At 72.7% G+C, this 57671-nt stretch carries 45 protein-coding genes (1 of these 45 running past the window's edge); 22 read left to right on the forward strand and 23 right to left on the reverse strand.

Annotated elements, in window-relative coordinates; genetic code table 11:
* Positions 1-129 precede the first annotated feature (129 nt).
* Both AC29IT_RS17370 and AC29IT_RS17375 read left to right on the forward strand, forming a co-directional pair.
* Positions 130-1815: a helix-turn-helix domain-containing protein gene (locus AC29IT_RS17370; protein ID WP_488219427.1), complete on the forward strand. Its 1686-nt coding sequence runs from the start codon at positions 130-132 to the stop codon at positions 1813-1815.
* Between the two features lie 360 nt (positions 1816-2175).
* Entirely contained in the window at positions 2176-2592 is a 417-nt protein-coding gene (locus AC29IT_RS17375; protein ID WP_488219428.1) for a nuclear transport factor 2 family protein, read from the forward strand.
* 772 nt (positions 2593-3364) lie between these two features.
* On the opposite strand, the gene AC29IT_RS17380 is transcribed toward AC29IT_RS17375, so the two are convergent.
* From AC29IT_RS17380 to AC29IT_RS17390, 3 genes are all read right to left on the reverse strand, one after another.
* Positions 3365-5392 carry a hypothetical protein gene (locus AC29IT_RS17380; protein WP_358444100.1) on the reverse strand — a complete coding sequence of 676 codons (2028 nt, stop codon included), beginning with the start codon at positions 5390-5392 and terminating at the stop codon, positions 3365-3367.
* Between the two features lie 134 nt (positions 5393-5526).
* Positions 5527-7605 carry an NB-ARC domain-containing protein gene (locus AC29IT_RS17385; protein ID WP_488219429.1) on the reverse strand — a complete coding sequence of 693 codons (2079 nt, stop codon included), beginning with the start codon at positions 7603-7605 and terminating at the stop codon, positions 5527-5529.
* A 327-nt stretch (positions 7606-7932) separates the two neighbouring features.
* Positions 7933-10002, reverse strand: coding sequence for a tetratricopeptide repeat protein (locus AC29IT_RS17390; protein WP_488219430.1), 2070 nt, complete (start codon positions 10000-10002; stop codon positions 7933-7935).
* A 519-nt stretch (positions 10003-10521) separates the two neighbouring features.
* Between AC29IT_RS17390 and AC29IT_RS17395 the strand changes: the two genes are divergently transcribed.
* Both AC29IT_RS17395 and AC29IT_RS17400 read left to right on the forward strand, forming a co-directional pair.
* A complete protein-coding gene (locus tag AC29IT_RS17395; protein WP_358446426.1) occupies positions 10522-11046 on the forward strand; it encodes an ATP-binding protein in 525 nt (174 codons plus the stop codon).
* Between the two features lie 536 nt (positions 11047-11582).
* Positions 11583-12227 (forward strand): winged helix-turn-helix transcriptional regulator, encoded by a 645-nt coding sequence (locus AC29IT_RS17400; protein WP_358446423.1) that lies wholly within the window; start codon positions 11583-11585, stop codon positions 12225-12227.
* Here AC29IT_RS17400 and AC29IT_RS17405 read toward each other — a convergent pair.
* Positions 12224-12751 carry a helix-turn-helix domain-containing protein gene (locus tag AC29IT_RS17405; RefSeq protein WP_488219431.1) on the reverse strand — a complete coding sequence of 176 codons (528 nt, stop codon included), beginning with the start codon at positions 12749-12751 and terminating at the stop codon, positions 12224-12226. The two genes, AC29IT_RS17400 and AC29IT_RS17405, sit on opposite strands and share 4 nt — an antisense overlap.
* 673 nt (positions 12752-13424) lie before the next feature.
* Here AC29IT_RS17405 and AC29IT_RS17410 point away from each other — a divergent pair.
* Both AC29IT_RS17410 and AC29IT_RS17415 read left to right on the forward strand, forming a co-directional pair.
* The gene (locus tag AC29IT_RS17410) at positions 13425-17456 is read left to right on the forward strand and encodes an AAA domain-containing protein (protein ID WP_488219432.1); all 4032 of its coding nucleotides are present in this window, start codon (positions 13425-13427) and stop codon (positions 17454-17456) included.
* 1 nt (position 17457) lies between these two features.
* Positions 17458-18303 carry a hypothetical protein gene (locus AC29IT_RS17415; RefSeq protein WP_488219433.1) on the forward strand — a complete coding sequence of 282 codons (846 nt, stop codon included), beginning with the start codon at positions 17458-17460 and terminating at the stop codon, positions 18301-18303.
* Positions 18304-18305: 2 nt separating this feature from the next.
* On the opposite strand, the gene AC29IT_RS17420 is transcribed toward AC29IT_RS17415, so the two are convergent.
* From AC29IT_RS17420 to AC29IT_RS17430, 3 genes are all read right to left on the reverse strand, one after another.
* Positions 18306-18581, reverse strand: a complete 276-nt coding sequence (locus AC29IT_RS17420) for a hypothetical protein (protein ID WP_488219434.1) — start codon at positions 18579-18581, stop codon at positions 18306-18308.
* Between the two features lie 58 nt (positions 18582-18639).
* Positions 18640-19842, reverse strand: a complete 1203-nt coding sequence (locus AC29IT_RS17425; RefSeq protein WP_488219435.1) for a helix-turn-helix domain-containing protein — start codon at positions 19840-19842, stop codon at positions 18640-18642.
* Positions 19843-19961: 119 nt separating this feature from the next.
* Positions 19962-21038: an LLM class flavin-dependent oxidoreductase gene (locus tag AC29IT_RS17430; RefSeq protein ID WP_488219436.1), complete on the reverse strand. Its 1077-nt coding sequence runs from the start codon at positions 21036-21038 to the stop codon at positions 19962-19964.
* Between the two features lie 216 nt (positions 21039-21254).
* Between AC29IT_RS17430 and AC29IT_RS17435 the strand changes: the two genes are divergently transcribed.
* The 3 genes from AC29IT_RS17435 (at position 21255) to AC29IT_RS17445 (ending at position 24676) form a co-directional block, all read left to right on the forward strand.
* Positions 21255-23666, forward strand: a complete 2412-nt coding sequence (locus tag AC29IT_RS17435) for an NACHT domain-containing protein (protein ID WP_488219437.1) — start codon at positions 21255-21257, stop codon at positions 23664-23666.
* 206 nt (positions 23667-23872) lie between these two features.
* Positions 23873-24079 (forward strand): hypothetical protein, encoded by a 207-nt coding sequence (locus AC29IT_RS17440; protein WP_488219438.1) that lies wholly within the window; start codon positions 23873-23875, stop codon positions 24077-24079.
* 192 nt (positions 24080-24271) lie between these two features.
* Positions 24272-24676 (forward strand): hypothetical protein, encoded by a 405-nt coding sequence (locus AC29IT_RS17445; RefSeq protein ID WP_358445938.1) that lies wholly within the window; start codon positions 24272-24274, stop codon positions 24674-24676.
* Between the two features lie 102 nt (positions 24677-24778).
* On the opposite strand, the gene AC29IT_RS17450 is transcribed toward AC29IT_RS17445, so the two are convergent.
* Positions 24779-25651: a LysR substrate-binding domain-containing protein gene (locus AC29IT_RS17450; protein WP_358445940.1), complete on the reverse strand. Its 873-nt coding sequence runs from the start codon at positions 25649-25651 to the stop codon at positions 24779-24781.
* 155 nt (positions 25652-25806) lie between these two features.
* Here AC29IT_RS17450 and AC29IT_RS17455 point away from each other — a divergent pair, with 155 nt between their 5' ends.
* The gene (locus AC29IT_RS17455) at positions 25807-27408 is read left to right on the forward strand and encodes an aldehyde dehydrogenase (NADP(+)) (protein ID WP_488219439.1); all 1602 of its coding nucleotides are present in this window, start codon (positions 25807-25809) and stop codon (positions 27406-27408) included.
* Between the two features lie 161 nt (positions 27409-27569).
* Here AC29IT_RS17455 and AC29IT_RS17460 read toward each other — a convergent pair whose 3' ends face one another.
* Entirely contained in the window at positions 27570-27956 is a 387-nt protein-coding gene (locus AC29IT_RS17460) for a DUF5997 family protein (protein ID WP_488219440.1), read from the reverse strand.
* Positions 27957-28016: 60 nt separating this feature from the next.
* On the opposite strand from AC29IT_RS17460, the gene AC29IT_RS17465 reads away from it, so the two are divergent.
* From AC29IT_RS17465 to AC29IT_RS17475, 3 genes are all read left to right on the forward strand, one after another.
* On the forward strand, positions 28017-28745 hold the full coding sequence (locus tag AC29IT_RS17465) for a LysR family transcriptional regulator substrate-binding protein (RefSeq protein ID WP_488219441.1): 729 nt from the start codon (positions 28017-28019) through the stop codon (positions 28743-28745).
* Between the two features lie 279 nt (positions 28746-29024).
* Positions 29025-30974, forward strand: a complete 1950-nt coding sequence (locus tag AC29IT_RS17470) for a rhamnogalacturonan lyase (protein ID WP_488219442.1) — start codon at positions 29025-29027, stop codon at positions 30972-30974.
* Between the two features lie 109 nt (positions 30975-31083).
* Complete coding sequence (locus tag AC29IT_RS17475) at positions 31084-31566, forward strand: nitroreductase family deazaflavin-dependent oxidoreductase (RefSeq protein ID WP_488219443.1); 483 nt, start codon at positions 31084-31086, stop codon at positions 31564-31566.
* A gap of 4 nt (positions 31567-31570) precedes the next feature.
* Here AC29IT_RS17475 and AC29IT_RS17480 read toward each other — a convergent pair whose 3' ends face one another.
* From AC29IT_RS17480 to AC29IT_RS17510, 7 genes are all read right to left on the reverse strand, one after another.
* Positions 31571-32389 (reverse strand): SAM-dependent methyltransferase, encoded by an 819-nt coding sequence (locus tag AC29IT_RS17480; protein ID WP_488219444.1) that lies wholly within the window; start codon positions 32387-32389, stop codon positions 31571-31573.
* Between the two features lie 442 nt (positions 32390-32831).
* A complete protein-coding gene (locus AC29IT_RS17485) occupies positions 32832-33458 on the reverse strand; it encodes an Rv1733c family protein (RefSeq protein WP_488219445.1) in 627 nt (208 codons plus the stop codon).
* 84 nt (positions 33459-33542) lie between these two features.
* Positions 33543-33998 carry an SRPBCC family protein gene (locus tag AC29IT_RS17490; RefSeq protein ID WP_358445962.1) on the reverse strand — a complete coding sequence of 152 codons (456 nt, stop codon included), beginning with the start codon at positions 33996-33998 and terminating at the stop codon, positions 33543-33545.
* A gap of 1 nt (position 33999) precedes the next feature.
* Complete coding sequence (locus AC29IT_RS17495) at positions 34000-34254, reverse strand: acyl carrier protein (RefSeq protein ID WP_488219446.1); 255 nt, start codon at positions 34252-34254, stop codon at positions 34000-34002.
* A 19-nt stretch (positions 34255-34273) separates the two neighbouring features.
* Positions 34274-35476: a ketosynthase chain-length factor gene (locus AC29IT_RS17500; protein WP_488219447.1), complete on the reverse strand. Its 1203-nt coding sequence runs from the start codon at positions 35474-35476 to the stop codon at positions 34274-34276.
* Positions 35473-36735 carry a beta-ketoacyl-[acyl-carrier-protein] synthase family protein gene (locus AC29IT_RS17505; protein WP_488219448.1) on the reverse strand — a complete coding sequence of 421 codons (1263 nt, stop codon included), beginning with the start codon at positions 36733-36735 and terminating at the stop codon, positions 35473-35475. Before AC29IT_RS17505 ends, AC29IT_RS17500 begins: the two co-directional genes overlap by 4 nt.
* A 449-nt stretch (positions 36736-37184) precedes the next feature.
* On the reverse strand, positions 37185-38351 hold the full coding sequence (locus tag AC29IT_RS17510) for a methyltransferase (RefSeq protein WP_488219449.1): 1167 nt from the start codon (positions 38349-38351) through the stop codon (positions 37185-37187).
* Positions 38352-38558: 207 nt separating this feature from the next.
* Here AC29IT_RS17510 and AC29IT_RS17515 point away from each other — a divergent pair, with 207 nt between their 5' ends.
* Positions 38559-40715 carry an ATP-binding protein gene (locus AC29IT_RS17515; protein WP_488219450.1) on the forward strand — a complete coding sequence of 719 codons (2157 nt, stop codon included), beginning with the start codon at positions 38559-38561 and terminating at the stop codon, positions 40713-40715.
* On the opposite strand, the gene AC29IT_RS17520 is transcribed toward AC29IT_RS17515, so the two are convergent.
* Positions 40690-41625, reverse strand: a complete 936-nt coding sequence (locus AC29IT_RS17520; protein ID WP_358438286.1) for a carbohydrate kinase family protein — start codon at positions 41623-41625, stop codon at positions 40690-40692. The two genes, AC29IT_RS17515 and AC29IT_RS17520, sit on opposite strands and share 26 nt — an antisense overlap.
* A gap of 212 nt (positions 41626-41837) precedes the next feature.
* Here AC29IT_RS17520 and AC29IT_RS17525 point away from each other — a divergent pair, with 212 nt between their 5' ends.
* On the forward strand, positions 41838-44711 hold the full coding sequence (locus AC29IT_RS17525; protein WP_488219451.1) for an AfsR/SARP family transcriptional regulator: 2874 nt from the start codon (positions 41838-41840) through the stop codon (positions 44709-44711).
* An 8-nt stretch (positions 44712-44719) separates the two neighbouring features.
* On the opposite strand, the gene AC29IT_RS17530 is transcribed toward AC29IT_RS17525, so the two are convergent.
* Entirely contained in the window at positions 44720-45589 is an 870-nt protein-coding gene (locus AC29IT_RS17530) for an alpha/beta fold hydrolase (RefSeq protein WP_488219452.1), read from the reverse strand.
* Positions 45590-45861: 272 nt separating this feature from the next.
* Between AC29IT_RS17530 and AC29IT_RS17535 the strand changes: the two genes are divergently transcribed.
* Positions 45862-47214, forward strand: a complete 1353-nt coding sequence (locus tag AC29IT_RS17535; protein ID WP_488219453.1) for a serine/threonine-protein kinase — start codon at positions 45862-45864, stop codon at positions 47212-47214.
* Between the two features lie 9 nt (positions 47215-47223).
* Here AC29IT_RS17535 and AC29IT_RS17540 read toward each other — a convergent pair whose 3' ends face one another.
* Positions 47224-47550 (reverse strand): branched-chain amino acid transporter permease, encoded by a 327-nt coding sequence (locus AC29IT_RS17540; protein ID WP_488219454.1) that lies wholly within the window; start codon positions 47548-47550, stop codon positions 47224-47226.
* A complete protein-coding gene (locus AC29IT_RS17545; protein WP_358438271.1) occupies positions 47543-48286 on the reverse strand; it encodes an AzlC family ABC transporter permease in 744 nt (247 codons plus the stop codon). The genes AC29IT_RS17540 and AC29IT_RS17545 overlap by 8 nt, the downstream gene beginning before the upstream one ends.
* A 63-nt stretch (positions 48287-48349) precedes the next feature.
* Between AC29IT_RS17545 and AC29IT_RS17550 the strand changes: the two genes are divergently transcribed.
* Positions 48350-48808 (forward strand): Lrp/AsnC family transcriptional regulator, encoded by a 459-nt coding sequence (locus AC29IT_RS17550; protein WP_488219455.1) that lies wholly within the window; start codon positions 48350-48352, stop codon positions 48806-48808.
* Positions 48809-48811: 3 nt separating this feature from the next.
* Here AC29IT_RS17550 and AC29IT_RS17555 read toward each other — a convergent pair whose 3' ends face one another.
* Positions 48812-49378 (reverse strand): PadR family transcriptional regulator, encoded by a 567-nt coding sequence (locus tag AC29IT_RS17555; RefSeq protein ID WP_488219456.1) that lies wholly within the window; start codon positions 49376-49378, stop codon positions 48812-48814.
* A gap of 81 nt (positions 49379-49459) precedes the next feature.
* On the opposite strand from AC29IT_RS17555, the gene AC29IT_RS17560 reads away from it, so the two are divergent.
* Positions 49460-49885: a nuclear transport factor 2 family protein gene (locus AC29IT_RS17560; RefSeq protein ID WP_358438264.1), complete on the forward strand. Its 426-nt coding sequence runs from the start codon at positions 49460-49462 to the stop codon at positions 49883-49885.
* A gap of 84 nt (positions 49886-49969) precedes the next feature.
* On the opposite strand, the gene AC29IT_RS17565 is transcribed toward AC29IT_RS17560, so the two are convergent.
* Positions 49970-50755, reverse strand: coding sequence for an amino acid ABC transporter ATP-binding protein (locus AC29IT_RS17565; protein WP_358438261.1), 786 nt, complete (start codon positions 50753-50755; stop codon positions 49970-49972).
* On the reverse strand, positions 50752-52227 hold the full coding sequence (locus AC29IT_RS17570; RefSeq protein ID WP_488219457.1) for an ABC transporter substrate-binding protein/permease: 1476 nt from the start codon (positions 52225-52227) through the stop codon (positions 50752-50754). The genes AC29IT_RS17565 and AC29IT_RS17570 overlap by 4 nt, the downstream gene beginning before the upstream one ends.
* A gap of 325 nt (positions 52228-52552) precedes the next feature.
* Here AC29IT_RS17570 and AC29IT_RS17575 point away from each other — a divergent pair, with 325 nt between their 5' ends.
* From AC29IT_RS17575 to AC29IT_RS17590, 4 genes are all read left to right on the forward strand, one after another.
* The gene (locus AC29IT_RS17575) at positions 52553-53641 is read left to right on the forward strand and encodes a FecCD family ABC transporter permease (RefSeq protein WP_488219458.1); all 1089 of its coding nucleotides are present in this window, start codon (positions 52553-52555) and stop codon (positions 53639-53641) included.
* Positions 53638-54447 (forward strand): ABC transporter ATP-binding protein, encoded by an 810-nt coding sequence (locus AC29IT_RS17580; RefSeq protein ID WP_488219459.1) that lies wholly within the window; start codon positions 53638-53640, stop codon positions 54445-54447. Before AC29IT_RS17575 ends, AC29IT_RS17580 begins: the two co-directional genes overlap by 4 nt.
* On the forward strand, positions 54423-55454 hold the full coding sequence (locus AC29IT_RS17585; protein ID WP_488219460.1) for an ABC transporter substrate-binding protein: 1032 nt from the start codon (positions 54423-54425) through the stop codon (positions 55452-55454). Before AC29IT_RS17580 ends, AC29IT_RS17585 begins: the two co-directional genes overlap by 25 nt.
* A gap of 166 nt (positions 55455-55620) precedes the next feature.
* A protein-coding gene (locus tag AC29IT_RS17590) for an ATP-binding cassette domain-containing protein (protein WP_488219461.1) crosses the window boundary here: on the forward strand, positions 55621-57671 show its 5' portion. It continues 325 nt past the right edge of the window; the window shows 2051 of its 2376 coding nt (coding positions 1-2051); it begins with the start codon at positions 55621-55623; the stop codon falls past the right edge of the window.

Below are 57671 nucleotides of genomic sequence, written 5' to 3' on the forward strand. Positions count from 1 at the left end.
GACTCCGCGACTCCGCGACTCCGCGACTCCGCGACTCCGCGACTCCGCGACTCCGCGACTCCGCGACTCCGCGACTCCGCGACTCGACCCTCCTAGCGCCGGGCGGCCGGTGCCGGGCAGCATGGGGCCGTGCTCACTCGATCACCGGACGACGCCGTGACGCGTGAGGCGCGGAACCGCCGGGTCGCGGGGGACGAGCCGGAGCACGGCACCTTCCGGCCGGAGCGCACCGTGCTCGTCATCGGGCGCACCGTCACCTCCACCGCCCGCCTGCTGGATGCGCTGCGGTTCTTCCGGGACGACTTCCGCGTGGACCTGGTGTTCACCGTCAACGACACCTCCCCGCACAGCGGTGGCGCGCTGGAGCTGCTGCGGGAGGAGCGCGCCGAGCGGATCGTGCCGTGGTCGCAGGTGCGCGATCTCCCGTACGCGCTGGCGATCTCGGCGAGCGAGAACGTCGACTTCGCGGAGCTGGACCTGACCCGGCCGGTGGTGGTGCTGCCGCACGGCATCGGTTTCAACAAGCACGTGCACGATCCGAAGACCGGCGGGACCAGGCTGGCGGGCCTGCCGCCGGAATACGCGCTGCGCAGCGGGAAGGTGCTGCTGACGCTGGCGCACGAGTCGCAGCACCGGCAGCTGGCGGCGGTGCGCCCGGAGGTCGCGGGGAACACGGCCGTGGTCGGCGATCCGACCTTCGACCAGCTGCGCGCGAGCCTGCCGCTGCGGGACCGGTTCCGGCGGGAGCTGGACCTGCGCGGCCGCAGGCTGGTGCTGCTGAGCTCGACGTGGGGCGAGGAGTCGGCGCTGGGCCGATCCCGGGAACTGGCCCGGCGGTTGTGCGCGGAGCTGCCCGCCGACGAGTACCGGGTGGCGCTGGCGATGCACCCGAACATCTGGTCGCGCTACGGGGATCTGCGGGTGCGCACCTGGTTCGCCGACGCGTTGGACGCTGGATTGCTGCTGCTGCCGCCGGACGGGGGCTGGCAGGCGGCGCTGGTGGCCGCGCACCAGGTCGTGGGCGATCACGGTTCGGTGAGCCTGTACGCGGCGTGCTTGGGCAAGCCGCTGCTGCTGGCGTCGGTCGGCGCGGAGAGCGTGCCGGGCACACCGGTGGCGGCGTTGGCGGACACCGCCGAGCACCTCGACGTGGCCGGGGACCTGCGCGAGCAGCTCGACGCGTCGTGGCGGACGCACGCCCCGGCCCGGTTCGCCGAGCTGGCCGGGCAGGTGTTCGCGCACCTCGGCGAGGCGACCGGGGTGCTGCGGGAGGTGCTGTACCACGCGCTGGACCTGCCCGTCCCGGACGGGGAACCCCCGCTGCTGCAACCGGCGAATCCTCGGCCGTACCGGCGGGAACCGGCCTCCTTCGAGGTGTTCACCGAGTGCACCGGGCCGGACCGGATCGTGGTGCGGCGGTATCCGGCGGCGGTGCGCCGGGCCGATGGGCCGGTGCGGGAGTCGGCGGTGCAGCGGCACCTGGCGGTGCGGGAGGACGAGCCGCGGCTGCTGCGGCACCAGTCCGCGGCGGTGCTGGTGCGCGAGGGGACGTGCGCGGACGAGGCCACGGCGCTGGCCTGGACCGACCAGGCCCGAGCGGAGTTCCCGGGCGCCCGGGTGTGGCTGGCCGCCCACCCGAACGGCATGACCGCCGCCGTCCGGAACGGACGGACGATGCGCTTCTCCGCCACCGGCGCCGATCCGATGCTGGTGGCATCGGCCGCGCACGCGATCGTCCTCAATGGACTCACTAGCGGCGACTTCACGATCTCCTGCGGTGCCGAGGAAATCCGGCTGACCGCCACCGACCGCTGACCCGGTAGGCGGGCTCGGAGCCACGACCGGCGGAGCCCGGCCGGAACGAGAGGCCCACGGGTGCACCCCCTCTTCCCAGCCGGAGGGGAACGGTTCGCCGAACGGCGCCAGCGGCGAGCGACCGGCACGGTTCCGGTCGAGCTCCCGGGTGTCCACCGGGATGTCAGCGGTCGGGCCACCGCTCCGCAGGGCAATGCGGCCGGGCGAGCGGTCGTGCTGGGCGGTTTCGTGGAGATCGCTGGTCAGTTCGTGGCTGGAGAGCCTTGACACGGGCTGGGAACCATGTGCACCGTTCCCCGGCTCGTCCGAGCCAGCCGCGGTCGGAGCCCGCAGCATCCCTTCTTCACGTGAGGTCGTCCTATGAATCATCTCGCCGATCGTGCCGCCATCCATGATCTCAACACTCGTTACGCGGTTGCCTTCGACGGCTTCCGGCTGGATGAGTCCGCTGGCTGCTGGGCCGAGGATGGCGTCCTCGACGAACGCGAGACCGGCTTCGGCCTGTTCCGAGGGCGCGAGGCGATACGCGACTTCTTCCGCGACTCACTCTTCGCCCATGCCCGCTACATCATCCACGTCATGTTCAACCACCTGGTGACGGACATCGAGGGCGACCGCGCGACGGGGAGTGTCTGCTGCCTCGTGGAAGTGGTGAAGAACGACGGCGGCTACGTTCGTTCCCACGTCCAGTACGAGGACGAATACGTTCGCGTGGACGGGCAGTGGAAGTTCGGCAGCCGCGTCATCAAGCCGTCCTTCCCGGGCGCCCCGGTGTGATCCCTGGAAAGTTCGATTCGGATCGTCTTGCGGCCCACAGGAAGATGCCTGCCCCGTGGAGTCCGGCCAGGTACATGGTCGCGGTCTGCGCAACGCGGGTGGCGGGACCGCGCCACTGCTGCAAGCGATTGATGCACCGTTCGACGGTGTTGCACTGCTCGTACGCCTCGCGGTCGAAGGCGGGTGGCCTACCTCCTCGGCTGCCGCGCCACAGCCGGTGGCCTTGCCGGCCCGCCGGGACGGGGATCACCGCCCGGATACCGCGCTTGTCCAGGTACTGGCGGAGAGCGCGTGCGGAGTTGCCCTGTCCACCAGGACGACTTCCCTGGTCCGAGGACGTCCGCAGCGCGGGGGACGCGCAATCGCGCTCTCACTTCGGTGACGGCCGGAGCGTCCCCGGGCTGTCCGGTCAGGACGAAAGCCAGGGGGCGGCAGTTGCCGTCGGCAGCCAGGCGGATCTTCGTGGTCGGGCCGCCACCAGGCCGGCCGATGGCGTGGTCAGCCGGCTCGCCTGGCCGGAACCCCTTCTCGCGATCCTCGGCCGCATGCTGGTGAGCGCGCACGATCGTGGAGTCCACCGAAACCGACCGGTTACGGCATGACCGCCGCCGTCCGGAACGGACGGACGATGCGCTTCTCCGCCACCGGAGCCGATCCGATGCTCGTGGCATCGGCCGCGCACGCGATCGTCCTCAACGGACTCACTAGCGGCGACTTCACGATCTCCTGCGGTGCCGAGGAAATCCGGCTGACCGCCACCGCCCGCCGACCGCTACCCCAGCACGAAGCGGGCCTGCGATCCGGGACCGGTGGAATCCATCCAGAACGAGAGGATCGCGTGCGCACCCGCCGCCGCCCAGCCGGACGGCGCGCGGCTCGCCAGCGGCAGCACCAGTGGCGCGCGGCCGTCCCGGATCCGGTCGAGCTCGCGGGTCTCGACCAGGACGTCCGCGGTCGGGCCGCCGCTCCCCCACGGCAGCGCGTTCGTGCGGCCGGCCGCGCAGGTGTCGCCATGCCACAGCACGCTGCGCACCGCCCGGCCCTGCTGCAGGTAGTCGACGCGGATGCCGAACATCGCCTGCGCCGAGCCCGGCCGAGTGACGGGCCCGTCGGCTTCGACCTCCACCGGGAGTTCGTCCGGCAGACCGCGGTACTCGGCCCCGACCAGCGCGGTGCCGTCGTCGCCGTCGACGCCCACGTAGGCGATGGCGCGCACCGCGTCGTAGCACCCGTAGGCGTTGCCGCGGACCGACACGGTCCCGTTCGGACTCGCGGTCCGGTCGGCGTGGGTGTGCTTGCGCACGAGTTCGGCGTCCAGGCCGGTCCGGTCCAGCACCGGGTGCGGGGCGGCGGCGCCCACCTCGACGTAGGCGATGCCGGGTCCCGCGACGGTCACCGTCTTCGCCACCGGCCCGGCCGCTCGATCCAGCACCGTGACCTCGGTCGGTTCGAAGGCCCCGTCACCGTCCTCCAGCGGGCTGCCGTGCTCGGCGTCGACGTGGTGGACACGCACCTCGGCGTCCCCGGAGTTCCGCAGGTCGGCGAGCCGCAGGTCGACGGTCTGCGGCTGCTCCGACTCGTTCCAGAGCAGGACGGCGCTGCGATGGGGGTCGCTCGCGGCCATCGCACCCATCCCCGCGGGAAGTCCGCGCACCGCGCCGCGCCGCTCCGGCATCCGCGCGTAGAGCTCCAGCGCGTGGAACAGGGGCAGCTGGAGCGCCCGGCCCCGCTGGTAGGTGATCAGGTGCGGAATCCAGCCGCTGAAGGTGAAGGTCTGGAGGTCGGGAACGCGCAGCGCGTGCTGCAGCGACTTCATGGATCGCACCGCTTCCAGCGTGCTCCCCGCGCGCTTCTCCCAGTCGTGCGGCAGGAACACCCCGGACTGGGCCTGGATGAGGGGCACGTGGTCGAAGTCGGTGCCGAGCGCGTTGCGGGCGCCGTCGAACAGCCCGCCGAGCTCCTCGCCGTAGTTGTTCAGGGTCAGGTAGTCGAAGGGCAGCGCGGGCTGTTCCCGGCGGCGTTCGCGCAGCGCGTCGATCGACGCCTGCAGGTGGGTGCGCCCGCCCAACGCCGGGCGCGCGGTCGTGCTCGGCGTGATGAAGCTGGCCATGCCGAACAGGCCCTGCGGTGCGATGGCGTTGGTGTAGGCGGAGTAGATGTCGGTCATCTGCTTGACCGCGAGGCGATCGGGGGAACCGGTCAGCGTGTGGCTGGGCTCGTTCCAGGTGCACCAGCTGATCGGGTACTCCGCGTACAGCTCGGCCCACTTGCCGATGGCTTCGGCCGAGCGCGCCAGGTCGTCCGGCTTCGGGAACAGGTGCGGGCGGTCGTCCGCGCTGTAATCCCAGAACTGCTGGGGCCCGCCTTCGAGCTGCACCATGATCTCGATGTTCCGGTCGCGGAGCCCGGTGAACAGTTCGTCGAGGAACTCGTTGCGCTGCACGGAGATCTCGCCGTCCGCACCGACCGCGAACGGGTAGGGGGTCAGCGAGGGATAACCGGTGTCGGGGAAGCGGATCTCCGCGTCGTAGAGCGCGGGGCGGATCCGGTCCAGGTGCTGCAGGCTGTCCAGGATGTCGGGTGAGCTCAGCGCCCGCCCCACCCCGATCTTGGATTTGAGCAGGGGGAAGTACTCGGCCGTCCCGAAATCGACGTCGATCGCCGTCCCCGCGGCCGATGTCGCGGACAGGTGCTCGATGCTGCAGCCGCCTACCAGGGCCGCCGCTCCGGCACCGAGAGCGGAGGTCAGGACCACGCGACGGCTGTGCTCAGCGGGGTTCGGCCGGTGCGGGTTGTCCACGAACGGAACCTTTCCTCGGGGCCTTGGTTCAGCAGCGCTGCTGTAGTAACAGTGCGATCGTGCTGGGAAGGCAGGTGGCGGCCCCGCCGGGGTTCCGCCACCCGCCGCACCGGGCGGGATTCGAAGCCGGGCGGTCAGCCCAGCGCGGCCAGTGCTTCCCGCACGCCGTCGGCGCGGGGGCTGCCGTACCGCTCGTAGACGGCGAGCGCGGCGCGCAGGTTCTCCTGCCGCAGTGCGGCATCCCCGCTGGTGGCGGCGACGTCGGCGAGCGCTTCTCGCGCCTGCGCCGCGTAGTAGTGGTCTTCGCCCGCGGTGAGCACCGCGATGGCCTCGTGCAGCGCCGCGGTGGCGTCGTCGAGCGCGCCGAGGTGCGCGTGCGCGGTGCCGATGGCGGCGAGGGCGCGTCCGGCCATCCGCTCGTCCGGCACCGCCCTGATCAGCCGCAGCGCGTCCCGCAGCGTGTCGAGCGCTCGCGCGTGCTCGCCGAGGGCGTCTTCGGCGCAACCCAGGAAGTAGCCGACGAAGGCGCGGCCGCGCGCGTCGCCCGCGGCGGTGAACAGGTCGATCGCCCGCCGGTAGGCGGCGACGGCGGCGGCCGGTTCACCGGTGGCATCCCGGTAGCGGCCGACGAGTTCGTGCACGGAGGCCGTGAGCCGCGGTTCCCCGATCCGTTCGGCGACCGGCAGCGCGGCGTCGAGCTCCGCACGCGCGCGGTCGAAGTGGCCGAGGTCGGTGAACGCGCGGGACGCGAAGCTGCCCAGCCGCGCGGCGGCGTCGGGACGGTCGTCGAGTTCGGCGGCGCGCACCCCGAGTTCGGTGGCGCCGACCCATTCCAGCAGGTGCCGGCGGTTGACGTAGAGGGCGGTGAGCGCTTCGGCGAGCTGCCAGGCCTCCCGGCCCAGCCCTCCGTCCACAGCGGACCGCAGCACCGCGGCGAGCGCGCCGCGCTCCGCGTCCATCCAGGCCAGCGCGTCCTGCTTGGCGCGGTCCCCGGTGAACGGCTGCCGCTGCCCGGCGAGCAGCTCGGCATGCTCGGTGATCCGCAGTCGTCCGGCTCCGAGCACCGCGAGGTCGGCGAACGCGGCCCGGTGCAGGCAGTGCCGCACGATGCGCCGCAGCCCCGCGGCCCGTTCTTCGGCGGAGTCGTGCCGTTCGGCGAGGGAGCGGGCGTGCGCGCGCACCAGGTCGTGCATCCGGTACCGGCCGTCGCCCTCGTCGACGACGAGGTGCGCGTCGACCAGTTCGTCCAGGTCCCGGTACGTCCGGCCGGGGCCGGCGGCGGCTTCCGCGAGGTCGCGGCCGAATTCGCCGACCGGCAGCAGCGCCAGCCGCCGGTACAGCTCGGCGGCCTCGGCGGGCAGCATCTTGTAGGCGACGTTGAACGGGGAGGTCAGGCGCGCGCCGTCGGCCCGGTTCTCGGCGACGAGTTCGGCGACCCGCAGGCTCGGGTGCTTGCGGAGCGCGGCCGCCATGGACCGCAGCATCTCGGGGAATCCGCCGCACAGCCCGGCGAGTTCGCGCATCGCCGCGGGTTCCTGCTCGGCGCGGCGCGCCCCGCACAGCGCCTGCATCAGCTCGCTGCCCGCCTCGTCGGTGAGCGGGTCGATCTCGACGACGGAGGCCTCGTCCAGCAGCAGTTCGCTGAGCCGCCGGTTGCTGGTGACCAGCACGGAGCTGCCCGGCGCGTTGGGCACGAACGGTTCGACCTCGGCCGGTTCGGCGACGTCGTCGAGCAGCACCAGCAGCGGTTTCCCGCTGGTCCAGGTCTGGTAGAGCTCGGTGCGCCCGGCGAGCGTCGCGGGCATCGCCTTGTCCTGCACGCCGAGCCGCCGCAGGCAGTCGCCGAGGGCGTCGCTGATCGCCGCCCCGTCGGCGCCGCGCAGCGTCCCGAAGTCCACGAACAGTTCGCCGCCGGGGTACGCGTCGACCTCGCCCGCGACGTGCCGGGCGGTCGCGGACTTCCCGACGCCGGGCAGCCCGGTGAGCATGACGACCTTCGAGCCGCGGGTGCCGTCGCTGTGCGCGAGGTGCTCGCGCAGCCGGGCCCGCTCCCGTTCCCGGTTGACGAACCCGCTGGTCAACGGCCGGATTTCGTGCGGGATGCGTGCCGGGGCGGTCCCGAAGTAGTTGTCCCCGTAGTGCGCACCCGTCTGCACCACCGGACCGCCGACCGTGCCCGACACGGAGTTCGCGCTCTCCGGCCCGTCGCTCATGCGCCCATCCTCATCACCCGGCAGTAGTCGGCACCCCACCGTACGCGAACGTCCTGACGACGTGGCCGGATCGGGCGATGCGCGGCCCGCCCACCTGCGGCCACCACTCAGGTGCACGTGGTCGCGGGGCCGTTCAGATCGAGATGACGGGGCAGCGCTCCCGGGGCTCGGATCACCGCCCCAGTGGTCCGGACGTCCACCTGGGAGCCCGTTCCACTGCGGTGACCGGCCGCTCGCGGTCGGCCTCGCGCCGGGCATCGCCGACGACTCCGGAGCGGCGAGTTCACCTCCCCGGGGCCGGCGGTGCGGGCGCTCCACCGGTGACGCCTACCGCACCGGGACGGCGAGGCCCAGTTCGATCTCCAGTTCGTGGCGGCGGCGGGAGTTGTCCCGCGCCAGGTCCGCGTCCCCGGCGAGCTCGGCGGTGGTGGCGAGTTCCGCCCTGGCCTCGTACTCGTAGACGGAATAGCCGCCGGTGGACAGGATCGCCACCGCTTCGAGCAGCGAGGTCGCGGACGCCTCGACGTCACCGAGCCCCCGCTGCACGACGCCGATCGAAGCCCAGCAGCGACCCACCATCCGGGACTCGCCGGTGTCCTCGAAACCGCTCAGCGCGGCGCGCAGCGTCGGCAGCGCATCGGGCGAGCCGTCCTCGCCGAGCGATTGGCCGCGGTACATGCGGACGATCAATCCTCCCCGTCGGTCTCGGGCCGCGGTGAACAGCTCCTCCGCCCGCAGGTAGGCGGCGATCGCGGAGCCGTCGATCTCGTCGTCGGGAACCACGGTTCCCGCCGCGATCGCCCCGACGACAACGGCGCGGTAGCGCCCGATGCGCTCGTGCACCGAGGCGCACAGCCGCAGGTCACCGTCCTCCCGGGCGAGCCGGAGCGCCTCTGCCAGCGCGCTCCGCGCCTCCTCGAAGCGACCCCGCTGGACCAGCGGCCGGGTGCCGAAGCTGGACAGCCGGGCGACCGCGGCCAGGTCACCGTCCGCGTGCGCGGCCTGGACGCCGATCAGCGTGTACTTGATCCAATCGTCGACGTGTCCCTGGTTCACGTACAGGGCCGTCAACGCCTCCACCAACTGCCACGCCTGCCGCGGGAGACCGTGCGCGGCGGCCTCATCGACCAGCCATTGCAGGAGGATGCGGTTCGCCGCCAGCCAGTCGAGCGCACGCTGCTCGCCGCCTCCACCCCGGAACCGATCGCACGGGTGCATGCGTCCTCGCGTCGCGACGCGCAGCCGATCCTCGGTCAGCACCGCCACGTCCGCGGCGTGGGCGGTCGGGAGGTAGCCGTCCGCCAACGACCGCACCGCCTCGCGCTTCTCCTCGTCCGACGTTCGGATGTGCCATTCGTGAGCCGCGTGCCGGTGGACGAGCCGATCCGCGCGGAGTCGCCCCATCCCGTCGTCCGCGATCACGTCCCACTCGATGAAGCGCCGGATCTCGCCCCACGCTGCTCCGAGCTCCCGGTTCCAGAGGAGCGCCAGCGTCTCGGCGGTGAAGTACGGAACCCCCACCATGCCGAGAGAACGGTAGCGAGCCCGGTCGGCTTCGGACAGCGATTCGTAGAAGGGCCTGAGGAAATCCAGTTCGTCCGGGGCGCGCAGGATGCGGTCGATGTACTCGGCGACGTCCTCGCTCCGGCACACCCGCAACCGGTCGGCCACCCGCCGCAGCATCCCGGGATGGTCGCCGCACGCCTTGGCGAGCGCCGCCACCACATCCGGAGATTCATCGGAGAGCCGTCGGCACCGGCCGACGAGCATCTCCACCGCATGCTCGCGGCTGAGCGGTTCGATGCGCACCACGTGGTCCTCCGCCACCGAGTAGCCGTCGAGTCGCGTCGTCCAGCTGGTCACGACCACGACGCTGCCCGCTGCTCCGGGGCGGAACTGCTCTGCTTCGGCAGCGGATCTGGCGCCGTCGACGAGCACGGCCACCGGTCCCCCGCTGGTCCGCTTCGTGAACATGTCGCGCTGGGTTTGGTGTTTCGGCGAGATCAGCTGGGGCGCCACGCCGTCTGCTATCAGCACCTCCCGGAGGACATCGCCGTCCTCCGCGTCGTCGCGGTAGCCGTCCAGGTGGATGACGATCACCGGCAGGTCCCAGTACCGGTCGATCGCCCTCATCGCCACCGCGGTCTTGCCGACTTCGATGAGACCGGACACCACCAGCACGCGGACCAGATTCGGATCTCGGGATTCGATCAGCTCGCCGAGCTGCCGCACGGGCTCGGTCTGGTTGTAGAAGGGCTGGTCGAGCGGGCTGAACTTGTGGCCGACCGGCTGCCGATCGCCGCCGGACACCACGGTCCCGGCGTTGATCGCGATCTGCTGGACATCACCGCCTGCGCGCCCGTCGAAGTGGTTCTCGATCGAATTCGACTCGCCCATCCGGCCACCTCGCAGCGCACCATCCGTGTCGGTTGGATCACCCTACGCTGTCGGCGACCGGATTCGCGCCGTTCTCCGGAACTCCGCGCGGCCGACCAGCATGCCGAGAACTTTCACCCTCAGTGCGAACCCGCGAGGCCGCTTCGGCATTTCGGCTATGATCACGAGTGCGGCGTCGACGGGAATGCTGATCGCCGTTGGAGGATTCCCGGTTGGCGAGGGGAAACCCGCGGTAGGACGTTCCCGCGGGGAAATCCACCGTCCGCAACGGAATCGCGCCGAGCATTGCCGAGGAACCCGGCCCATCGGCGCGGCGGGTGCGCACAGTGGATCGATCCTGGTGCCTCCGCCGCACCGCACGAAGGCCCTGCCGCGTCCGGATCGTGACTGTCGCGCGGACGGCCTGGCATGACACCCTCGGCGGCAACCCTGCCGGACACGGGAGAAAGTCAGGTTGGCAAGATACGGAGTCCGGGTGACGGCTGCGGCTCGCACCGGAGCACGACAGGAAGGAACCAGGTGAACGCCGACACCGCACAGGTCGACGACCTGCGACTCATCGCACTGCCCACCGCGATGAACTGCACTGACATCTTCGTGCGCTTCACCCTCAGCGAGTGGTCGCTGCGACCGCTGGCGGACGAGGCCGCGCAGACCACGCTGAGCATGGTGGACGCCGCGGTGCAGGCATCCGACCCGAAATCTCCGGGATTCCTCACGATCAGGTTGCGGTTGCGCGGCGATTGCCTGGTCATCGAGGTGGAGGACGAGACCCGGGGCCACGCTCCCGCCACGTTGCAGGCATTAGAGGGGAAGCGCACCGGCGTGGAACCGCTGCGCGGGGTCGGGAACCGCCGCTGGTGCGAGCTGGGGCTCCCCCCTGGGATGAGCGCCTCCGCCGTTCCGCTGCCGCGCCGCGAGAAGCGCCGCTCCCCCGCCGCCGAGGCGCTCGGGGACGAGCCGGAAGAGCTGGACCCGCAGGTCATGCAGCGACTGCTGTCCGGGTTGAACAACGCGGGCGGCGGGCACCGCAGGCCCGAGTGAGCGGAGGTCCCGGACGCGGAACGGGGTGCTCTCCGCGCCTGGGGCCCTGCTGAGAACGCCCGCGAGCATCGCGGGGATCGGGAGTTCCACGCCGTCGGGCAGCGGTTGCGCGCCCGGCAGCCGATTCGTGCCCGTTAGCCGATTTGCCCGCAAGCCGATTTGCCCGACAGCCGATTCGTGCGGCGCGTCGATCGCGCTCGCCCGTGGCGATTGTTCGCCACCGATGTCTTCCCGAGCGCCCTGCCCCGCCTCCGCCGCGGTGCGCCGATGACCGTTCTCCGGAGACGCTTTCCCGGAATTGGCCCCCGCTCCGGTGTGAATGCGATTCTTCGTTGCGGCCGACGGGGTTCACGAGTCGCTCCCGTCCGCCAATCCGCGGCGCAGCGGGTTTCGCGGTGCGGTTCCGCGACATCCGGCGGAATCGGACTCCTCGGCGGAATTCTCCCTCGCCGCCGGAGCCGTACCGCCGAGCGCGGAACCCGCCGACCCGGGTGAACCGCACCCGGCGCCGGAAAGGCGGGCCGTATCATGGGCGCGTGCCGGAGGGAGCGACCGAAGTCCGCTACGACGAGGTGTTCGTCGCCGCGGTCGGCGTGCTCAACACCCGCTGGGCGCTGCACGTCGTGCACGCGCTGAGCCCCGGCCCGCTCGGGTTCAACGAGCTGCGCAGGCAGATTCCCGGCCCCGGCCCGAGCACCCTCAAGCAGCGGCTCTCCGAACTCGCCGAGGCGGGCCTGGTGCACCGCGAGGTGCTGCACGGTTCCCCGCCCCGCACCCGCTATTCGCTGACGGAGCGCGGTGCAGGCCTGCGCCCGATGTTCGCCGAGATGACCGCGTGGGCGACCCGGAACGGGTTGCGCCCCACCGAACCCGGCGAGGTCTCCGGCGGCGTCCTGGGCATGTTCCAGGAGAAGTGGGCGATGCACGTGGTGTGCGTGCTGCTGACCGGCCCGCGGGGGTTCAACGAACTCGCCCGCGAGGTCGGGATCAGCCAGGTCACCCTGTCGCAGCGGCTCGGCGAGCTGGAACGGCGCGGCCTGGTCGACCACGATCGCGGCGGGCGGCCCGCGACCTACGCGCTGAGCGAGGCGGGCATGGACTTCCGCGTGGTCGCCGAGCCGCTGGTGGCGTGGGCGCAGGCCTTGCACGCGCACCAGGAGCGGCCGGCCGCGCGCGGCTAGCCCTCGACGGCGGTGCGCCGCGGATCGGCCGGGGCGGGCGCGGGCCGGATGCGCCGGGCCTGCTCGGGGACCACGACCTCGTCGCACCCGTTGAGGTAGTCCGGGGTGGTGCCGAGCAGCGCGGCGAGCCCGTCCACGATCTCGGCGCGCGGATTCGTGTTCCGGCCGCACGCGAGCTGCTGCAGGTACTGCGTCGAGACCTTCACCTGCCGTGAGCGGTGCAACTGGTCGGCCAGCGCGGCCAGCGAGCAGCCCCGCTGCCGGTACAGGTCGCGGAAGCGCTTGCCGAGGAACTGCCGGTCGCACCCGGTGATGTAGGCCACGGACGTCTTGAGGAGCCCGGCCAGCTCGGCGGCGTACGGCGGAAGCGGCGAATCCGGCGCACGGCCCAGTTTCGCGAGCCCTTCCCTGGACACCACGACCCCGCGCTTGCGCAGGTCACGGGCCAGTTCCGGGTAGCCGTAGCCGCGCTGCTCGCAGAGCAGCCGGAAGCGCCGCGCGCTGACGCGCCGATCACCCGACACGACGAACACCCCCAGGAAGCACGGGGGTGCGGTACCCCCGTCCTCCCACTGTAGGCGCAGATCCCCTTGTATTCGGCGGGCGCCACAATTTAGGCTGCTCACCAGCAGGAATCAACCCAGTCGCACTCGTCTTCTCCGGAGGGCCGCGACTGGACCTCCGGTGCGTCCGCCACGGCTCGGCCCGGTGCGCCGCGTTCCTGCCGCCCGAACCAGGGGGTCAGGGTGCGCCGCGCACGCGGTGCCGCGCCGGATGCGTTGCTCCGGGGATGCATCGCATCCGGCGCGCAAGACCCCGCCGAGTCCACTGTGCACTGATCCGGATCCCGATTCCGGCCGCCGGACGCACGTTTTCGCGCTCCGCGCGGCGCACTCGTCGACATGATCCGGAAATCGAGAACACCGGCCGAGCGCCTCGGCGAGATCCCCGGCCGCGGGCGTGTTGACACGAAGTCCGGAACTCCTGATCCAGGACCCCGTGCAACGAGTCACGGGCCGTGCGGCACGATGCAGAAGAACCAATCGGAACTGCGCCGCACACCGAAGATGTCTCACTCTTTCGGCCGATTGCCGCTGGTCCGGTGGTTCGAGAATCTATCGGGCTCGCCGCGATCGGCGGCCCTGCACCGCGCCAGCAGGAATCAGTGCGACATTTCCGGTAGAGGAGATCCGCGGCATGTCCGCCGACCAGCACGATCAGCGCCTCGACCTCGTGCGCGCCGAAGCAGAGCAATGGGCGAAGAACCTCATCGAGTTCGGCCCGCAGAACACGCTGCTGCACTTCAAGAACACGAAGACGACGAGCTTGGACCTGTCGAATGCAAAACCCGCATTCGTGCGGGATCTATTGCTCGGAAAGCCGGTGAAGCTCAGCGCGCTGTTCGAGGATTCCGCGGCGCACAAGGACGCGTGCACCCGCGCCCGCTCGCTGCGGCGCACCATGACGGCGTTCACCGAGGAACAGGGCATCGACATCGGAAAGGTCGCGCAAGGCCTGGTCGTGGCCGGACCCCGGCACGGCTCGACCCCGCACGCACCCGCGCGGACCACTCGCGCGCCGCTGCTGCTGCGGTCGCTGCGGATCATCGCGCGCACGTCCGCCGAGAGCGAGTTCGTGCTGGAGGCCGAGCGCGACGTGGAGATCAACCCGGTGCTGCTGCACGCGCTCGACCAGGACTACGGCCTCGACCTGGACCTGCCCGCGTTCACCGCCACCGTGCAGGAGGTGCTGGGGGCCACCGAGGATCCGCAGGAGCAGGTGGACCGGGTGAGCGCCGAACTCACCTCGATCGCCGAGCGGCAGGGCGTGCCGCTCGACGTGGAGCCCGCCGTGGTGTGCGGCCTGTTCAACTACGCCAAGCAGCCGATGGTCGAAGACCTGCAGCAGGCCGTGGAACTGCTCGCCGAGCACGACCTGGTCGCGGCGCTCGCCGGGCACGAACCGGCGCGGGCGGACGTGCGCGCGCAGGCCGCGGGATACGACGCCCCGGCCGCGGACTCGGTGGAACCGGCTGCGGAATTCCTGGTGCAGGACGCCGATTCCTCGCAACAGCGGGCCATCGACACGGCGCTGGCGGGGCACCACGTGCTCGTCGAAGGACCGCCGGGCACCGGCAAGAGCCAGACGATCGCGAACATCATCGCGGGTGCGGCGGCGCGCGGGAAGCGGGTGCTGTTCGTCTCCGAGAAGCGGGCCGCGATCGAGGCGGTCACCGGCCGGCTGGCGCAGGTCGGTCTGGACAAGCTGGTCTTCGACCTGCACCAGCAGCGGGTGGACAAGAAGCACGTGGCCCGCCAGCTGCAGGACAGCCTGGAGTCGGCGGGGCGGCACGCGCGGCCGGACGTGGGCGGCAACCACCGGGACGTGCGCAAGCGTCGCGCCGCGTCGCGCCAGTACTCCGACGAGCTGCACTGGCCACGCGACCCGTGGCGGCTCAGCGCGTTCCAGGTCCAGGCGAAGTTGCTGGAACTCCGCGCGCCCGCATCGCCGCACGTGTTCGCCAAGTCCGTCCTGCACCTGCTCGACGCGGACACCGCCGCGCGGCTGGAGGACGACCTGCGCGGCTTCATCGACAAGGGCGGCCTGCGGGTGGTGCGGCGGGAATCGCCCTGGTGGCAGGCGGAGATCCGCAGTGCGCAGGACATCGAGGAGATCCTGGTCCAGCTCAACTCGCTGGCGAAGGAGACCATGCACGCGGGTCGGCAGAGCATGACCTCGGTGCTGCGCCAGACCGGTCTGCGCACCCCGCTGGACCTGGCGGGCTGGCAGGAAGTGCTGCACCTGCTGGGCGGGGTCAACGACAGCGTGCGCGAGTTCGGGCCGGACGTGTTCGGCACCTTGCTCGACGACTGGTACTTCGCGGTCGCCTCGCGGCGCGAACGCGCCCAGGCGGGGAACGGGCTCGGCTGGCTGGCCCGCAGGCGGCTGCGCAAGGAGATCACCCGGGCCTCCACCGACGGGATCAAGCAGCGCTCGGTGCTGCATCGCAAGCTCGGCGCCGTCCGCGAGCAGCGGGACCGCTGGCAGGCGCTCGGCGACCCAGCCGGGCACCCGTCCGAGGTGACCGGGCTCGGCGAGACGATGGAGCGGTTCAACACCTTGCGCGACCAGCTCACCTCGGTGGCGCTGTTCGCGAAGCTCAGCGACGTGGAGCGCAAACCGGTCGAGCAGGTGGACGCCGAGCTGGACGAGCTGCTCGCCGACCAGGACACGCTGTGGCGGATGGAGGACATCACCAGGCTGCTCGGCGAGTTCGACCGGCTGGGCCTCGGCCAGCTGGTGCAGGACATCGCCCGCCAGGGCCTCGACGGCGACGCGGCCTGGGCGTTGTTCCAGCACACCTGGTTGAAGTCGCTACTCGACCGGTTCAAGCTGGACTCCCCCGCGCTGCGCGGTTTCACCGCCGCCGAGCACGACCGCCTGGTGCGCGACTACCGCGATGCCGACCGGGAGCACCGCGCCTCGGCCGCCGACCGGGTGCTGTGGGAGGTCGGCAAGGCGTTGCGCCAGGTGCGCGACGACCATCCGGACGAGACGAAGCTGCTGCGGGAGCAGGCGAACAAGAAGTCCCGGCACATGCCGCTGCGCCGTCTGGTAGAGCACGCGCCGAACGTGCTGCTGGCGCTGTTCCCGTGCTGGGCGATGTCGCCGCTGGTGGTGAGCCGGACGCTGCCCGCGCAGCGGTTGTTCGACCTGGTCGTCTTCGACGAGGCGAGCCAGGTCCAGCCGCAGGACGCGATCGCGACGATCGCGCGCGGCAGCAGCCTGGTGGTGGCCGGGGACGACAAGCAGCTGCCGCCGTCGAACTTCTTCGGCCGGATGCTCGTCGAGGACGGGGAGAGCGACGAGACGGGGCTGCGGGACTACGAGTCGATCTTGACGGCGATGCGGACGTGGATCCCGCGCCAAGAGCAGCTGGAGTGGCACTACCGCAGCAGGGACGAACGGCTCATCGCGTTCTCGAACCGGGAGATCTACGGCGACGGCCTGGTCACCTTCCCCGGTTCCAGCAAGGAACCGCCGGTGTCGCTGCACGTCGTGGACGGGGTGGCCTCGCCGGGACAGGACGGGTCCGCGCCCGCCGAGGTGGAGCGGGTCGTGGAGCTGGTGCTGGAGCACGCCGCGACGCGCCCCGGGGAGAGCCTCGGCGTGATCGCGATGGGCGACAAGCACGCGGCGCGGATCGAGACGCAGGTGCGCCGAGCGGTGCAGGAACGCCCGGACGTGCAGGAGTTCTTCGACGCGCAGGCCGACCCCGGCTCCCGGTTCTTCGTGAAGAACCTGGAGCGGGTGCAGGGCGACGAACGGGACGCGATCATCCTCACCATCGGCGTGGCCAAGCGCATCACCGGCCGGGTGGACGGGCGCAGCTTCGGGCCGCTGAACCGCGAGGGCGGCGAGCGGCGGCTGAACGTGGCGGTGACCCGCGCGAAGCGGCGGATGAGCGTGGTGTGCTCGTTCCAGCCGGGCGACCTGGCGCCCTCGGACACCGTCAACGGCACCGAGCTGTTGCGCCGCTACCTGGAGTTCGCGCAGCGGCACGGGGAGATCGACCAGGTGGGGCGGCGGCTGCCGCAGGAGCTCAACGGTTTCGAGCAGGACGTGCGGCGCGCGCTGACCGAGCGGGGCGTCGAGGTGCACCCGCAGTGGGGCTTCTCCGGGTACCGCATCGATTTCGCGCTGGCGCACCGGGATCGGCCGGGCCGGATGGTGCTAGCGGTCGAGGCGGACGGCGACAGCTACCACCAGGCGCACAGCGTCCGCGAACGCGACCGGCTGCGGCAGGCGCACCTGGAGAACCTGGGCTGGCGCTTCCACCGGGTGTGGGCATCGGCGTGGTTCGCGGACCGCGCGGGCGAGACCGAGAAGATCCTCAAGGCGTGGGAGGAGGCGATGCGCGACGCGGACGCGGAACCCCTCGCCGAGCCGCCCGCCGAGCCGGTCCGCGGGTCCGGGCCTTCCCCCGAATCGCGGCGCGGACCGCGCCCGGACGTGCTGCCCGGCCAGCCGATGGACAAGTACACCGAGCGGGAGCTGATCGGGCTGTGCCGCTGGCTGCTGCGCGACGGCCTGCAGCTGGACCGCGAGGAACGCATCACCCAGGCCATGGCCGAACTGGGCAAGGCCAAGCGCGGCCGGGTCATCGTGCAGCGCTTGACCCGCGCCGTGCAGATCGCCCAGGACCAAGCAGATCGGGAGGACCGCTGACATGTTGCCCTTGGACGACCGCACCGCCGAACGGGTCGCCGCCGTGATCGTGGACATGGGCGGGCCGTACGAGCGGAAGTCGTACGAGCTGGAGCCGCTGCTGCGCCGGGCGGGCTGGACGCCTGCCCCCGAGTACGACGGGACGCCGCGAGTGCCGTGGCTGGCCGAGCAGCTGATCGAGAACCGGGACGACCACGCGCGCATCGAGCGGCTGCTGTGCCGGGTGTGCGATCCGGTGGAGCACGACGAGGGCCGGGTGATCGCCGAGAAGTTCCGGGAACAGCTCAACGAGAAGCTGGACGCCGAACGGCTCGTCATCTCGCTCGTCGACGGCCGCCCCGTGCTCGGCGAGGTCGGAACCGACGGGACGGCGCGCTACTCCGCACCGGAGAACCTCGCGCAGCGCCTACCGCGGCTGATCGCCGATGCAAAGGCGGTCGACCGGCTGCTCAACCGCTCCCGGGAAGCGGAGCTGTGCGAGCAGGTCGGGGCGCACACCATGGCCATCATCAGCATCGGCAGTTTCGTGGAGGGACTGCTGTACTCCCTGTTCATGGAGCGCGACGAGAAGATCCGCGAAGAGGGCTTCATCGGCACGACGGGCCGCAAGTTCAAGCCGGACAAGGCAGGTCTCCAGATCATGCTCGACACCGCGCACGAGCGGAACTGGATCCAAGGCGATGCGAAGAACTTCGCCGATCACGTCGTGGAGTTCCGCAACTTCGTCCACCCCGCCGCGGAGCTGCGGGGAGCGGTGACGTTCGACGACGACACCGTGATGATGTGCTGGGCGCCGGTGCGCGCGCTGCTCAACGACCTGGAGGAGCACCTGCCCGCGGTGTCCTGACCTCACCGGCGACCGGGTCCGCGCGGCGGCGGGCGCTCGGGGATCTCCTCGTTGCGCTGCAACCACTTCCGCGCGAGCACCCGCACGTCCTCGTCGTCGTCCCAGTCCCCGCCGGTGTGCACGGTGTCCAGCAGGTGCTCGTCGTCGTGCGCACCTCGCCGGTCACCGGAGTGCACCGTCATCAGGTGCTCCCCGCGCCCCCAGCGGAACGTGTAGGACCGTCCCGCCGGGGTGCGGGCGAACACCCACGTCATCGGCAGGAACCTCTTCTTCGTCATGGCCGCGAGGTTAGGGAGCGGGAGCAGCGATCCGGGTAGCTTCCGTACCCTCACCTGATCAGCTGACCCGCAAGTCTCGGGCGAGTTCGCGGGCCGTGGCCGCCTCGCCCGTGGGCGGGTTCGCCAGCAGGGTTGCGGAGAGTTGGCGTGCCCAGCCGTTGAAGCGGGTGGTTTCCGGCGCCGTGCGGTGCGCCTCGCGCAGCGTGGCCAAAGTGGACGGACGATCGCCTTGCTGGTCGTGGGCTCGGGCGAGCTCGATCAGGTGGCGTGCGCGGCGCGGCACCGAGGCGATCCGATCGCCTCCGAGCCTCCGGTCGACCTGCAGCGCTTGGCCGCCGCGCCGGAGGTCGACGTTGATGCTCACCGCGTGCGCCCGCAGCACCGGGATGCTGAAGCTCGACTGCACGTGCCGATAACCGGGGCCGAGCGTCCGGGCCACCTCGTCGGCGAGGTCCCAATACCGCAGGGCTTCGCCCAGCCGCCCCTTGCGCGCCCAGGTCAACGCGCACTCGACGAGCAGCGCGCCGCGCAACCCGTTCCACTCGTCGTCCTCCGGCCGCGCCTCCAGCAGCCGGAGTGCTCCGGTCGCGACGTCGAGCGCTTCGTCCCAGCGCCCCGATTCGCGCAGCACCTGCACCATCGCCCAAGCACCGCCGCCGATCAGCTGCGGGTCGTCGGCCTCGTAGGCCTCGGTGACCGCGCGATCGACCACGAGCCACACCAGCTCCGGAGCCGGTTGGTAGGCGACGTAGAAGTTCGCCAGCTGGTGCACTCCCGCGAGCAGTCGCCGGGCCTGCCGTCGCTTTGTCCCCTGCTGCGCGCGCACCGCGTCCTGCGCGTCGCGGATCAGGCCCGGGAGCACTCGTCCGACCTTCGTGCGGTGGTCCGGGGAAGCGTGCCGGAGCGTCCAGGCCGACCGCAGCCGCTCCCCCAGGTGGCGCAGATCGACGGCACCGGCAGGTGCGCGGAACCGATCGGTGGTGAGCGCGGTCCGCACGTCCTGCAACGCGGAATGCGAGCTGACGCCGTCGAGGCGGGATCCTGGAACTGCGCCGTGGTCTCCGGTGAGGTCCGCCAGATCGGCGACGTCCAGCGCCTTCGCCAGCCGGAGCAGCGTGTGCAGCTTCGGGGTCTGCAGCCGCCCGGTCTCCACCGCCTTGACCCATTCGGCCGAACGCCCGACCAGGCCTCCCAGCACGGGACGGCTCATGCCCGCCCGTTCTCTGGCCTGCTTGATCCGCCACCCGACGTCGTCGCCCATGCACCCGAAGTATCCGCTCTTCGCCGGTGGAGCGGAACAACTCCACCGGGCGAGCGCCCACTCCGGTGAACGGACCGTTCGTCCGGTTCCGCTGGACGAACGGTCCGTTCGCTCCGCCGTCATTCGGCGGGGGCGGGGCGGCGGCTCTCGTGGGTGGGTGCGTCGGGGGTGTTCGGGCCGCGGCGGGCGGCGAATTCCTTGCGGAGGACGGGGATGACTTCTTCACCGAGGAGGTCGAGTTGCTCCAGGACCGTCTTCAGCGGCAGGCCGGCGTGGTCGATGAGGAACAGCTGGCGCTGGTAGTCGCCGATGTAGTCGCGGAAACCGAGGGTGCGGTCGATGACCTGCTGCGGAGAACCCACCGTCAGCGGGGTCTGCGCGGAGAAGTCCTCCAGCGAGGGACCACCGCCGTAGACCGGGGCGTGGTCGAAGTACGGGCGGAACTCGCGCACGGCGTCCTGGGAGTTGCGGCGCAGGAACACCTGCCCGCCGAGACCGACGATCGCCTGCTCCGGAGTGCCGTGGCCGTAGTGGGCGAAGCGTTCCCGGTAGTACTGCACCATCCGGGCCGCGTGCTGCGGCGGCCAGAAGATGTGGTTGTGGAAGAACCCGTCACCGTAATAGGCGGCCTGCTCGGCGATCTCCGGGCTGCGGATCGACCCGTGCCACACGAACGGCGGTACCCCGTCCAACGGCCGCGGAGTGGAGGTGAACCCCTGCAACGGCGTCCGGAACCGGCCCTCCCAGTCCACGACGTCCTCCCGCCACAACCGGTGCAGCAACCCGTAGTTCTCCAACGCCAGCGGAATGCCCTGCCGGATGTCCTGACCGAACCACGGATACACCGGCGGCGTGTTGCCGCGCCCCAGCATCAGATCCACCCGGCCACCCGCCAAGTGCTGCAACATCGCGAAATCCTCGGCGATCTTCACCGGATCGTTCGTCGTGATCAACGTCGTCGACGTGGACAGGACCAACCGCTCAGTGCGGGCCGCCAGATACCCGAGCATCGTCGTCGGCGACGACGGCACGAACGGCGGATTGTGATGCTCACCCGTCGCGAACACATCCAGGCCCACCTCCTCCGCCTTCACCGCGATCCGCACCATCGCCTGAATCCGCTCCGTCTCCGACGGCGTACGCCCCGACGTCGGATCCGGAGTCACGTCCCCCACGCTGAAGATCCCGAACTGCACTGCGCCCTCCTCACCTCGGCCGGCCGTCCTGTCCGCCGGTGCACCCGCTGGAACCTCGTTGAAGTTTTAACTATTCCAGGCCGATCCACCGCGAGCCGTTCACCGCGTCGCCGATCACACTCGGACACACCGACCGGAATGGAGCGTTTACAGTCCGTGCCCGCCGGACCATAGTTCTAGGCGCACGCGCGGATGCCGACCCCTGGAGAGACGATCATGCAGAACAGGCTCGCCCGCACGGTGCGGACGGCGCTGCTCATCGGGGCGGGAATCGCCGTCACGCTGGTCCTCGTCCCCACCGCCATCAGCATCGGAACCGGCGGCTACCTGCCCGGATTCCTCCGGCCGCTGGCCGCCGTCCTCTGGCCGCTCGTGATCGTGTTCCTGCTCTTCGGCGCCGCGCTCGCCGGGTGGGAACGCATCACCAACACCGACAAACCGGTCACCGCCCGCCGGCTCAACTCCCCCTCCAACCGGGAACGGTCCGTGCACAGCGCCGAGCGGTACGCGCGCGAACGGCTCAACGGCTCGCTCGCCGCGCACGTGGCCGGACTGCTCGACGGCGACGACATGCCCCCGACCGTCGCCCGGCCCGCCGACGTCGTCGTGCAGAACAGCACGGGCAAGAAGGCCAAGCTGCCCGCCGGCGCCGACCTGCCCGGCACCCTCGACGAGGCGAACGGTTCGCTGCTCGTCCTGGGCGGCCCCGGCTCCGGCAAGTCCACCCTGCTGCTGGAACTCACCCGCGCCCTCGCCCTGCGCGCCGCGGGCGACCAGAAGCGGCCCATCCCGCTCATCGTCGACCTCGGCTCCTGGGCGATGTCCGGGTGGCGCTGGGACGACCGGAGGCCCGCGCCGCCCACCGACTTCGACAAGTGGCTGCTGCGCGAGGTCGAACGCCGCTACAACATCCACCCGTCGCTCGGGCGGATCTGGCTGGAGCAGGGGCGCATCGGGCTGATGCTCGACGGGCTCGACGAAGTCCCGCCGGAATACCAGGAGCGCTGCGTCACCGAGATCAACAAGCTGCGGGACAACTTCGCCATCGCCGAGCTCGTCGTCTGCTGCCGCAGCACCGACCACGAAGAGCTCACCGAACCGCTGCAGCTGAGCAACACCGTCACGATCAACCCGCTCACCCGCAAGCAGGTCGCCGAGTTCTACACCCGCCTCGGGCGCCGCGTCGACGGTGTCCGCAGCGTCGTGCGCACCGACCCGCAGCTGTGGGAACTGCTCGACTCGCCGCTGATGCTGAGCCTGATGGCGCTGGCCTACCAGGACCGGCCGCCGTCGGAGATCGCCCTCCGCGGCACACCCGCCGAACGGCGCCGCCAGGTCTTCGACGCCTACCTGACCGCCGTGCCCGCCCAGCACGCCGAGGAGCTCGGCTACCCGGCGGAGAAGGTGCGGCGCACGCTGCGATTCCTGGCGCGGGTCTCGGCGAGCCCGCTGTGCAACGACCTCACCGCCCGCACCCGGCTGCCCAGCCTCGTCGCGTGGGCCCGGCACCTGCCCTCCAGCACCGTCGTGCACGTGTTCGCGCGCGGGTTGCCCGGAGTGCTCGCCGGTTCCGTCACCGGCGTGACGCTGGCGATGGGGATGCTGCTCGGGCCCGCGGCGGCGCTGGTGACCGCGGCGGTGCTGGTGGGCTACATCGCGTTCCTGGACCACCTCTCCGGGCTGCCGTGGCTGCGGCCCGCGCAGCTGGCGCGGACCGTGCCGCAGGGCTGGACCACGGCCGCCTGCGGGTACGTGCTCGGCCTGGTGGTGAGCCTGACGCTCGTCGGGCTCACCACCCCCGCCACGAATTGGCTCGCCGCGCAGCCGTGGTGGATCGGGGTGCCGGTCGTGGTCCTCACCGCGTTCTTCACCATCATGAGCGCCGTCGAGGCCTGGTCGAAGATGCCCGGCAACAGCGCCGCGCTCGGCGCCGCCGGGGCCGGAGTCGTCGGGGTCACCACGATCTGGCTCGGACCGCAGGAAATGCTCACCGCCATGGGCATCGCCGTGCTGGTCGGCATCGTCGCCGGGCTCACCACCGCCGCCCGCGACGAGGTGTGGTGGCAGTTCGGCGACGACCAGTACGCCGAGTTCGACGGCAAGGGTTCCGCGTGGCTGAAGAACTCCGCGCCGGTGGCCGCCGCGGCCGGGCTCGTCGGCGTGCTCCCGGTGCTGTTCACCGGGACGCTGCTGGACGAACGCGCCCTCGACGTCGCCATCGCGATGGTGGTCGCCGGGCTCGCGGCACCTGCGGCCTGGCACGCCGACATGTTCCCGTTCGACACCGCGAAGAACGCGGGCGCCGAGTGGCTGGCGCGGGCGATGGCGCTCAGCGAACTGCCGGTGCGACGAGCGCGGCTGCTGCGCGAACTCGCCGAGCACGGCCTGCTGTCCAAGGTGGACGGTGGCTACCGGTTCACGCACCTCGCGGTGCGGGACCACCTGCTCGGGTACGAGCGGAAGGCGGGCAAGAAGAAGGCCGCGGCCGCGGAGCAGGCCGGTGCGGAGTCCGGTGATTCGGAATCCGGCGGTTCGGAGTCCGGCAGCGCGGAGCAGGCCGGCGCGGAATCCGCCCAGGGCGCCGCGCCCGAATCCGGTTCGGCGAGCTCCGAGACCGCCAAGACCTGACCGCGGCGATGCCGCCCGCCGCGCGCGATCCGCGGACCGCGCGCGGCGGGGCCTTGCCCGTGCGACCTCCGCCCGACAGCCCATCCGGAGGATCTCGACATTCCGGCATGAGGACGAGTTCGCTACCCCGAATGGAGCAGTGATCGCCAAGGGGATACTCTCTGTGCTCAATCCGCACGTTGAGTGTCCGACCCGGAGGGATCACCTTGCCGACCTTGGCGCCACCCGCGCTCACCTACCACGTGACCTGCGATGACCTGCACGGATGGGCCGCCGTGTACCGCGACGGCGATGCGGGCCGCGAGTTCCTCGGCTTTCAGCGGTTCGACGAGGAGGCCTTGCGGCTGCTGCGCGCGAACCCGACGGCGGTCCGCGGCGACGACGGCATGCTCCGCTGCGCCATCCCGGCCTGAAGAAGCGCGCGCCGGGACGGACGGGCCATGTCAACACTGGTTGACTTGCCGCTCGCGCGTCCGCTAGCGTTCCGGTCAACACCCGTTGACTTGCCCGCGCCGCCCCGGAGCCCGGCCTCGCTTCCCACGCGGATTCCGCCCGCACAGCACCGGAAACCGCTTCGGACGGGCGAGCGAGAGAGGACGCCCGCCATGACCGTCCGCGCCATCCAGATCGGCCTGCACCCCGACGTCGTCGACTACGACTCACCCGACTTCGCCCGCTTCCCCGGCCTGTCCCGCGAACGGCTGCAAGCCGCCCACGAGCAGAACATCGCGCAGCTGCGCGCCGCCGGGTACGAGGTCGACGGCTGCCAGATCGACTCGGGCGAGACCGCGCTGGAGACCGTGCGGCGGCGCATCACCGACCGCCCCTACGACGCGGTGCTCATCGGCGCCGGAGTCCGGCTGGCCGCGCAGAACACCGAGCTGTTCGAGTCCCTGGTCAACCTGGTGCACGCCGAACTCCCGCACGCCCGCTTCGTGTTCAACCGCACCGCGAAAGCGACTCCCGAGGACATCCGCCGCTGGTTCCCCCAGCCCGACGCCGTCCGCTGATCACCGGGTGGCCGGCCCGCCGCACCGAACCGCGCGGCGAGCCGGCCGGCCACCCGGCGCGGGCCGTCCGGCGACCGCGAACAGCGCCCCGGCACCGGCTCGTCAGACGAGCGCCAGCAGCGCGCCCAGCGCCGGGTTGTCGTTGGCGCGGCGCCACGCCAGGTGCAGCTCCACCGGCTCCGGATCCGGCAGGGCCACCGGCCGCAGCACCACCCCGTCGAAGCGCAGCAGTGTCGCCGTCGACGGCACCAGCGCGATCCCCAGCCCGGCGCGCACCAGCGCCAGCACCGTGTGCACCTGGCTCACGTGCTGGGTGTAGCGCGGTGACACGTGCGCCTCGCGGAACACGCTCACCAGCAGCTCGTGGAAGTAGCGGGCCTCCGTCGGCGAGTACATCACCACGTCCGCGGCGTCGAAGTCCGCCGGGCTCAACGTCTCCGAACCTGCCAGCGGATGCCCCGCGGGCAACGCCGCCAGCAGCGGTTCGGCCAGCAGTCGCCGCGAATCCAGCTCCGGCCGGGTGATCGGCGGCCGCACCAGGCCCAGGTCCAGCGCGCCCGAGGAGAGCATGTCCAGCTGCTCGCGGGTCACCAGCTCCCGCAGCACCACGTCCACGTGCGGCAACCGCTCCCGCGCCGTCTCCAGCACCCCGCCGAGCTTCCCGTAGGCCGAGGTCGCGGTGAACCCGACGCGCACCACGCCGGCCGCGCCGCTCGGCACCCGCCGCACCGCGAGCGTCGCGTTCTCCGCCTCGTGCAGCAGCCGCCGCGCATCGCGCAGGAACGCCCGCCCCGCCGGGGTGAGCCGCACCGCGCGGCCGCTGCGGTCGAACAACCGCACCTGCAGGTCGCGCTCCAGCAGCTGGATCTGCCTGCTCAACGGCGGCTGGGTCATGCGCAGCCGCGCCGCCGCCCGCCCGTAGTGCAGTTCCTCCGCCACCGCGACGAACCCGGACAGCTGGTTGAGGGTGAACATGCTCGCCTCCCGCGTGCGATGCCTTTCCCGCATCGGACGATGCTCGATCGGAGTTGGACACGCATCGGTCGGGGATCTTAGTGTCACCGCTGGCGGGATGTGCGCGCCGCAGGCCGCGTCCCCGCGCCCCGCACGGATCGAGGAGGACCCACCGCATGACCACAGGCACCACCGCCACCGACCTCACCGGGCGAATGCTGATCGCGGGCACCCCGGTGTTCGGCGACGGCGAGCAGATCCGCGCGATCGATCCCGCCACCGGTGCCGAGCTCGAACCGGCCTACGGGCACGGCGGCGGAGCGGAGGTGGCGCGCGCGTGCGCGACGGCGGACGAGGCCTTCGAGACCTACCGCGCCACCACCCCCGAGCAGCGCGCGGTCTTCCTGGAGACCATCGCCGACAACATCGAGGCCATCGGCGAGGTGCTGTCCGCCCGCGCCCACGCCGAGAGCGGCCTGCCGCTGGCCCGCACCACCGGCGAGCGCGGCCGCACCACCGGGCAGCTGCGGCTGTTCGCGCAGGTCGTCCGCGAGGGCAGCTTCGCGGGTGCCCGCATCGACCCGGCGCAGCCGGACCGCTCCCCCGCGCCGCGCCCCGACATCCGGCAGCGCAAGATCCCGCTGGGGCCGGTGGCCGTGTTCGGCGCCAGCAACTTCCCGCTCGCGTTCTCGGTCGCCGGTGGCGACACCGCCTCCGCGCTCGCCGCGGGCTGCCCCGTGGTGGTCAAGGCGCACGACGCGCACCCCGGCACCTGCGAACTGGTGGCGCGGGCGATCAGCGACGCCGTCGCCGCCTGCGGGCTGCCCGCCGGCACCTTCTCGCTGCTGTTCGGCAGCGGGCCCGGTCTGGGCACCGCGCTGGTGACCGATCCGCGCATCCAGGCAGTCGGCTTCACCGGTTCCCGCGCCGCCGGGCTCGCGCTCACCGCCGCCGCGCAGAACCGGCCGCAGCCGATCCCGGTATACGCGGAGATGAGCAGCATCAACCCGGTCTTCCTGCTGCCCGGCGCGCTCGCCGTGCGGGCCGCGGAGCTCGGCGGCGAGTTCGTCGGCTCGCTCACGATGGGATCCGGCCAGTTCTGCACGAACCCCGGCCTGGTCATCGCCGTCGACGGGCCCGAGCTGACGAGCTTCCTGGACAGCGCCGCCGCGGCCGTCACCGCGGCCGCCCCGACGCCGATGCTCACCCCCGGCATCGCCCGCTCCTACGAATCGGGCGTGCAGGGGCTGGCGGGCAAGGGCGAGGTGACCGTGCTGGCCCGCGGCCGGGAATCCGACGCGCCGCAGTCCTGCCGGGCCGCGCTGCTGGTCACCGACGCCGAGGCGTTCTTGGCCGGGGACGGGCTGGACGACGAGGTGTTCGGCGCGTCCTCGCTGGTGCTCCGCTGCCGCGACGCCGCCCAGGTCCGCGAGGTCGCGGCCGGGCTGGAAGGGCAGCTCACCGCCACCGTGCACGCCACCGCCGCGGACACCGCCGAAGCGGGCGCGCTGCTGCCCGTGCTGGAGCGCAAGGCGGGCCGGATCCTGTTCAACGGCTGGCCGACCGGCGTCGAGGTCGGCCACGCGATGGTGCACGGCGGACCGTTCCCGTCCACTTCGGACTCCCGAACGACCTCGGTCGGCACGCTGGCCCTCGACCGGTTCCTGCGGCCGGTGGCCTACCAGGACGTGCCCGCCGAACTGCTGCCGAGCGTGCTCGCCGACGGCAACCCCGAGCGAATCTGGCGCCGGGTGGACGGCGAACTCGGCGAGCACTGATCCCGGACGTCCCGGACACCCCAGCGCCCGGCCCCGCCAGCGGCGGAGCCGGGCGCTGTTCGCGTCGCGACCCGGGAGATCACGACGGGTGCGGGCCTGCGGCACGCCCCGGGACCACGAGCGTCCCGCGCGGATCCGCCGCCCGCCCCGTCGCGGCGGGCTCAGGAGCCGGAGTCCTCGCGGGACTTGTTCTTGACGCGGGCGGCCTCCTTGCGGACCTCGGCCTGGGTGGCGCGCTCGTGCTGGAGCCACTCCGGGTTCTCGGCCTTGAGCGCCTCGATCTGCTCGGTGGTGAGCGCCTCGGTGATGCCGCCGCGGGCGAGACCGCTGTTGGACACGCCGAGCCGGGCGGCGACCACCGGGCGCGGGTGCGGGCCGTTGCGGCGCAGCTCGCGCAGCCACTCCGGCGGGTCGGTCTGCAGGGCGTTGAGCTCGTCGCGCGAGACCACGCCCTCCTGGAACTCCGCGGGGGTGGCTTCGAGGTACACGTTCAGCTTCTTGGCCGCGGTCGCGGGCTTCATCGTCTGGGGGGTCTTGTGCGACGTCATGGGTCCAGGGTATCGACCCGGGCCCGCGGTACCTGCGGTGACGCCCGGTAGCCTGGCCCGGTGGCAGGCTCGGTCGGATCGTCGTCGTTCACCCTCGCGTACGTGCCCGGGGTGACCCCCGGCAAGTGGGTGCGGATCTGGAACGAACGGGTTCCCTCGGTGCCGCTGCACCTGGTCGCCACCCCGGCGGCCGCCGCGGCCGACCTGGCGCGCGGCGGCGAGGTCGATGCGGCGCTGCTGCGGCTGCCGACCGACCGGGACGGGCTGCACGCGATCCCGCTCTACACCGAGACGACCGTGGTGGTCGTGCCGAAGGACCACGTGATCACCGCGGCCGACGAGGTGCGGCCGGAGGACCTCGCCGACGAGATCGTGCAGCACCCGCTGGACGACACCCTCGGCTGGGACCGGCCGCCGGGCAGGCCCGCGTTCGAGCGGCCCGCGGACACCGCCCTCGCCGTCGAGCTCGTCGCCGCGGGCGTCGGACTGCTCGTCGTCCCCCAGTCGCTGGCCCGGCTGCACCACCGCAAGGACCTCACCTACCGGACGCTCACCGACGTCCCGCAGTCGCGGGTCGCGCTGTCGTGGCCGGAGGAGGAGACCACCGACCTGATGGAGCAGTTCATCGGGATCGTGCGCGGCCGCACGGTGAACAGCACCCGCGGGCGCCCGGAACCCACGCCGAAGCAGCGGCCCGCGGCCAAGAAGCAGCCCGCCCCGAAACCCGCCCGCGGCAAGGGCGGACCGCGCCCCGGTGGCGGGCGCGGCAAGCCGCGGCGCCGGTCCTGACCCGGGCGGCCGAACGCGCAGCGCAGCGGCGGCCTGCCCCGTCCCGGAGCGCGGACGACTCCGCCTGATGGCGGGGCGCCGGAACCCCCGGCAGGTCGCGCGCTGCCGCCGGACGGCCGGACCACGAGCACCGTCGATCGGTCCTTGCGGAGCCGAGCCGCCCGCCCCTAACGTTCGGGAAAGCGCTTTCCCCATCTCGTGCGACATCCGGGAGCGCCGGACCAGATCATCCGACCGGGGTGCGACGGAGCACCCTCGACCAGATCGGAACCGTCCACGATGCACCCCTCTCGAACGGGAACCCACCGCCGCGCGCTGGTGACCGCGCTCGCCGCGGCCGCGCTGCCGATCGGCTTCGCCGCACCCGCAACCGGCTCCCCCGCCGAACCCCCGCAGGCAGGAACCGCACGAGCGGCATCCGCACCGGCCGGAAGCATGATCGAACCGGCCGGAACCGGGTCGACCGAAGGCGAACCGACCGGAAACGGCTCGGCCGGCACCGCAACCGCCGGGAACCGCGCCGCCGCACCCGGTCGCGCCGCCATCAGCGTCCGCTCCGGCGACGGGAACTTCGTGTCCTGGCGGCTGTTCGGCACCGACCCGGCGGGCGCCACCTTCGACGTGTACCGGGACGGCACCCTGGTCACGCCGGAACCGCTGACCGGCACCGGATTCCTCGACCGCGGCGCGTCCGCCGACTCCCGCTACGAGATCGCCCCGCACGGGCAGCGGGCCGCCGCGAGCACCGCGCGCGCCTTCGCCGCCGACCACCTCGACATCCCGCTGGACGTGCCGGACGGCGGCACCACCCCGACCGGCGAGGACTACACCTACAGCGCCAACGACGTCGGCGTCGGGGACCTCGACGGCGACGGCGAGTACGAGTACGTCGTCAAGTGGGACCCGTCCAACTCCAAGGACAACTCGCAGGCCGGGTACACCGGCCCGCCGCTCCTGGACGCCTACCGGCTCGACGGGACGCGGCTGTGGCGCATCGACCTCGGCCGCAACATCCGCGCGGGCGCGCACTACACCCAGTTCCAGGTGTACGACTACGACGGGGACGGCGCCGCCGAGGTCGCGGTGAAGACCGCCGACGGCACCGTGGACGGCACCGGCGCCGCGCTCGGCGACGCGGACGCCGACCACCGCAACGCGGACGGGTACGTGCTGGACGGGCCCGAGTTCCTGACCGTGTTCGACGGCGCCACCGGTGCGGAGCGGCACACCGCGGACTACGTACCCGGGCGCGGCGATCCGGCCGACTGGGGCGACTCCTACGGCAACCGCTGCGACCGGTTCCTCGCCGCCACCGCGGAGATCGACGGGCGTCCGGTGCTCATCGAGGCGCGCGGCTACTACACCCGCTCCGTCATCACCGCGTGGACCTTCGACGGCGAACTGTCTCCACTGTGGACGTTCGACAGCGACGAGGCGGGCGAGGAGTACGCCGGGCAGGGCAACCACAACCTGTCCATCGCCGACGTCGACGAGGACGGCAACGACGAGATCGTCTACGGCGCGATGGCGATCGACGACGACGGGAATCCGTTGTGGAACACCGGGTTCGGCCACGGCGACGCGCTGCACGTCGGCGACTTCGACCCGGACCGGCCCGGCCTGGAGGTGTACAAGGTCGACGAGGGCTCCGAGCAGCCCGCGTCCTGGCTCGCCGACGCCGCCACCGGCGACGTGCTCTGGCAGACCGACCCCGCAGGCGACAACGGGCGCGGCGTCGCGGGCGACATCTGGGACGGCAACCCCGGCGCCGAGTTCTGGTCCGCCGCCGACGACCGGCTGCGCGACGCCGCGGGCGAGGACGTCGGGCCCCGGCCCGGATCGATGAACTTCCTGGTGTGGTGGGACGGCGACACCAGCCGCGAACTGCTCGACGACACCCACATCGACAAGTACACCGGCGACGGCACCGAACGCGTCCAGGACTTCGACGGCGTCGCGTCCAACAACGGCACCAAGGCCACCCCGGCGCTGTCCGCGGACCTGATGGGCGACTGGCGGGAGGAGGTCGTGTTCCGCACCGAGGACAGCAGCGCGCTGCGGATCTTCAGCACCACCGAGCCCACCGACCTGAGCCTGCCCGGCCTGATGGAGGACCGGCAGTACCGGCTCGCCGTGGCCTGGCAGAACACCGCCTACAACCAGCCCCCGCACCCCGGCTACTCCCTGGCCGACGCGGCGGCGCAGCGCACCGGAGACCCGCTGCCCTGATCCCGGTGCGGGGTGGTCGCGCCCGCGATCACCCCGCACCCGTCGGATCCGCCCCGCCAAGGCGGTGCCCGGTGCGACACTGCTCGGACCGGACGAATCGAGGCCGACCATGCCGGAACCCGCCACCACCGCGCTCGGCCGGGCCGGAGCCCGGCTGCTGCGGACCCGCGCGTTGATGCGCGCGCCCGTCCTGCTGTACCGGGCTCGGCTCGGCGCCCTGCTCGGCCCGCGGCTGCTCCTGCTGGAGCACGTGGGCCGCAACTCCGGGATGGCCAGGCGGGTCGTGCTGGAAGTGCTCGCGACCCCCGAACCGGATGTCCACGTCGTCGCTTCCGGGTTCGGCGCCCGCGCGCAGTGGTACCGCAACGTGGTGGCGAACCCGCAGGTCCGCGTCTCCACCGGCCGGCACCGCGACCGTCCCGCCACCGCGCGGCGGCTCACCACCGCCGAGGCCGACGCGGTGCTCGCCGACTACGCGCGGCGGCACCCGCGGGCGTGGGCGAAGTTCAAGGACGTCCTGCGCGGAACCCTCGGCGAAGAGGTCACCGAGCGGGACACCGCGCTGCCGATGTTCGAGCTCCGGCCGCGCTGACCGCTCACGGCTTGCGGGCGATGGCGCCGTACATGGCGATGTCCGCCTCGTCCAGGGACAGGTGCTCGTCGTCGTCCGGGCGCCACCGGTGCATCTGGACCAGGCCCGGCTCGACGAGCTCCAGCCCGTCGAAGAACCGCGCCGCCTGGGCCTTGCTGCGCAGGCGCATGGTCTCGCCGTGCTGGTGGTAGACGTCGACGACCTGCGCCAGCGCCTCGGGGGCGAAGTCGTCGGTGCCGATCGTCGCGGCCAGGTAGCTGCCGGAGGGCAGCGCGTCGACGATCCGGCGCGACACCGCCAGCGCCTCGTCGTCGTCCTCGATGAAGTGCACGATCCCGATCAGCATCAGCCCGATCGGCCGGCCCAGGTCCAGCGTCTCCCGCAGTTCCGGTGCCGCCAGCAGGGATTCGACCTGGCGCATGTCCGACTCGACGTAGGCGGTGCGGCCCGCCGACGCGCTGGACATCAGCGCGCGGGCGTGCGCGAGCACGATCGGATCGTTGTCGGTGTAGACGACCCGCGAGTCCGGGGCGACTTCCTGCACGACCTCGTGCAGGTTCGGCCGGGTGGGGATGCCGGTGCCGATGTCGAGGAACTGGCGGATGCCGCACTCCCGGGCCAGGTGGCGACCCGCGCGGTGCATGAAGGTGCGGTTGGCCCGCATGTGCACCCGCAGCGCGGGCCACACCTCCAGGGTGGCTTCGGCGGCGGCCCGGTCGACGGCGTAGTTGTCCTTGCCGCCGAGGATGTAGTCGTAGATCCGGGCGCCGTGGGCGCGGTCGGTGCCCAGGTCCGCCTCCGCGTTCCGGTGCTCGTCCGCCATCGTGCCTCCCGCCTCCGTCCGGAGATTCGAACCCGCGGCGCAACCGGCCCGACGCGTCCCCGGGCGCTCCCGGAACACCGTCGAGCGGGGTGCACCGCGCGATCAGCATCCCACGGCGGACCGCGCGGAGATCCCCGGGAGGCGCCCGGCCGGACCACGATCGCGGACGGTGAACGCGGCACGGCGAGCGGTGACGGAACTCCCCAGCGGCCACGGCACGCGCTGCCCGTCTCGGAACCCGCCCGGCGGGCCTTGTCGGTGTCCTGTCAGCGGCGAAGGAGACCACCCGAGCAACTCGCACCGCAGCGGGTTCTCAGCGGCTTCCTCGCGAGGACAGCGTTTTCGCATGTGGCGGAGCCACCTGCGAAAACGATCCCGCAGCGAGGAAGCCGCTGAGGTTCCGCCACCCGAGCCCTACACAACAGAAGCAGCCAGACCGGCGTCAGGCGTCTGCGGGTCCGCGATGGTCCCAGCGGGGGCTCACCACCTCCCACTCCCGCGCCCACGCGCGGTGGGCGCGGGAGTCGGCGACGCGGCGCACGAGCACCAGCGCCACCCCGCAGCACACCACCGAGCCGAAGACGACCAGCACGCCGACGCTGATCGCGGACGCCAACGCCCGGTCCGCGCCCAGCGGAGGTGCCACGACCGCGTCCCGGTCGTCCACCCACACCTCGATCTCGTCGCCGACCGCCACCGCGGCCGAGGAGATCTCCGCCCACCCGCCGTGCGGCCGCCCGGCCTCGTCCCGCCAGGTCACGGGGGCGTGGAACAGCACCCGCTGGGTCTGCGGCGAACCGCCGCCGACGATCGTCATCCGCACCGGCTCGACGAGCCGGGCGCGCACCGCGGTGCGTTCCGCGTGCTGCGCGGCGGACCGCTCGCCGAGCCGCTGGTGCGTGCCGCTGCCGACGGCGGCCGCGACCGGGACGGAGGCCAGCGCCAACCCGACCAGCAGCGCCATGACCGCGGCGGTCCAGCGGTCGAGGCTCCGGCGCAGCGGATTCCGCTTGGGCCGCAGCGCCTGCGCCGTCCAGCGCAGCGCTCCGAGCACCGCACCCGTCCTCATCGCCTGCTCCCGCTCGCGCGTTCCGCCGACAGCACCAGGATCGACGCGGTGCCCGCCGGGTCCCAGAGACCTTCGGCCCGGCGCTCACCGCGACGCGTGCGCGGCCCGTTCGATCACCGCCTTGATGTGGCCCATGTTCCTGCGGGTGGCCGCGTTGAGCCGCGCGGTCATCGCGGCGTCGTCGAACGGCGCCTCGGGTTTGACGGTGAACTCCTGCACCCAGCGCAGCACGGTGCCCGATTCGGTCTCCCGGTACGTCCAGCACAGCTCCATGTACTGGAACGGCCCGGTTTCCAGGCGCCGGGCGCGCACGGTGCGCTCGGCGAGGTCGAGGACGCGCCGGGACACCCAGCTCCACACCTTGCCGTCGGCGTCCGGGTGGGTGGTGAGCCGGAAGTCGATGGTGCCGCCCTCGCGGCGCAGCACCTCGGAGCGGGCGTACTCGGCGAACAGGGTCGGCCAGGACTCCACGTCGTTGGTCATGTCCCACACCAGCGGCAGCGGAGCCCGCACCGTCACGGAGTTGTCGGTCCGGGCCATCTCAACTCACCTCTTCCGTCGTCCGGTTCACGATCCGCAGCAGCGCGGCGGGCGTGCCGACGTCGAGGACCGCCTCGTCGGGCAGCGCGATGCCGTGGGTGCGGCGCAGCACGGCGGCCACCTCCAGCAGCGCCAGCGAGTCGTAGCCGAGTTCGTCGAACCGGTGGTCCAGTCCATCGCCGTCCAGGTCGGCGAATTCGGTGTCGCCCGCGGCGGCGCGGATCGCGCTCACCAGCTGGGTCCGGGTCAGTCGCACGGATCTCCTCCTCCACGGCTCATGCGGTCACCACCAGCGCCGAGTTGAACCCGCCGGGTTCCCGCGCCAGCACCAGCGCGGTGCGCAGCGGCAGTTCCCGCGGTTCCTCCAGCACCAGGTCCAGTCCGCCGGGGGCGCGGCGGGTGCCGATCGTGGGCGGCAGCACGCCGTCACGCACCGACAGCAGGGCGGTGACCACGTCCAGCGGGCCACCGCCGGAATCGAGGCGTCCGGTCATGCTCTTCGGCGCGGTCACCGGGACGCCGCGGGGCCCGAACACCGCGCCGAGCGCCTCGACCTCGGCGCGGTCGCGGTCCGGGGTGCCCGCGGCGTCGGCGAACACGGCGTCGACCGCCTCGGGCGGGAGCTCCGCGTCGCGCAGCGCTGCCCGGATCGCGCGGGGCAGGCCGGGTTCGCGGTCCGAACCGGGCGGCGGGTCGAAGGTGGCGGCGTGCCCGGCGATCCGGCCGTGCACCTGCGGTGCCCCGCGCCGGGTCGCGTCGGCCGAGCGCTCCAGCACCAGCAGCGCGCCGCCTTCGCCGGGCACCGCGCCGGACGCGCGCTCGTCGAACGGCAGGTACGCCCAGCGCGGATCGGGGTCGGTGCTCATGACACCGGTGGTGCCGTGGGCGACGAGCCCCCACGGGCACACCGAGGCCTCGAAACCACCGGTGAGCACCAGGGCGTTGGTACCGCGGCGCAGCATCCGGGCCGCCTCCGCGATCGCGTCCAGCCCACCGGCCTGCCCGGCGACCAGCACCGAACCGGTGCCGCGCAGGCCGTGCCGGATGGAGATCTGGCCGGTGTTCACCGCGTAGAACCAGGCGAACGACTGGTAGGCGCTGACCCGGTCCGGGCCCTGCCCCCACAGCTTCTCCAGTTCCCGCTGGCCGAATTCGAACCCGCCCGCCGCGGCCGCGGTCAGCACCCCGAACTCGCCGTCGGCGTCCGGCGGCACGGCGGCGTCGGCCACCGCCCAGTCCGCGGCGGCGAGCGCGTACCGCGTCATCCGGTCGGTCTGGGCGAGCAGCCGCGGCGGCAGGTGACGGGCGGCGTCGAAGTCCGGCACCTCGCCCGCGACCCGGATCGGGTAGGACGTCGCGTCGAACCCGCGGATCGGGTAGAGCCCGCTGCGGCCGTCCAGGGTGGCGTCCCAGTAGTCCTCGACGCCGACGCCGTTCGGGGCGATCGCGGCCATCCCCGTCACCACCACCTCCGTCACCGGTCCCCCTTGGTGAGGACGACGGCGCTCTGGAACCCGCCGAAGCCGCTGCCGATGCTGAGCACCACGTCCAGGTCCGCCTCCCGCGGCGCGCCCGGCACGTAGTCCAGGTCGCACTCCGGGTCCGGTTCGGCGTGGTTCGCGGTCGGCGGGATCACCCCGTGCCGCATGGCGAGCACGCAGGCCGCGAGCTCCACGGAGCCGACGGCGCCCAGCGAGTGCCCCACCTTGGACTTGATGGAGCTGATCGGGATGCGGTGCGCGGCGGCGCCGAAGCTGCGCTTGATCGCTGCGGTCTCGTGCCGGTCGTTCTGCTTCGTGCCGGAGCCGTGCGCGTTGAGGTAGTCCACCCGGTCGCGGCCGGCGGCGCGCAGCGCGGCGGTGATCGCCCAGGACAGTTCGCGGCCTTCCGGGTGCAGCCCGGTCATGTGGAAGGCGTTGCAGCGCCCGGCGAATCCGGCGAGCTCGGCGTGCACCCGGGCGCCGCGGCGCAGTGCGGCGGCGCGTTCCTCCAGCACGAACACGGCCGCCCCCTCCCCCAGCACGAAGCCGTCCCGGCGCCGGTCGAACGGGCGGGCGGCGTGCGCCGGGTCGGCGTTGTTCGGCGAGGTGGCGCGAATCGCGTCGAAGCAGGCCACGGTGATCGGCGAGATGGGCGCGTCCGCGGCACCGGCGAGGACCAGGTCGGCGCGCCCGTCGCGGATCAGCTCGGCGCCGTGCCCGACCGCGTCGAGCCCGGACGTGCAGCCGGTGGAGATCACCGCGACCGGCCCTTCGGCCGCGACCTCCCGGGCCACGTCGCGGGCCAGGCTCGCGGGGACCTGGTGGTCGCGGGAGCGCGCGGAGGCCGGCACGTGGTCGACCAGCCACGTCGAACCGTCCCGGGAGATCCGCCGGTAGTCGCGGTCCAGGCTGATGGTGGAGCCGACCGCGCTGCCGATGCTCACCGCGATCCGGGTCGGATCCCGCCGCGCGAGGTCCAGCCCGCAGTCCCGGACCGCGTCGCGGACGCAGGCGAGCGCGAGCAGCACCACCCGGTCCCGGTCGGCCACCTCCGCGGCGTCGAAGCCTTCGGCCACCGGGTCGAAGTCCACCTCGGCGGCGATGCGGGAGCGGAACGGCGCCGGGTCGAAGGCGGTGATGGTGCGGGTGGCGGTGCGGTCCGAGGTGAGCAGGTCCCAGAACCCGGCCGCGCCGTGCCCGCCGGGCGCCCGCACGCCCATGCCGGTGAGGACCACCCGCCGGTCGCCGGTACTCACCCGCGCCACCCGCTCCGGAACACCGGCCCGAACGAATTCGGCGCAGCGGTCCGCGACGATTCCCGTGTTCGCATGGGCACCCCTCGAATGAGATCTTCTCGCACACCTCGGGACGATTCCGCGATCATTTCCGAACGCGGGGAAATGCGGAATTCGGCCGCGCGCGGTACCGGAACCGAAACCGCACTGCCCGGACCACGTCCGCGATGACGTGCGTGGAAGCGCCGACACTTCCAGCCGGTGCGCACCGCGGGCAGCCTTCGTCCGCTCGGCGGACGACTGAATGCGGTGCGGCGAGGTCGGATTTCACCGGCGGCCACCAGAAGTTACCCAGGGCACCGATCGCGGCCAACGGCCAACCGAGTGATTCGGCGCGATGCGAATGCACCGCGCCGAAACAGGTGAAAAGAATTCGATTCTCATTCCGGGCCGATTCCCGGGAGGTGGAGTCAGTCCCGCGCCACCAGCCGCCACAGCGACACGGTCTCGGCGGCACGCGCCTCGTGCAGCGGATCGGAGGTGTCGGCGGACCGCGGGTGCCGCGGCGCGGCATCGCTGCGACCGGCGACCGCCAGTCCGGAGGCGTCGATCAGGTCCAGCAGCTCCTGCCGGGTGCGCAGCCCGAGCAGCTCGGCCAGGTCGGACAGCACCAGCCAGCCCTGCCCGCCCGGCTCCAGGTGCGCGGCGAGCCCGGTGAGGAAACCGCGCAGCATCCGGCTGCCCGGGTCGTACACGGCGCGCTGCAGCGCCGCCGACGGCTTCGCGGGCAGCCACGGCGGGTTGCACACCACCAGGCCCGCGCGGCCCGCCGGGTACAGGTCGGCCGAGGTCACCTCGACCCGGTCCGCCAGCCCGAGCGCCGCGACGTTCTCCGCCGCGCAGGTCAGCGCGCGCTCGTCCAGCTCGGTGGCCACCACCCGGTCCACCCCGCGGCGGGCCAGCACCGCGCCCAGCACGCCGGTGCCGGTGCCGATGTCGAAGGCGGTCTCCACCGGCGGCAGCGGTTCGGCGGCGATCAGCTCCAGGTAGTCGGAGCGCAGCGGCGCGAACACGCCGTAGTGCGGGTGGATCCGCGCGTCCAGGGCGGGGATCTCGATGCCGTTGCGGCGCCACTCGTGCGCGCCGATGATGCCGAGCAGTTCCCGCAGCGACAGCACGAACGGCTCGTCCGCCGGGCAGCCCGCTTCCAGGCAGGCGTCCCGGATCTCCGGTCCGCGCCGCAGCGGCAGCACGCACCCGGCGTCGACGGGGATCAGCAGCATGCCCAGCAGCCGGGCCCGCTGCGCCTGGCGCTGCCGGTACCGGTGGAAGGTCTGCGCGGGGGTGTCCATCTCGGCGAGCGGCTTGCGGTCCACCCGCCGCGTCATCGCGGTGAGCAGGTTCCGCGCGCCGTGGAAGTCGCCGCGCCACAGGAACGCGGTGCCCTCCGCCGCCTGGCTGTGCGCGTCGTCGGCCCGCAGCCGGTCATCGGCGACGACCACCTGCCGCGGCGGCGGCGCGTCGTTCTCGGAACGCCAGATCGCCGAACGCGGCTCCCCTCGCTCGGTCCATTCCAGCATCGGCAGCGGGGTGTTCGGCAACGCGGTTCTCTTCTCGTCGAGCGTACGGCCGTCCATCGTATCCCCCGTGCTCAGCCCGAACGGCAGCAGCACCGGTGGGCCACCACTCCATCCGGTGATCTTGGTCGGCTCCCCCGCCGCGGGCGGGCCGGACGGCCCATGATCGACATCGGGGCGACGGGCCACCTGGCCGGACCACTCGCTTGGCGGGCATCGCGCCGACCGAGGCACTGCGTACGGTGCAGGACGGGGGTGATTCGTGTCGTGTCCGGCACCGAAGACCCGCCGGGGATCTCCCCGCAGCCGGGAACCGGGCCGTCGACCGCGAACGCGCTCTCCGGCACCGCGCACGGGCCGGTGGTGCAGGCCGGTTCGATCGGCCAGATCCACTTCCACCGCGGACCGGACCCCGGCGTGCCCCGGCAGCTCGCTCCCGCCCCCGCGCACTTCACCAACCGCAACGCCGAGCTGGACGAGCTGGACCGGCCGGCGGCGCACCCGGACCGCTGCGGGCTCGTGGTGCTGTCCGGGTTCGGCGGTGTCGGCAAGACCGCGCTCGCGCTGTCCTGGCTGCACCGCACCCGGGACCGGTTCGCCGACGGGCAGTTGTACGCCGACCTCTCCGGCGCGGACGCGGGGCGCCCCGCCGATCCGGCCACGGTCCTCGGCGACTTCCTGCGCGCCCTCGGCGTCCCGCCGGAAGAACTGCCGGCCGGGGCCGGGCCGCGGGCGGCGTGGTTCCGCTCCCTGGTGGCCGACAGGTCGCTGGCCATCCTGCTCGACAACGCCTGGACCGCCGCGCAGGTGCGCGCGCTGCTGCCCGCCGCGCCGAGCTGCACCGTGGTGGTCACCACCCGCCGGATGTTGCGCTCGCTGCTGGCCGACGGGGCGCGGTTCATCGACGTGTGCCCGCTCAACGCGGACGCATCGCGGAAGCTGCTGCTCAAGGCCGTCGGCGCACAGCGGATGTCCGCGGAACCGGAGCCGGTGCAGGAGCTCGTCCGGTTGTGCGGCGGCCTGCCGATCGCGCTGTCGGTGACCGCCGCCCGGCTGGCGTCGCGGCGGCTGCTGCGGTTGCGGGAGACGGTGGCGGAACTCCGGCAGGAGCAGCGGCGGCTCGGTCTGCTCTCGCGCGGCGAGGAGGTATCGGTGCGCTCGATCTTCGACGCGTCCTACCAAGAACTCCCGGATCCGGCCCGGTGGACCTACCGGGCGCTGGGCCTGCACCCCGGCCCGGAGTTCGACCGCGCGGTCGTGGCCGCCGCGACCGGGCTCGGCCGGGCCGCGCTGGACGAACCGCTCGAAGCGTTGCAGGAGGCGAACCTGCTGCAGGAGGTGCGCGACGACCGGTACCGGTTCCACGACCTGATCCGGTTGCACGCCAAGGAGAAGGCGGACGCGGTGGACACCGCCGAACGACGCGCCGAGGTGCTGCTGCGCATCGTCGAGCACTACGTCCGGCACGCCAGGGAGGCCGCCGCGCTCTGCACCCCGCACCTGCGCGGCGCGGCCTACGAATTCGCCACTCCCGCAACGGATTCCCCCGAGTTCGCGGGCCGCGGGCAGGCGCTGGACTGGCTGGAGCGGGAACGCGCCAACCTGGTCGGAGCAGTGCGCGCGGCCGCGGACGGCGGGCTGCCCGCGGCGGCCTGGCAGCTGGGGTACCTGCTCTGGCCGCTGTTCCGGTACCGCGGACACCACGCGGACTGGCGCGCGGTGGACGAGGCGTGCCTGGCCGCCGCCCGCGAGCTCGGCGAGCCCGAGCTGGAGGCGCGCACCGCGCGCAGGCTGGCGATGCTGCACCACCGGCGTGCCGAGTGGAGGGCGGCGGACCGGTTGCTGCACCGGTGCGCCGAGCTGCACGCCCGCAGCGGGGACGCCTACGGCGCGGCCGACACCGCCGACGCCCGGGCCGTGCTGGCGCTGGCGCGCGGCGACGCCGCCGCGGCCCGGTCCTCCGCGCAGCACGCCGAATCCGGTTTCGCCGCCACCGGTTTCCCCCGCAAAGCCGCGCTGGCGCGGTTGCTCGCCGGGCAGGCCGGTGTGCGGACCGGTGCGGTCGCCACCGGGCTCGCCGAGGTGCGCGCCGCGACCGCCCTGCTGCGCGAGCACCGGGCGCAGGACCCGTTCAACGCCGCCCGCGCCCGGCTCGTGCTCGGCGAAGCGCTGGTCGCCGCCGGTGCGGTCCGCGAGGCCGCCGCCGAGCTCGACGCGGGCGCCGACGAGATGGACGAACTCGACTCCCCCGTCGGCCGAGCGCTCGCGCACGGCGCGCGCGCCGATCTCGCTGCCGCGCAGGGGGATCCGGCCGACGAACGGCGGCACCTGGCCGCGGCGCTGCGCCTGTTCGAGCACCAGGGCGACGAGGCCGCCGCCGCACCGCTGCGCGACCGCCTCACCGGTCCCAGCGGTCCAGCCTGACCCGCACCGGGTGCCGCAGCCGCAGCCGCGCCAGCTCCGCGGCGGTCAGCGCCACCCCGGACGGGAACCGGTGCCCGATGCGCCAGCCCGCGTAGAGCACCGCGTCCGGGAGGGCTTCGGCCGCGTTGCCGGTGCTCAACCACCCGTGCAAGAACGCGGCGAACAGCGAGTCCCCGGCGCTGGAGGTGTTGCACACTCCCAGCGGCGCCACCGCTTCCGCACGCACCAGTCTGCCGTCGCGCAACCCCAGCACGCAGCCCAGCGGACCGCGCCCCACCGCCGCGACCAGGCAGCCCGGGTAGCGGTCGAAGATCCGCGCGAGCCAGCGCTCCGCGCTGCACGGCAACCGCTCGTGCGAGCAGAACACGATGTCGGCGACCTCCAGCCACGGCCCGTAGTAGTCGTCCTCCACGTCGGCGATCACGTTGACGTCCACCGCGATCGGCACCCCGTGCAGCACCGCCGCGGCCAGCAGCGGGCGGGTGAACGGCGTGCTCGTCAGCACGGCCAGGTCAGCACCGCGCACCGCCTCGGTGAACACCTCCTCCGGGTACTGCACGGCGGCGATCTGCGTCGAGTGCGACAGCACCGCCCGCCGCCCGTCCGGGCCCACCAGCACCGCGGCTTCGGCGGACACCCCGCAGTCCACCACGCCCCGACCGTCCAGTCCGTGCTCGCGCAGCCGCCAGCGGATCAGGGAGCCGATGGCGTCCCGGCCCGCCACCGTGCACAGCTCCACCTCGTCGCCCAGCGCCCGCAGGATCGTCGAGATGTGCCCCGCCGCCCCGCCCAGCCCGCTCACGAGCCAGCGCGGGCGCCAGCCGCTCGCGGCGGTGTCCACGGCCGGCTCCCCGACCCCGACGTTCACGCCCCAGCTCGCCACTCCGGCGACCACGATCCGGTTCCCCATCGGATGCTCCCTCCCCGTCGCTGCGAGTGACCGCACCACCCGCTGCACCCCACGGTGCGGGGACGGGATGGAACGGCCGCTGGAGCAGCGGGAGGTACGCCCGCTGGACGGTGAACCGGACCGCCGTATGGATGCTTGCGCCGAATGAACGCTTCCCCGCGGCGGATCGGGTGCTTCACTGAACGCTGCGCGGTACTCAAAGGGGGAACTGAATGGAGTTCCGATTATTGGGCCCGGTCGAGGTGCGTGCCGATTCCGGTGAGCTGGTCGAGCTGCGGCCCGGGCTGCTGGGGATCCTCGTCGTGCTGCTGCTCAACCCCGGCAAGGCGCTTTCGCAGCGCGGCGTCGTCGACAAGGTGTGGGGCGAGCACCCGCCGTCGATGGAGTCGCTGTACCGCTACATCTCGACGCTGCGCGCCGAGGTCCGGGGCAACGGGGTGCACTGGCCGCGCGCCAAACCGGGGTTCTGGCGGCTCGACGTGACCCCGGAGCTGGTGGACTACCACCGGTTCCGGCACCACCTGGACCGGGCGCGGCAGTCGAGCGGCACCGAGCTGGAGGAGCACTGCCGCCGCGCGCTGGGTGAGTGCGGCCCCGAACTGCTGGCCGGGGTGGACGGCCCGGGACTGCACCGGATCCGCACCCAGCTGGAACGGGACCGCATCGCGGGCGTGCAGTTGCTGGCGGGCTCCCTGCTCGATTCCGGACAGGTGTCGGCCGCGCTCAACGAGCTGGACTGGGTGCCGTCGGACCACGAGCTGGACGAGGACATCGTGGCCCTGCGGATGCGGGCGCTCGCCGCCGCGGGCCAGCGGCGCAGGCTGCGGGACTACGTGGTGGAGGTGTCCGCCACCTACCGGGAGGAGGGCACGGACCTGCCCACCCGGCTCCGCTCGCTGCACACCTCGCTGCTGCAGCAGGACGATCCGATCGTGCGGCCGCGCGCGGCGGGCGCCGAGCGCGAGGCGCAGTGGACGCTCGCGGGCGGGCTGACCAAACGCGGCCTGCCGAGCGGTGCGCTGTCCAGGACCACCGGACCCGCGGGGAAGTTCGCGCGCCGACCCCGCCAGGACGGTGCCGCGGAAGGGGGTCTGCGGCGCCCGGCGCTGCGGCCCCGCCAGCTGCCCGCCGTGCCGTCGCACCCGATCGGACGAGACCACGCGCTCGCCGACCTGCTGTCCGCAGTGGAGGATTCGCCGGGAGTTCCACCGTGGCTGCTCATCGTGGAAGGCCTGCCGGGAGCCGGGAAGCACACGTTCGCGCTGCAGCTGGCGCACCGGCTGGCAGCTCGCTACCCGGACGGCCAGCTCTACGCGAACCTCCAGGGCCTGGACCGGCACGCGACCGCCGGAGTGCTGCGCGACTTCCTCGCCGCCCTCGACTCCGACGTCCCCGAACGCTCCAATGTGGACTACTTGGCGGCAGAACTTCGCAGTGCACTGGCCGGCCGCAGAGTACTGGTGCTGCTGAGCAACGCGCGCAGCGCCGAGCAGGTGCAACCGCTGCTGCCCGGCCATCCCGGATGCCTCGTGGTGGTCACCAGCAGCCGCAGGCTGGAAAGCCTCGCGCTGCACCACGACGCGCGCCGGATCGAGCTGCCACCGCTACCCCGGGACGACTCGATCGCACTGCTGCACGCCGCGCTGGGACGCCCGGGGAGCACCGGTCCCGCTTTCGAGGCGGAACTGGACGAACTCGCCGCCCTGTGCGGAGATCTGCCGCTGGCGCTGCGCATCGCGGGCATCATCGCGAGCAGGCACCCCGCCGCTTCGCTGTCCGAGACCATCGCCGACATCCGGCACCACCGCATCGACGCGCTCGAAGTGGACGGTCGCCTCGCGTTGCGCGCAGCCTTCGCCACCGCGCACGACGACCTCAGCCCGCAGGCCCAGCGGTTGTTCCTGCTGCTGTCGCTCCACCCCGGACCGGTGATCGAGACGTCCGGAGCCGCCGCGCTCAGCGGTCTGCCGCGCACCGAGGCCGGGAAGCTGCTGGACCGGCTGGCGCACCTGCGGCTGCTTGACCAGCCGGACAAGCACGGCTACCGGCTCTCGGACCTGTCACTGGACTACGCGCGGACCTGCGCGGACGAGAAACTGCGCGACACCGAGCGCTACGCGGCCCGGCGCAGGCTGCTCGACCACTTCCTGCACTCCGCGGCGGGCGCCGCGGCGCTGATCACCAAGCAGGCGCGCATCATCGTGCCGGGACCACCGGACAGCGACGTCGAACCGGACCGGCCCGGCGACCGCGACGAGGCGCTGCGCTGGTTCGAGCGCAACCGCGAGAACCTGCTCGGCGCGGTCGACATCGCCGAGCAGCACGGATTTCCCGAGCACGCGTGGCGCCTCGCCTGGGCGAGCACCGACTTCCTGAACCTGCGCAGCCTGCACGAGGACTGGATCCGCAGCCACGTGATCGCCCTGCGGGCGGCACGGCGCACCGAGGCGCCGGACGCCGTGGAGATCACCGAGCTGAACCTCGCCAACGGGTACCTGCGGGCGCAGCGCTACGCCGAGGCGCTGGCCCTGCTGTCCGACGCGGGCGAGCGGTCCGGCGACCCGTCCCGGGAGGCGTTCCGGCAGAACAGCATCGGCTGGGCCTACACCTGCCTCGGACTTCCCGCGCGAGCGATCCCGCACCACCGGCGGGCGCTGGAGCACTTCCAGGCCCCCGGGGAGCGGTACGGCCGGGCGCATTCGCTGGTCTACCTGTGCTGGGCGTGCAACGGGATCGGTGAACGGCAGCGGGCGCTGGAGCACGGCCTACCCGGGCTGGACCTGTTCGGCGAGCTCGGCGACGACATGGGGCTGGCCGCCGCCCACCACGCGATCGGCGGTGCGCACGCCGCGATGCGGCGGACCGGACCGGCGGTGGAGCACCTCATGCAGGCACAGCACTACTGGGAACGCTGCGGCGACCTGCACCACGTGGCGTGGGTGCTCGCCGATCTGGTGGTCCTGCACCGTGCGACGGGCGAACCCGAGCGGGCGCGCCGGCGCTGGGACCAGGCGAACGCCCGTCTCGACTTCCTCGGCGAGCACCCCGACACCCCGCGGCTGCGCGCCCTGCTCGGCCCGCGCTGATCGCCGGATCAGTCCGCCATGAACTCCTGGATCTCGGCGAGGACGAGGGCGGGGCGTTCGTCGACGATGAAGTGGCCCGCGCCGGGGACCCAGCGCACGTCCATCCGCTCGGCGTGGCGTTCGTAGCCCTCCAGCAGCCGGGGCGAGATCGCCGGGTCGCCGGTGCCGAACAGCAGCCGGGTCCGGGTGGTCAGCGTGGCATCCCGGTAGCGGCCGCGGGCGACGGCGGGCAGTTCGCGCAGCAGGAACGTGCGGTACAGCTGCACCGAGGCGCGCGCTCGCGCCGGGTCCCGCCAGCGCTCGGCGAACGCGTCCCGCTCGGCGCGGCTCAGCGCCCCGCGCTCGACGGAGCCGAGGATGCCGCGGGACAGGAACGGCGTGCGGCGCACCAGCAGCGCGCCCAGCGGCGACCCCACCACGACCTGGTACCAGAACCGCCACAGGCTCAGCCGCGCCGCGGGCGACCGGGACGGCCACGGGTGCGCGATGTTCAGCGCCAGGAACCGGTCGAACCGCTCCGGCGCGCGCAGGCAGGCGAGGAATCCGGTCCAGCCGCCCCAGTCGTGGCCGACCAGCCGCACCCGGTCGAGCTCCAGCGCGTCCAGCAGCCCGATCAGGTCGGCGGCCAGGTTCTCCTTGTCGTAGCCGCCGGCGGGCGCGTCGGTCCAGCCGTGGCCGCGCAGGTCGGGGGCGATCACCCGGTAGGACCGCGCGAGCTCCGGGATCTGGTGGCGCCACAGGTACCAGTGCTGCGGCCAGCCGTGCAGCAGCACCAGCGGCGGGCCGGAACCCGCTTCCGCCACGTGCACCCGGATTCCGCCGACCTGGACGTACCGGTGCGACACACCGGGCACCTCCAGCGCAGCCGCTTCCACCACCGACGCCACCTCCCCGCGAAGACCACCGGAACCCCACCACACCACGGCGCCGAAACCAACCACGGCGCCGGAATCCGCAGCACCACCCCGCGAGCCCCGACTGGACCGGTCGGCCCAACCGGTGCGACCGAACGGAACAGCGCAGGTCGAGCCGGATGCGCGGCATCCGGGCAGGCGGGCGTGATCCGGTTCCGAACCGGTGAACATGGCTCATCCGCGGATCGCGCACCTCCTAGACTCTCCTCCGGCACACCAGGGGAGGAGTCGCACGGGTGGAGTGGCAGTTCGGTCCGTACGTGGTCCAAGGCCTGATCGCTCGCGGCGGCATGGGGGAGATACACCGGGCCCTCGACAGCAGGCACCAGCGGACCGTCGCGCTCAAGCTGATCGCCGAGCGCCACGCCGAGGACGCCGAGTTCCGCCGCCGCTTCCAGCGCGAGGCCCAGGCGACCGCGCGGCTGCGCGATCCGCACGTGATCCCGATCCACTCCTACGGGGAGATCGACGGCCGGCTGTACCTGGACATGCGGCTGGTGGACGGCACCGACCTGGCGACGCACCTGGCGAGCTACGGGCCGCTGGACCCGGACCGGGCGGTGGGCCTGCTGGAGCAGGTGGCGCACGCGCTGGACGCCGCGCACGCCGACGGCCTGGTGCACCGCGACGTGAAGCCGTCGAACGTGCTGGTCGGCAGCACCGGCTTCGCGTACCTGGTGGACTTCGGCATCGCCTACGCCGCGAGCACGGGGACGGCCGCGACCTCCACCGGCATCACCGTCGGCACGCTGGCGTACATGGCGCCGGAGCGGTTCGGCGAAGGGCCCGCGGAGCCGAGCTCGGACGTGTACTCGCTGACCTGCCTGTTCTACGAGTGCCTCACCGGGCGCAAGCCGTTCCAGCGCGAGGCGACCGTCGCGATGATCAGCGCGCACCTGCACGACGACCCGCCGCGGCCGGGAACCACCGCGCCGCACCTGGGTTCCGCGTTCGACGCGGTGATCGCGCGTGGCATGGCGAAGGACCCCGCGCACCGGTTCGACTCGGCGGGCGACCTGGCGCGCGAGGCCGTCGAGGCGCTGTACGCGACGCCGACCGAACCGCGCACCACGACCGTGCGGCAGTCCGAGGAACGGCCGGACCGGAAGTCCCGCGGCAGGTTGGTGCGCGCGGCCCTCGCGACGCTGGGCGTGCTGGCGGTGGCGGGCGCGGCCACCGCGTGGGCGCTGAGCCCGGGCGACGACGGGCAGGCCACTTCCAGTCGGCCGGTCGTCTCGGTGCCCGGCGCGACGATGGCCGCGGACCTCGGGGTGTCGGTGCCGATGAGCACCCCGGTCTGCAACGACTCCTACGCCGTGGTGGTCGGCGCCGCGTTCGAGGCGAACACCGTGCAGCGGCTGCTCGACGAGTTCCCCGGCACCGGCTACCTGCACGTGCCGTCGACCCCGTGCGGCGCCTCGGCGAAGACGAGCCCGAGCGGCAAGGCGATCTACTCCGTCTACTTCGGACCGTTCGCGGATGCGGCGAGCGCCTGCGACCAGCTGGCCGCCGCCCGCGAGAAGGCCGACGACGCGTACGTGAAGAAACTCAGCGCCACCGGCCTGCCCGCGGTCATCGCCTGCGATTGACCGTCCACATCAGACGGACGCGAACGCGGTGCTCACCAGCAGCACGTGCACCGCGGTACCGCCGAGGATGCTCAGCAGCGCGTTCCCGCGCCACAGGTGCAGGCCGAGCGTCGCCGCCAGCGCCAGCCCCACCGGCGCCAGCTGCGGCACCGTGGTGCCGCGCACCGTGTAGACGGCGAGCACGATCATCACGCCCACCGGCATCCGCTGCCCCAGGTGGTGCACCAGCTCGCTGTCGCGCAACGGGGCCAGCGCCGCGAACGGCAGCGCCCGCACCGCCCATGTGACCGCGGCGCACACCGCCACGACCGCCACCAGGTACGGGGTCTCAGGCACGAGCACTCCCCTTGCGCGCGACCAGCCGAAGCGCCAGCAGCCCCGCCGTGAACAGGCCGAACGCCACCGGCAGCATCTGCTGCGGGAACAGCACCATCGCCACCAGCGCGCACACCAGCGCCAGCACCGGGGTCGGGATCTCGCGCCGCTCCCGGAAGGCGTCCACGGCGAGCACCACGAACAGCGCGGTCAGCGCGAAGTCCAGCCCGGCCAGCTCGAACGGCAGCACCGCGGCCACCAGCGCCCCGGCGGTGGCGCCACCGGCCCAGTACAGCTGGCACAGCACCTGCAGCCACACGATCCGCCCGCCGGTCCAGGACCGCGCCGACTCGCTGGTGCTCGCCGCGTACGCCTCGTCGGTCAGCGCGAACGTGCTGTAGGCCTTGCCGAGCCTGCCGGTGACCCGGTGCAGCGGGAAGGACAGCGCGTAGAACACGTGCCGGAGGTTCACCAGCAGCGCCGTCAGCGCCACCTGCGCCAGCGGCGTCGCCACCAGCACCAGGCCGATCAGCAGGAACTCCAGCGAGCCCGCGTAGATGAACGTGGTGAACACCGACGCCCACCACCACGCCAGCCCGGAGTGCACCACCAGCATCCCGAACGCGATCCCCAGCGGGAACAGCGCCAGCCCCACCGAGCTCGAATCCCGCAGCGCCGCGCGGAAGTCGGCGTGGCGGACGGTCGGCTCGGGTGGCGCGGCAGGGCAGCGTTCGAGGACGGCAGGAGGCGAGGTCATGGCTGCAATCATAGTTTTCTGATCGCGTAATATGGTTGCCGACGAGGGCCGATATTTCGAGATATGAGCAATCAAATGATGATCGACGGCACTGATCACGACATTTTGTTCCACCTGCGCCAGGACGGCCGGCTGACGAACGTGGAGCTCGCCAAGCGCGTCGGGCTCACCCCCGCCCCCTGCCTGCGCCGGGTCAAGCGGCTGGAGGACGACGGGATCATCACCGGTTACCGGGCGCGCATCGACCCCGCCGCGGTCGGCAGGCGGTTCGAGGTGATGGTGTCGCTGGAGATCAGCATCAACGACCTGCAGACCGTCGAAGAGCTCGAATCCACGATCAGCGAGTACGACGAGGTCGTCGAGTTCCACCGCCTGTTCGGCCGCCCCGACTACCTGATCCGCGTCGCCGTCGAGGACCAGTCCGCGTTCGAGGAGTTCCTCACCGGCAAGCTCATGGCCCTGCGCGCGGTCGCCCGCGTCGACTCGCACCTGATCATGCGGAAGGTGAAGAGCGACGACTGACCGCTACCGGGCGCCCGCGTTCCGCCGCGCGCGCAGGACCTCGGCGGTCCGCTCGCACCAGTCGCGGTGGTCGGCTTCGAAGGAGCGGCCGCGCAGGCAGGTCAGGTACGGGCCGATGCGGGCGCCGGTGGCGAGGAAGTCCGCTTCGTCGCGGTCACCGCGCATGGTGCGCAGCAGCCCGTCGAACAGCTCGACCTTCGCCGTCGCCACCGCGGCCCGCTCCACCAGCTGCTCGATCAGCTCGGCCGCGGGCACCGAGTCGGCGGCGGCGACCTTCACCAGCAGGTCGTCCCGGATGAACGAGGGCTTCGACGGGGTGGCCGCGAAGCGCCGCAGCTCGGCGGCGCCCTCGTCGGTGACGGTGAACAGGCGCTTGTTCGGCCGCGCCTCCTGGACCACTTCGCGCCCGGTGACCAGCCCGTCGCGCTCCAGCTTCGCCAGTTCCGCGTAGAGCTGCTGCGGCAACGCATGCCAGAAGTTGGCCATGCCGACGTCGAACACCTTCGCCAGCTGGTAACCGCTGCGCTCGCCGTCCAGCAGCGCGGCGAGGACCGCGTGTCGCAGCGCCATATCGAACTCCTCCTCGACCGGGAACCCCGCGCCCACTATAGTCAATTTTCTGACTGTTCAGATCGTTGACCAGGAGACCGCGTGCACACCATCGAACGCTTCCGCGACGCCGTCGAACGGCGCGACACCGCCGCGCTGGAGCCGCTGTTCGCGGCCGAGCCCCGGTTCTTCAGCCCGGTCAAGTTCCGGCCGTTCGAAGGCCGCGACCTGGTGCTCGGCGTGTTCGACGTGCTGTTCCGCCGGGTCTTCGAGGAGTTCCGCTACGCGGGCTCCCTGGAGGGCACCGCGGAGACCGCGGCGGGCGCCGACGCCGACTCGCACGTGCTGATCTTCCGGGCCACCGTGGGCGGCAAGGACGTCCACGGCATCGACCTCGTCCAGCTGGACGCGGACGGGCTGATCTCCGAGTTCACCGTGATGGTGCGACCGCTGAGCGCGGTCAACGCGCTGAGCGAGGCCGTGTTCGCCGGGCTCGTCGCCGAAGGGCTCGTGCCCGCGCCGCAGTGACGGCACTCGCCGCGGCGGGTCCGCGACGCCGGGCCGGGCAGCACCGGGCCGGGGGACGGCCGAGAACTCCGTCCCCCACCGAGCTCACTCGTTCAGGATGCGCTGCAGGAACCGCCGGGTCCGCTCCTCCCGCGGCTCGGCCAGCACCTGATCGCCGCTGCCGCGCTCCACGATCGCGCCGTCGTCCAGGAACAGCACCTGGTCGGCGACCTGCCGGGCGAAGCGGATCTCGTGGGTGACGATCACCGTCGTCCAGCCCGCCGCCGCCAAGTCCTTGATCACCGCCAGCACTTCGCCGACGAGCTCCGGGTCCAGCGCCGAGGTCGGCTCGTCGAACAGCACCACGCGCGGCTCCAGCGCCAGCGCGCGGGCGATGCCGACGCGCTGCTGCTGCCCGCCGGAGAGCTGGAACGGGTAGGTGTCGGCGCGCTCGCCGAGCCCCACCTGCTCCAGCAGGGCCTTCGCGTCGGCGACGGCCTCCTCGCGCGGCCTGCGCTGGGCCACCACCGGGCCCTCGATGACGTTCTCCAGCACCGTGCGGTGCGGGAACAGGTTGTGCGACTGGAAGACCATGCCGCTCTGCGCGCGCAGCCGCGCCGCCTCGCGCCGCCCCGCCTTCCCGGCGGGCAGCCGCGCGAAGTCGACCTCCACGTCGTCGATGCCGATCACCCCGGCGTCCGGGACGTCCAGCGCGTTCAGCGAGCGCAGCACGGTGGTCTTGCCGGAACCGGACGGTCCGACCACGACCGTCGAGGTGCCGCGCGCGGCCTCGAAGTCGATGCCGCGCAGCACCTTCCGCTCGTCGAAGGACTTCTCCAGCCCGCGCACCCGGATCCGGGGTTCGGGGTTCTGCTCCGCGGTCTCGGTCATCGCGCCACGTACCTGTCCAGTCGGGTTTCCAGTCGCTTCTGCGCGGCCGAGATCGCCACGCACATGATCCAGTAGTACAGCCCGGCGAAGGCGTACAGGGCGAGGAACTCGTTGCTCTCGGCCGCCGCCAGCTGCGCCTGCCGGAACAGCTCGGTGAGCAGCACCACCGAGCCCAGCGAGGTGTCCTTCAGCAACGACAGCAAGGTGTTCGACAGCGGTGGCACCGCGGTGCGCGTCGCCTGCGGCAGGACGATCCGCCGCAGCGTCTGCCAGTAACCGAGCCCGATCGTCGCCGAGGCCTCGAACTGCCCCTTCGGCACCGCCAGGATCGCCGAGCGCACCACCTCCGCCGCGTACCCGGCCACGTTGAGGCTGAACGCGATCACCGCCGCGGTGAACGGCGGGAACTTCACGCCCAGCTGCGGCAGCCCGTAGAACACGATGAACAGCTGCAGCAGCAGCGGCGTCCCCCGGATGATCGAGATGAACGCGCGCGCCAGCCCGGACAACACCCGGTACGGCGAGATCCGGGCCAGCGCCACCAGCAGCGCCAGCACCAGGCCGATCGCGAAGCTCAACGCCGTCAACGGGATCGTCACCTGCACCAGGCCGAGGAACATCGGCCAGGCCGTGCCCGCCACCACCTGCCAGGTGCTGCTGCGCTCGCGGCCGGACAGGTCGGCATCGCCGCCGTTCGGCACCGAGACGTCCGCCTTGAAGTAGCCGCGGGAGATCTGCGCGAGGGTGCCGTCGGCCTTCAGCTCGCCGATCGCCCGGTTCGCCTGGTCCAGCAGCGCCCGGTCGTCCTTGCGGAAGGTGAGGACCTGCTCGCTGGTCTCGTCGCCCGCGTTCCCGGCGATCTCCACGTCCTTCGACCCGGTGCTGGCCTGGTAGTCGAGCACCGCGATGTTGTCGTTGACGATCGCGTCCACCCGGCCCTGGGTGAGCAGCGCGGCGGCCTGCGCGAAACCTTCGACGGCCTCCACGTTCGCGCCGGCGTCGCGCGCGACCTGCGCCCAGTTGCTGGTGCTGGACTGGGCGGTGGTGCGGCCGCGGATGTCGTCGAGCGTCTTGATGCTCTCGTCGCCGGTGCGGCGCACCACCACGCCGCGGGAGTACGTGTAGGGCTCGGACAGCCCGTACTTGGCGGCGCGCTCCTCGTTGACGGACACCTGGTTGGCGATGACGTCGATGCGGCCCGCGTCCAGCGCCGGGAAGATCGCGTCCCACTGCGTCTCGACGAACTCGATCCGCCATCCGGCGCGGTCCGCGATCGCCTTGATCACGTCGACGTCGTAGCCGGTGAGGTCCTCGCTGCCGGTCTCGTGGAACGAGAACGGCGGATAGGTGCCCTCGGTGCCGACCTTGACCACCGGCCGGTCGTCCGGCGGCGCCTGGGCCGCGCCCGCTTGGGCGGGTGCGACCACCGCCATGAGCAGGAACAGCACCGCGCACTTGAGCGCATGTCGCATCGGCGACTCCCTCACCCTCCACAGTGCCCGGAGTGCGGCACCGTGCAGGGAGCATAGGGCGAATGCCGGGGGCCCCGCTCCATGATCCATTATCCGGGACTCCGCAGGCAGCGACCGGTGCGCTGTGATCGAACGGACAGCCGGTGGCGCGCTGGCGACCGCCTCCGCCGCCTAAGATCCTCCCGAACAGGTGACGGTGAGGGAATCCGACGGAAGTTCGGAGCGGTCGCGCCACTGTGACCGGGCCACGCGCCCGGGAGCCAGACCCCTCCCGTCGCACCGACCGCTACCCGGGCCGCGCCAGCCCGAGGAGGGTGCAGCTCCCGTGCCGCCACGTCCCGACACCGCCCGGCGCGGATCACCGCCGCGCACCCGGCAGCGCACCCGGCTGCGCGTCCCGCTGGTCGTGCTGGCGCTGTGCGCGCTGCTGCCGGTCAGCACCGGGCTGTCCACCGCGTTCGGCGCCGAACCGCTGCCGATCGGGCCCGTCGCGGACGCGCTGCTGAGCCGGATCACCGGCGGGGTCCCCGCGGACCTGGTGCACGACACGATCGTCTGGAACCTGCGGTTGCCGCGGGCGCTGCTGGCCGTGGTCGTCGGCGCCGGGCTGGCGCTGGCAGGAGCCGCGATGCAGACGCTGGTGCGCAACCCGCTCGCCGACCCGTACCTGCTCGGGGTGTCCTCGGGGGCCGGGGTCGGCGCGACCCTGGTGATCACGACGGGGTTGTTCGCCGGGGCCGGGATCTGGGCGCTGTCGGCGGGTGCGCTGACCGGGGCGCTGTGCTCGGCGCTGCTGGTGTTCGGCGTCGCCGTCGCGCAGGGCGGGCTGACGCCGCTGCGGCTGGTGCTGATCGGCACGGTGCTGGGGTCCGCATTCTCGTCGGTCGCGAGCTTCCTGGTGTTCCGCAGCGCCGATCCGGCGGCGGCGCAGTCGGTGCTGTTCTGGCTGCTGGGCAGCCTCGCCGGAGCCGAGTGGTCGCAGCTGGCGCTGCCCGCCGGTGTCGTGGCGGTGGCGGGCGTGGCGCTGTTCGCGGGCAGCGGCTGGCTCGACGCGCTCAGCACCGGGCCGGACACCGCGGCCGCGCTGGGCGTGCCGGTGCGGGAGCTGCGGATCGCGCTGTTCGTGCTGCTGGCCGTGCTGGTCGGGGTGCTGGTGGCGGTCTCCGGTGGCATCGGGTTCGTCGGGCTCGTCGTGCCGCACCTGGCACGGCTCGTCGTCGGCGCCCGGCACCGGGCGCTGCTGCCGGTGGCCGCGCTGGGCGGGGCGCTGTTCCTGCTGTGGGTGGACGTCGCGACCCGGGTGCTGGTGCGGCCCACCGAGATCCCGCTGAGCGTGGTGTCCGGGCTGATCGGCGCGCCGGTGTTCCTGGTGCTGCTGGGCAGGCGCCGCTACTCCTACGGCGGTGCGTCGTGAGTGCGCCGGTGCAGGTGACCGGGCTGCGCTGCGCGCTCGGCGACCGCACCGTGCTGCGCGAGCTGACCTGGAGCGCCGCCGCGGGCGAGACGATCGGCGTGGTCGGTCCCAACGGCGCCGGAAAGTCCACGCTGCTGCGCGCCCTCGCCGGGATCCTGCGCCCCGCGGCCGGGGAGGTGCTGGTCGACGGCGTCCCGCTGCACCGGCTGCCCGCGCGGAAGCGGGCGCGCCGGGTCGCGCTGGTCCCGCAGGAGGAGGACCTGCCGCCGGACTTCCTCGTCGGCGAGTTCGTCGCGCTCGGCACCACCCCGTACCGGGCGCCGTGGTCCGGGGGCGGCGACGCGGAGCGCGCGGCGGTGGCCGCGGCGCTGCGCTCGGTGGACCTGGCCGGTTTCGAGGAGCGGCCGGTGGACCGGCTCTCCGGCGGCGAGCGCAGGCGGGTGCTGCTGGCCCGCGGTTTCGCCCAGCGCACCCCGCTGCTGCTGCTCGACGAGCCGACGAACCACCTCGACGTGCACCACCAGCTGGACCTGCTGCGGCTGGTGCGCGCCGCGGACCGGACCTGCGTGCTGAGCCTGCACGACCTGGCGCTGGCCGCCGCGACCTGCGACCGGGTGCTGGTGCTGCACGACGGCACCGCCCGCCCGCTCGCCGCCCCGGACGAGGCGCTGGCGCCCGAGGTGGTCCGCGAGGTCTTCGGCGTCGAGGCCACCCCCGTCACCCATCCCCGGACCGGCAGGACCCACCTGCTCATCGGGGCCGCACCGAACGAGGACGCATCATGCGACGACACGCCCGGACGCTGATCGCGGTCACCGCCGCCGCCCTGCTGGCCTCCTGCGGGACCGCCGCGCCCGGCGGGCCGGGCGGGCCGACGATCACCGTCGACAACTGCGGGGCTCCCGCCGAGTTCCCCGCGCCCGCGCAGCGGATGTTCGTCAACGACGGCAACATGATCTCGATGGTGCTGGCGCTCGGCGCGCAGCAGCAGGTCGCCGCCGTGTCCAGCCTGCAGCGCGACGCCGACGTGCTGCGCCGCCACTACGGGGACGCGGTGGACCGGCTGCCCGTCGTCGCGCCCTCCTCCCCGTCGCGGGAGGCGGTGCTGGCGCAGCGGCCCGACGTGGTGGTCGCCGGGTGGAACTACGGCTACAGCGAAACGACCCGGCTCACCCCGGACGGCCTGCGCGGCGCGGGCATCGCCGGGTACGTGCTGACCGAGAGCTGCCGGCAGGGCGCCGGGAAGGCCCGCGGCATCGTCGAACCGTGGCAGGCGCTGCGCACCGACCTCACCAACCTCGGCGCGATCACCGGGCGGACCGAGCAGGCCGCGCAGGTCAACGCCGACGTCCAGCGCCGGCTCGACGCGCTGCGCGCAGCCCCGCAGCCGCAGCGCCGGCCGACGATCTTCCTGTTCGACAGCGCCAGCGACACCGTGTTCTCCAGCGGGAACAAGGGCGGGCCGCAGGCGATCATCGACGCGGCGGGCGGGCGCAACGCGCTCGAGGACGTCCGCGACACCTGGACGAAGGTGTCCTGGGAGCGGGTCGCGGCGTCGGACCCGGACGCGTTCCTGTTCGTGGACTACCCGCCGCAGACCTTCGCGGAGAAGGTGGCGATGCTGCGCTCGCGGCCCGGCATCGACCGGTTGCGGGCGGTCACCGAGCAGCGGTTCCTCAACCTGCCGTACTCGATGTGGACGTCCGGTCCGCTGAACATCGACGCCGCCGAGCAGGTCCGCGCCCAGCTGGAGCGCTGGGACCTCGTCCCGCCGTCCGGCCTGGTCCCCCGCTCCGACGACCGCGTCGGCTGAACCGCCCGCCGGCCCGCGCCCGCTGGGCGAACGGGCCGCTCACCTGGCGAGATCGGGATCGGTGGGACGCGGTCGTCGGGGTGGGCGCCTAGGATGCCGGACCGGGCGGCGGCGCCGCACAGGACCGCCGCACAGCACTGGGCACGGCACTCCGGGGGAGACGACGATGAGCCACGAGCGACAGGCGCAGCACGCCGCCGACAGCCACGACCTGATCCGGGTGCACGGCGCGCGGGTGAACAACCTGCGGGACGTCAGCGTCGAGCTCCCGAAGCGGCGGCTGACCGTGTTCACCGGCGTGTCCGGCTCCGGCAAGAGCTCGCTGGTGTTCGGCACCATCGCCGCCGAATCGCAGCGGATGATCAACGAGACCTACAGCGCGTTCCTGCAGGGCTTCATGCCGACGCTGGCGCGACCCGAGGTGGACGTGCTCGACGGGCTCACCACCGCGATCATCGTGGACCAGCAGCGGATGGGGTCCGACCCGCGCTCCACGGTGGGCACCGCCACCGACACCGGAGCGATGCTGCGCATCCTGTTCAGCAGGCTCGGGACGCCGCACATCGGTTCGCAGCAGGCGTTCTCGTTCAACGTGGCCTCGGTCAGCGGGGCGGGCGCGGTGACGATGGAGCGCGGCGGGCGCACCGTGAAGGAACGCCGCGAGTTCAGCGTCACCGGTGGCATGTGCCCGCGCTGCGAGGGCCGCGGCAGCATCTCCGACATCGACCTCACCGAGCTCTACGACGACTCCAAGTCGCTGTCCGAGGGCGCGTTCACCATCCCCGGCTGGAAGTCGGACAACTTCTGGACGGTCCGCGTCTACGCCGAATCCGGGTTCCTGGACCCGCACAAGCCGATCCGCGACTTCACCGCGCGGGAGATGCGCGATTTCCTGCACCGCGAGCCGACGAAGGTGAAGGTGGAGGGCGTCAACCTCACCTACGAGGGCCTGCTCCCGAAGATCCGCAAGTCGTTCCTGTCCAAGGACGTCGAGTCGATGCAGCCGCACATCCGGGCGTTCGTGGAGCGCGCGGTCACGTTCGCGACCTGCCCGGACTGCGACGGCACCCGGCTCACCGACGCGGCCCGCTCCTCGAAGATCGGCGGGCTGAGCATCGCGGACGCGTGCGCGATGCAGATCAACGACCTCGCCGAGTGGATCGGCGGCCTGGACGAGCCGTCGGTGGCGCCGCTGCTGGGCTCGCTGCGCGGCACGCTGGAGTCGTTCGTGGAGATCGGGCTCGGCTACCTGTCGCTGAACCGGCCCGCGGGCACCCTGTCCGGCGGCGAGGCGCAGCGGGTGAAGATGGTGCGGCACCTCGGTTCCTCGCTGACCGACGTCACCTACGTGTTCGACGAGCCCACCATCGGCCTGCACCCGCACGACATCCAGCGGATGAACGACCTGCTGCTCCGGTTGCGGGACAAGGGGAACACGGTGCTCGTGGTGGAGCACAAGCCGGAGACGATCATGATCGCCGACCACGTCGTGGACCTCGGCCCCGGCGCCGGTTCGGCAGGCGGCGAGGTGTGCTTCGAAGGGGACGTGGCGGGCCTGCGGTCGGCAGGCACCACCACCGGCAGGCACTTCGACGACCGGGTCGCGCTGAAGACCTCGGTGCGGGAACCGTCCGGGGCGATCGAGGTGCGCGGCGCGCACACGAACAACCTGCAGGGCGTGGACGTGGACATCCCGCTCGGGGTGCTGGTGGCCATCACCGGTGTCGCCGGGTCCGGCAAGAGCTCCCTGGTGCACGGTTCGCTGCCGAAGGACGCCGGAGTGATCTCCATCGACCAGGCCCCGATCCGCGGTTCGCGGCGCAGCAACCCCGCCACCTACACGGGACTGCTCGACCCGATCCGCAAGGCCTTCGCGAAGGCCAACGACGTGAAACCGGCGCTGTTCAGCGCGAACTCCGAGGGCGCCTGCCCCGGCTGCGGCGGTGCCGGCGTGGTCTACACGGACCTGGGGATGATGGCCGGGGTCGCCACCACCTGCGAGGAGTGCGAGGGCAAGCGGTTCCAGCGATCCGTGCTGGAGCACCGGCTCGGCGGGCGCGACATCAGCGAGGTGCTGGCGATGTCGGTGGCGCAGGCCGAGGAGTTCTTCGCCGACGGCGACGCGAAGACCCCCGCCGCGCACCGCGTGCTGCGCAGGCTCGCCGACGTCGGCCTCGGCTACCTCACGCTCGGCCAGCCGCTGACCACGCTGTCCGG

The sequence above is a fragment of the Saccharopolyspora sp. MMCC62 genome, from assembly GCF_057736575.1.

Bases quoted from the DNA above. Each gene is read 5' to 3' on its own strand.
- AC29IT_RS17375 (WP_488219428.1), top strand. From the start codon at position 2,176: ATGAATCATCTCGCCGATCGTGCCGCCATCCATGATCTCAACACTCGT.
- AC29IT_RS17385 (WP_488219429.1), bottom strand. From the start codon at position 7,605: ATGAGCGACGGGCCGGAGAGCGCGAACTCCGTGTCGGGCACGGTCGGC.
- AC29IT_RS17390 (WP_488219430.1), bottom strand. From the start codon at position 10,002: ATGGGCGAGTCGAATTCGATCGAGAACCACTTCGACGGGCGCGCAGGC.
- AC29IT_RS17410 (WP_488219432.1), top strand. From the start codon at position 13,425: ATGTCCGCCGACCAGCACGATCAGCGCCTCGACCTCGTGCGCGCCGAA.
- AC29IT_RS17415 (WP_488219433.1), top strand. From the start codon at position 17,458: ATGTTGCCCTTGGACGACCGCACCGCCGAACGGGTCGCCGCCGTGATC.
- AC29IT_RS17420 (WP_488219434.1), bottom strand. From the start codon at position 18,581: ATGACGAAGAAGAGGTTCCTGCCGATGACGTGGGTGTTCGCCCGCACC.
- AC29IT_RS17425 (WP_488219435.1), bottom strand. From the start codon at position 19,842: ATGGGCGACGACGTCGGGTGGCGGATCAAGCAGGCCAGAGAACGGGCG.
- AC29IT_RS17435 (WP_488219437.1), top strand. From the start codon at position 21,255: ATGCAGAACAGGCTCGCCCGCACGGTGCGGACGGCGCTGCTCATCGGG.
- AC29IT_RS17445 (WP_358445938.1), top strand. From the start codon at position 24,272: ATGACCGTCCGCGCCATCCAGATCGGCCTGCACCCCGACGTCGTCGAC.
- AC29IT_RS17450 (WP_358445940.1), bottom strand. From the start codon at position 25,651: ATGTTCACCCTCAACCAGCTGTCCGGGTTCGTCGCGGTGGCGGAGGAA.
- AC29IT_RS17455 (WP_488219439.1), top strand. From the start codon at position 25,807: ATGACCACAGGCACCACCGCCACCGACCTCACCGGGCGAATGCTGATC.
- AC29IT_RS17460 (WP_488219440.1), bottom strand. From the start codon at position 27,956: ATGACGTCGCACAAGACCCCCCAGACGATGAAGCCCGCGACCGCGGCC.
- AC29IT_RS17470 (WP_488219442.1), top strand. From the start codon at position 29,025: ATGCACCCCTCTCGAACGGGAACCCACCGCCGCGCGCTGGTGACCGCG.
- AC29IT_RS17475 (WP_488219443.1), top strand. From the start codon at position 31,084: ATGCCGGAACCCGCCACCACCGCGCTCGGCCGGGCCGGAGCCCGGCTG.
- AC29IT_RS17480 (WP_488219444.1), bottom strand. From the start codon at position 32,389: ATGGCGGACGAGCACCGGAACGCGGAGGCGGACCTGGGCACCGACCGC.
- AC29IT_RS17485 (WP_488219445.1), bottom strand. From the start codon at position 33,458: ATGAGGACGGGTGCGGTGCTCGGAGCGCTGCGCTGGACGGCGCAGGCG.
- AC29IT_RS17490 (WP_358445962.1), bottom strand. From the start codon at position 33,998: ATGGCCCGGACCGACAACTCCGTGACGGTGCGGGCTCCGCTGCCGCTG.
- AC29IT_RS17510 (WP_488219449.1), bottom strand. From the start codon at position 38,351: ATGGACGGCCGTACGCTCGACGAGAAGAGAACCGCGTTGCCGAACACC.
- AC29IT_RS17520 (WP_358438286.1), bottom strand. From the start codon at position 41,625: ATGGGGAACCGGATCGTGGTCGCCGGAGTGGCGAGCTGGGGCGTGAAC.
- AC29IT_RS17525 (WP_488219451.1), top strand. From the start codon at position 41,838: ATGGAGTTCCGATTATTGGGCCCGGTCGAGGTGCGTGCCGATTCCGGT.
- AC29IT_RS17545 (WP_358438271.1), bottom strand. From the start codon at position 48,286: ATGACCTCGCCTCCTGCCGTCCTCGAACGCTGCCCTGCCGCGCCACCC.
- AC29IT_RS17550 (WP_488219455.1), top strand. From the start codon at position 48,350: ATGAGCAATCAAATGATGATCGACGGCACTGATCACGACATTTTGTTC.
- AC29IT_RS17555 (WP_488219456.1), bottom strand. From the start codon at position 49,378: ATGGCGCTGCGACACGCGGTCCTCGCCGCGCTGCTGGACGGCGAGCGC.
- AC29IT_RS17565 (WP_358438261.1), bottom strand. From the start codon at position 50,755: ATGACCGAGACCGCGGAGCAGAACCCCGAACCCCGGATCCGGGTGCGC.
- AC29IT_RS17570 (WP_488219457.1), bottom strand. From the start codon at position 52,227: ATGCGACATGCGCTCAAGTGCGCGGTGCTGTTCCTGCTCATGGCGGTG.
- AC29IT_RS17585 (WP_488219460.1), top strand. From the start codon at position 54,423: ATGCGACGACACGCCCGGACGCTGATCGCGGTCACCGCCGCCGCCCTG.